Annotated in this window: 54 protein-coding genes, 2 tRNA genes, 3 pseudogenes and 1 riboswitch (1 of these 60 running past the window's edge); of the genes and pseudogenes, 23 read left to right on the top strand and 36 right to left on the bottom strand. The window is 31.2% G+C overall.

The window, feature by feature from the left end; genetic code table 11:
- The 7 genes from folD to rihC form a co-directional block, all read left to right on the top strand.
- Positions 1-790, top strand: partial view of a bifunctional methylenetetrahydrofolate dehydrogenase/methenyltetrahydrofolate cyclohydrolase FolD gene (gene folD / locus HMPREF3241_RS05810; RefSeq protein ID WP_002457465.1) — the 3' portion only. The gene continues 71 nt to the left of window position 1, outside the view; 790 of the gene's 861 nt are visible here — the last part of the coding sequence; its start codon lies off the left edge, out of view; it ends in the stop codon at positions 788-790.
- 373 nt (positions 791-1,163) lie between these two features.
- Positions 1,164-1,481: a DUF5011 domain-containing protein gene (locus HMPREF3241_RS05805; protein ID WP_001831741.1), complete on the top strand. Its 318-nt coding sequence runs from the start codon at positions 1,164-1,166 to the stop codon at positions 1,479-1,481.
- Between the two features lie 536 nt (positions 1,482-2,017).
- On the top strand, positions 2,018-3,142 hold the full coding sequence (qoxA, locus tag HMPREF3241_RS05800) for a cytochrome aa3 quinol oxidase subunit II (RefSeq protein WP_001831736.1): 1,125 nt from the start codon (positions 2,018-2,020) through the stop codon (positions 3,140-3,142).
- Positions 3,142-5,130 (top strand): cytochrome aa3 quinol oxidase subunit I, encoded by a 1,989-nt coding sequence (gene qoxB, locus HMPREF3241_RS05795; protein ID WP_002446144.1) that lies wholly within the window; start codon positions 3,142-3,144, stop codon positions 5,128-5,130. The genes qoxA and qoxB overlap by 1 nt, the downstream gene beginning before the upstream one ends.
- Positions 5,120-5,725 carry a cytochrome aa3 quinol oxidase subunit III gene (gene qoxC, locus HMPREF3241_RS05790; protein WP_001831738.1) on the top strand — a complete coding sequence of 202 codons (606 nt, stop codon included), beginning with the start codon at positions 5,120-5,122 and terminating at the stop codon, positions 5,723-5,725. Before qoxB ends, qoxC begins: the two co-directional genes overlap by 11 nt.
- Positions 5,722-6,012, top strand: coding sequence for a cytochrome aa3 quinol oxidase subunit IV (qoxD, locus tag HMPREF3241_RS05785; protein WP_002446143.1), 291 nt, complete (start codon positions 5,722-5,724; stop codon positions 6,010-6,012). The genes qoxC and qoxD overlap by 4 nt, the downstream gene beginning before the upstream one ends.
- 180 nt (positions 6,013-6,192) lie before the next feature.
- The gene (rihC, locus tag HMPREF3241_RS05780; RefSeq protein ID WP_070853529.1) at positions 6,193-7,101 is read left to right on the top strand and encodes a ribonucleoside hydrolase RihC; all 909 of its coding nucleotides are present in this window, start codon (positions 6,193-6,195) and stop codon (positions 7,099-7,101) included.
- Between the two features lie 156 nt (positions 7,102-7,257).
- On the opposite strand, the gene HMPREF3241_RS05775 is transcribed toward rihC, so the two are convergent.
- On the bottom strand, positions 7,258-8,460 hold the full coding sequence (locus HMPREF3241_RS05775; protein WP_070853528.1) for a serine hydrolase domain-containing protein: 1,203 nt from the start codon (positions 8,458-8,460) through the stop codon (positions 7,258-7,260).
- Between the two features lie 801 nt (positions 8,461-9,261).
- Between HMPREF3241_RS05775 and HMPREF3241_RS05770 the strand changes: the two genes are divergently transcribed.
- From HMPREF3241_RS05770 to HMPREF3241_RS05755, 4 genes are all read left to right on the top strand, one after another.
- Entirely contained in the window at positions 9,262-10,500 is a 1,239-nt protein-coding gene (locus HMPREF3241_RS05770; protein ID WP_002446140.1) for an LCP family protein, read from the top strand.
- 47 nt (positions 10,501-10,547) lie between these two features.
- A complete protein-coding gene (locus HMPREF3241_RS05765; RefSeq protein WP_002458054.1) occupies positions 10,548-11,018 on the top strand; it encodes a DUF2538 family protein in 471 nt (156 codons plus the stop codon).
- 558 nt (positions 11,019-11,576) lie between these two features.
- On the top strand, positions 11,577-11,999 hold the full coding sequence (locus HMPREF3241_RS05760) for a GNAT family N-acetyltransferase (protein ID WP_032605991.1): 423 nt from the start codon (positions 11,577-11,579) through the stop codon (positions 11,997-11,999).
- A gap of 239 nt (positions 12,000-12,238) precedes the next feature.
- Positions 12,239-16,246 (top strand): N-acetylmuramoyl-L-alanine amidase, encoded by a 4,008-nt coding sequence (locus HMPREF3241_RS05755; RefSeq protein ID WP_070853527.1) that lies wholly within the window; start codon positions 12,239-12,241, stop codon positions 16,244-16,246.
- Positions 16,247-16,484: 238 nt separating this feature from the next.
- Here HMPREF3241_RS05755 and HMPREF3241_RS05750 read toward each other — a convergent pair whose 3' ends face one another.
- Positions 16,485-16,904, bottom strand: a complete 420-nt coding sequence (locus HMPREF3241_RS05750; protein WP_001831691.1) for a MarR family transcriptional regulator — start codon at positions 16,902-16,904, stop codon at positions 16,485-16,487.
- 153 nt (positions 16,905-17,057) lie between these two features.
- Between HMPREF3241_RS05750 and HMPREF3241_RS05745 the strand changes: the two genes are divergently transcribed.
- Together HMPREF3241_RS05745 and HMPREF3241_RS05740 are read left to right on the top strand one after the other, a co-directional pair.
- Positions 17,058-18,065, top strand: coding sequence for an acyltransferase family protein (locus tag HMPREF3241_RS05745; RefSeq protein WP_002495592.1), 1,008 nt, complete (start codon positions 17,058-17,060; stop codon positions 18,063-18,065).
- A gap of 143 nt (positions 18,066-18,208) precedes the next feature.
- On the top strand, positions 18,209-19,393 hold the full coding sequence (locus HMPREF3241_RS05740) for an aminotransferase class I/II-fold pyridoxal phosphate-dependent enzyme (protein ID WP_002458051.1): 1,185 nt from the start codon (positions 18,209-18,211) through the stop codon (positions 19,391-19,393).
- A 344-nt stretch (positions 19,394-19,737) separates the two neighbouring features.
- Here the strand turns inward: HMPREF3241_RS05740 and menB are convergent, their stop codons facing one another.
- From menB to HMPREF3241_RS05720, 4 genes are read right to left on the bottom strand one after another with little or no spacing between them, the layout of a single operon-like run.
- Positions 19,738-20,556, bottom strand: coding sequence for a 1,4-dihydroxy-2-naphthoyl-CoA synthase (gene menB / locus HMPREF3241_RS05735; RefSeq protein ID WP_001831706.1), 819 nt, complete (start codon positions 20,554-20,556; stop codon positions 19,738-19,740).
- The gene (gene menH / locus HMPREF3241_RS05730) at positions 20,549-21,352 is read right to left on the bottom strand and encodes a 2-succinyl-6-hydroxy-2,4-cyclohexadiene-1-carboxylate synthase (protein WP_002495593.1); all 804 of its coding nucleotides are present in this window, start codon (positions 21,350-21,352) and stop codon (positions 20,549-20,551) included. The genes menB and menH overlap by 8 nt, the downstream gene beginning before the upstream one ends.
- On the bottom strand, positions 21,339-23,012 hold the full coding sequence (gene menD, locus HMPREF3241_RS05725) for a 2-succinyl-5-enolpyruvyl-6-hydroxy-3-cyclohexene-1-carboxylic-acid synthase (RefSeq protein WP_002458047.1): 1,674 nt from the start codon (positions 23,010-23,012) through the stop codon (positions 21,339-21,341). Before menD ends, menH begins: the two co-directional genes overlap by 14 nt.
- Positions 22,999-24,360, bottom strand: coding sequence for an isochorismate synthase (locus tag HMPREF3241_RS05720; RefSeq protein WP_002495594.1), 1,362 nt, complete (start codon positions 24,358-24,360; stop codon positions 22,999-23,001). The genes menD and HMPREF3241_RS05720 overlap by 14 nt, the downstream gene beginning before the upstream one ends.
- Positions 24,361-24,538: 178 nt before the next feature.
- On the opposite strand from HMPREF3241_RS05720, the gene HMPREF3241_RS05715 reads away from it, so the two are divergent.
- Positions 24,539-25,477, top strand: coding sequence for a 1,4-dihydroxy-2-naphthoate polyprenyltransferase (locus HMPREF3241_RS05715; protein WP_002495595.1), 939 nt, complete (start codon positions 24,539-24,541; stop codon positions 25,475-25,477).
- 353 nt (positions 25,478-25,830) lie between these two features.
- On the opposite strand, the gene HMPREF3241_RS05710 is transcribed toward HMPREF3241_RS05715, so the two are convergent.
- The gene (locus tag HMPREF3241_RS05710; RefSeq protein WP_032602651.1) at positions 25,831-26,388 is read right to left on the bottom strand and encodes a GNAT family N-acetyltransferase; all 558 of its coding nucleotides are present in this window, start codon (positions 26,386-26,388) and stop codon (positions 25,831-25,833) included.
- 230 nt (positions 26,389-26,618) lie between these two features.
- On the opposite strand from HMPREF3241_RS05710, the gene HMPREF3241_RS05705 reads away from it, so the two are divergent.
- From HMPREF3241_RS05705 to HMPREF3241_RS05700, 3 genes are all read left to right on the top strand, one after another.
- Positions 26,619-26,834 (top strand): TM2 domain-containing protein, encoded by a 216-nt coding sequence (locus tag HMPREF3241_RS05705; RefSeq protein ID WP_001831694.1) that lies wholly within the window; start codon positions 26,619-26,621, stop codon positions 26,832-26,834.
- A gap of 102 nt (positions 26,835-26,936) precedes the next feature.
- On the top strand, positions 26,937-27,053 hold the full coding sequence (locus HMPREF3241_RS13345; protein ID WP_350481929.1) for an SAR1012 family small protein: 117 nt from the start codon (positions 26,937-26,939) through the stop codon (positions 27,051-27,053).
- 432 nt (positions 27,054-27,485) lie between these two features.
- Positions 27,486-27,644: a replication/maintenance protein RepL gene (locus tag HMPREF3241_RS05700; RefSeq protein ID WP_002446129.1), complete on the top strand. Its 159-nt coding sequence runs from the start codon at positions 27,486-27,488 to the stop codon at positions 27,642-27,644.
- A gap of 69 nt (positions 27,645-27,713) precedes the next feature.
- On the opposite strand, the gene HMPREF3241_RS05695 is transcribed toward HMPREF3241_RS05700, so the two are convergent.
- The 8 genes and pseudogenes from HMPREF3241_RS05695 to HMPREF3241_RS05660 all read right to left on the bottom strand — a co-directional run bounded on the left by HMPREF3241_RS05695 (position 27,714) and on the right by HMPREF3241_RS05660 (position 32,051).
- Positions 27,714-28,331, bottom strand: coding sequence for a LysE/ArgO family amino acid transporter (locus HMPREF3241_RS05695; protein WP_002458044.1), 618 nt, complete (start codon positions 28,329-28,331; stop codon positions 27,714-27,716).
- A gap of 3 nt (positions 28,332-28,334) precedes the next feature.
- The gene (locus HMPREF3241_RS05690; protein WP_002458043.1) at positions 28,335-29,282 is read right to left on the bottom strand and encodes a fatty acid desaturase family protein; all 948 of its coding nucleotides are present in this window, start codon (positions 29,280-29,282) and stop codon (positions 28,335-28,337) included.
- Between the two features lie 224 nt (positions 29,283-29,506).
- Positions 29,507-29,728, bottom strand: a complete 222-nt coding sequence (locus tag HMPREF3241_RS05685; RefSeq protein WP_002446125.1) for a hypothetical protein — start codon at positions 29,726-29,728, stop codon at positions 29,507-29,509.
- Positions 29,729-29,748: 20 nt separating this feature from the next.
- Positions 29,749-29,865, bottom strand: coding sequence for a hypothetical protein (locus HMPREF3241_RS05680; protein ID WP_002458042.1), 117 nt, complete (start codon positions 29,863-29,865; stop codon positions 29,749-29,751).
- Positions 29,866-29,946: 81 nt separating this feature from the next.
- Positions 29,947-30,404 (bottom strand): annotated as a pseudogene (mobV, locus tag HMPREF3241_RS13145) (MobV family relaxase).
- Between the two features lie 722 nt (positions 30,405-31,126).
- Positions 31,127-31,215 (bottom strand) — tRNA-Ser (locus HMPREF3241_RS05670).
- A 3-nt stretch (positions 31,216-31,218) separates the two neighbouring features.
- Positions 31,219-31,293: transfer RNA gene (locus HMPREF3241_RS05665), tRNA-Asn, on the bottom strand.
- Between the two features lie 182 nt (positions 31,294-31,475).
- The gene (locus HMPREF3241_RS05660; RefSeq protein WP_001829272.1) at positions 31,476-32,051 is read right to left on the bottom strand and encodes a competence protein ComK; all 576 of its coding nucleotides are present in this window, start codon (positions 32,049-32,051) and stop codon (positions 31,476-31,478) included.
- Between the two features lie 214 nt (positions 32,052-32,265).
- On the opposite strand from HMPREF3241_RS05660, the gene HMPREF3241_RS05655 reads away from it, so the two are divergent.
- Positions 32,266-32,484: an IDEAL domain-containing protein gene (locus tag HMPREF3241_RS05655; RefSeq protein ID WP_001829292.1), complete on the top strand. Its 219-nt coding sequence runs from the start codon at positions 32,266-32,268 to the stop codon at positions 32,482-32,484.
- A 77-nt stretch (positions 32,485-32,561) separates the two neighbouring features.
- On the opposite strand, the gene HMPREF3241_RS05650 is transcribed toward HMPREF3241_RS05655, so the two are convergent.
- Positions 32,562-33,548, bottom strand: a complete 987-nt coding sequence (locus HMPREF3241_RS05650) for a lipoate--protein ligase (protein WP_002446122.1) — start codon at positions 33,546-33,548, stop codon at positions 32,562-32,564.
- Between the two features lie 204 nt (positions 33,549-33,752).
- Between HMPREF3241_RS05650 and HMPREF3241_RS05645 the strand changes: the two genes are divergently transcribed.
- On the top strand, positions 33,753-33,938 hold the full coding sequence (locus tag HMPREF3241_RS05645) for a YkvS family protein (protein WP_001829339.1): 186 nt from the start codon (positions 33,753-33,755) through the stop codon (positions 33,936-33,938).
- 5 nt (positions 33,939-33,943) lie between these two features.
- Positions 33,944-34,546 (top strand): CPBP family glutamic-type intramembrane protease, encoded by a 603-nt coding sequence (locus HMPREF3241_RS05640; RefSeq protein ID WP_001829312.1) that lies wholly within the window; start codon positions 33,944-33,946, stop codon positions 34,544-34,546.
- A gap of 102 nt (positions 34,547-34,648) precedes the next feature.
- On the opposite strand, the gene HMPREF3241_RS05635 is transcribed toward HMPREF3241_RS05640, so the two are convergent.
- The 7 genes from HMPREF3241_RS05635 to HMPREF3241_RS05605 all read right to left on the bottom strand — a co-directional run bounded on the left by HMPREF3241_RS05635 (position 34,649) and on the right by HMPREF3241_RS05605 (position 44,097).
- Complete coding sequence (locus HMPREF3241_RS05635) at positions 34,649-36,154, bottom strand: bifunctional metallophosphatase/5'-nucleotidase (protein WP_002458038.1); 1,506 nt, start codon at positions 36,152-36,154, stop codon at positions 34,649-34,651.
- A gap of 138 nt (positions 36,155-36,292) precedes the next feature.
- Positions 36,293-37,651: a TrkH family potassium uptake protein gene (locus HMPREF3241_RS05630; RefSeq protein ID WP_002446120.1), complete on the bottom strand. Its 1,359-nt coding sequence runs from the start codon at positions 37,649-37,651 to the stop codon at positions 36,293-36,295.
- A 17-nt stretch (positions 37,652-37,668) separates the two neighbouring features.
- On the bottom strand, positions 37,669-39,489 hold the full coding sequence (locus HMPREF3241_RS05625) for a S1C family serine protease (protein WP_002446119.1): 1,821 nt from the start codon (positions 39,487-39,489) through the stop codon (positions 37,669-37,671).
- A gap of 207 nt (positions 39,490-39,696) precedes the next feature.
- The gene (locus HMPREF3241_RS05620) at positions 39,697-40,503 is read right to left on the bottom strand and encodes a TerC family protein (RefSeq protein WP_002446118.1); all 807 of its coding nucleotides are present in this window, start codon (positions 40,501-40,503) and stop codon (positions 39,697-39,699) included.
- Positions 40,504-40,574: 71 nt separating this feature from the next.
- Positions 40,575-40,698, bottom strand: a riboswitch (yybP-ykoY riboswitch).
- A gap of 113 nt (positions 40,699-40,811) precedes the next feature.
- Positions 40,812-42,374 (bottom strand): peptide chain release factor 3, encoded by a 1,563-nt coding sequence (locus HMPREF3241_RS05615; protein ID WP_002446117.1) that lies wholly within the window; start codon positions 42,372-42,374, stop codon positions 40,812-40,814.
- 3 nt (positions 42,375-42,377) lie between these two features.
- Positions 42,378-42,623, bottom strand: coding sequence for a YueH family protein (locus HMPREF3241_RS05610; protein ID WP_070853526.1), 246 nt, complete (start codon positions 42,621-42,623; stop codon positions 42,378-42,380).
- On the bottom strand, positions 42,613-44,097 hold the full coding sequence (locus tag HMPREF3241_RS05605; RefSeq protein ID WP_060545997.1) for a UDP-N-acetylmuramoyl-L-alanyl-D-glutamate--L-lysine ligase: 1,485 nt from the start codon (positions 44,095-44,097) through the stop codon (positions 42,613-42,615). Before HMPREF3241_RS05605 ends, HMPREF3241_RS05610 begins: the two co-directional genes overlap by 11 nt.
- 519 nt (positions 44,098-44,616) lie before the next feature.
- On the opposite strand from HMPREF3241_RS05605, the gene HMPREF3241_RS05600 reads away from it, so the two are divergent.
- Both HMPREF3241_RS05600 and ltaA read left to right on the top strand, forming a co-directional pair.
- On the top strand, positions 44,617-45,792 hold the full coding sequence (locus HMPREF3241_RS05600; protein ID WP_002446114.1) for a diglucosyl diacylglycerol synthase: 1,176 nt from the start codon (positions 44,617-44,619) through the stop codon (positions 45,790-45,792).
- Positions 45,770-46,963, top strand: a complete 1,194-nt coding sequence (gene ltaA / locus HMPREF3241_RS05595; protein WP_002490070.1) for a lipoteichoic acid biosynthesis MFS flippase LtaA — start codon at positions 45,770-45,772, stop codon at positions 46,961-46,963. Before HMPREF3241_RS05600 ends, ltaA begins: the two co-directional genes overlap by 23 nt.
- 263 nt (positions 46,964-47,226) lie before the next feature.
- On the opposite strand, the gene HMPREF3241_RS05590 is transcribed toward ltaA, so the two are convergent.
- A complete protein-coding gene (locus tag HMPREF3241_RS05590; RefSeq protein WP_002446112.1) occupies positions 47,227-47,736 on the bottom strand; it encodes a YjcG family protein in 510 nt (169 codons plus the stop codon).
- 144 nt (positions 47,737-47,880) lie between these two features.
- Positions 47,881-48,636: an esterase family protein gene (locus HMPREF3241_RS05585; RefSeq protein ID WP_002446111.1), complete on the bottom strand. Its 756-nt coding sequence runs from the start codon at positions 48,634-48,636 to the stop codon at positions 47,881-47,883.
- Between the two features lie 225 nt (positions 48,637-48,861).
- On the opposite strand from HMPREF3241_RS05585, the gene cozEa reads away from it, so the two are divergent.
- Positions 48,862-49,947 (top strand): lipoteichoic acid biosynthesis protein CozEa, encoded by a 1,086-nt coding sequence (gene cozEa, locus HMPREF3241_RS05580; protein ID WP_002457139.1) that lies wholly within the window; start codon positions 48,862-48,864, stop codon positions 49,945-49,947.
- A gap of 395 nt (positions 49,948-50,342) precedes the next feature.
- Here the strand turns inward: cozEa and fabI are convergent, their stop codons facing one another.
- From fabI to HMPREF3241_RS12165, 11 genes and pseudogenes are all read right to left on the bottom strand, one after another.
- Complete coding sequence (fabI, locus tag HMPREF3241_RS05575) at positions 50,343-51,113, bottom strand: enoyl-ACP reductase FabI (RefSeq protein ID WP_070853525.1); 771 nt, start codon at positions 51,111-51,113, stop codon at positions 50,343-50,345.
- Between the two features lie 228 nt (positions 51,114-51,341).
- Positions 51,342-51,641, bottom strand: coding sequence for a DUF4176 domain-containing protein (locus tag HMPREF3241_RS05570; protein ID WP_002447913.1), 300 nt, complete (start codon positions 51,639-51,641; stop codon positions 51,342-51,344).
- A 10-nt stretch (positions 51,642-51,651) separates the two neighbouring features.
- Positions 51,652-52,275, bottom strand: coding sequence for a DUF443 family protein (locus HMPREF3241_RS05565; RefSeq protein ID WP_002495782.1), 624 nt, complete (start codon positions 52,273-52,275; stop codon positions 51,652-51,654).
- A gap of 79 nt (positions 52,276-52,354) precedes the next feature.
- The gene (locus HMPREF3241_RS05560; protein WP_002446104.1) at positions 52,355-53,029 is read right to left on the bottom strand and encodes a DUF443 family protein; all 675 of its coding nucleotides are present in this window, start codon (positions 53,027-53,029) and stop codon (positions 52,355-52,357) included.
- Between the two features lie 58 nt (positions 53,030-53,087).
- Positions 53,088-54,689 (bottom strand): T7SS effector LXG polymorphic toxin, encoded by a 1,602-nt coding sequence (locus HMPREF3241_RS05555; RefSeq protein ID WP_070853524.1) that lies wholly within the window; start codon positions 54,687-54,689, stop codon positions 53,088-53,090.
- On the bottom strand, positions 54,679-55,047 hold the full coding sequence (locus HMPREF3241_RS05550) for a hypothetical protein (protein WP_070853523.1): 369 nt from the start codon (positions 55,045-55,047) through the stop codon (positions 54,679-54,681). Before HMPREF3241_RS05550 ends, HMPREF3241_RS05555 begins: the two co-directional genes overlap by 11 nt.
- Before the next feature lie 12 nt (positions 55,048-55,059).
- A complete protein-coding gene (locus tag HMPREF3241_RS05545) occupies positions 55,060-55,335 on the bottom strand; it encodes a TIGR04197 family type VII secretion effector (RefSeq protein ID WP_070853522.1) in 276 nt (91 codons plus the stop codon).
- Between the two features lie 114 nt (positions 55,336-55,449).
- Positions 55,450-56,051, bottom strand: a pseudogene (locus HMPREF3241_RS05540) (recombinase family protein).
- Positions 56,052-56,217: 166 nt separating this feature from the next.
- Entirely contained in the window at positions 56,218-56,691 is a 474-nt protein-coding gene (locus HMPREF3241_RS05535) for a hypothetical protein (protein WP_070853521.1), read from the bottom strand.
- Between the two features lie 6 nt (positions 56,692-56,697).
- Positions 56,698-57,438: a hypothetical protein gene (locus HMPREF3241_RS05530; protein WP_070853520.1), complete on the bottom strand. Its 741-nt coding sequence runs from the start codon at positions 57,436-57,438 to the stop codon at positions 56,698-56,700.
- Between the two features lie 86 nt (positions 57,439-57,524).
- Positions 57,525-57,671: pseudogene (locus HMPREF3241_RS12165) on the bottom strand (IS6 family transposase); the annotation flags it as partial.

Below are 57,671 nucleotides of genomic sequence, written 5' to 3'. Positions count from 1 at the left end.
TGAATTAAAAGAACATGGTTTTACTCCAAAATTATCAGTCATATTAGTTGGTAATGATGGTGCAAGCCAAAGTTATGTAAAATCAAAGAAAAAAGCAGCAGAAAAAATTGGAATGATATCTGAAATTGTTCACTTAGACGAATCCACGTCAGAAGAAGAAGTTTTAAGCGAACTTAATCGATTAAACAATGACGATACTGTTAGTGGTATTTTAGTTCAAGTGCCATTACCTAAACAGGTAAGCGAACAAAAAGTACTTGAAACTATCAATCCGAACAAAGATGTAGATGGTTTCCATCCAATAAATATTGGAAAATTGTATATTGATGAGCAAACCTTTGTACCATGTACACCCCTAGGTATTATGGAAATTTTAAAACACGCAGATATTAATTTAGAAGGAAAAAATGCAGTTGTTATTGGTCGTAGTCATATTGTTGGCCAACCTGTTTCAAAGTTATTGTTGCAAGCTAACGCAACTGTTACGATTTTACATTCACGTACAAAAAATATGAATGCACACTTAAAACAAGCAGATGTGATTGTTAGCGCAGTAGGACAACCTGGTTTAGTTACTAAAGAAAATGTTAAAGCAGGCGCAGTAATTATAGATGTTGGTAATACACCTGATGAAAATGGTAAATTAAAAGGAGATGTAGCATATGATGAAGTAAAAGAAATAGCTAGTGCAATTACTCCGGTACCAGGTGGTGTTGGTCCTTTAACTATTACAATGGTACTTAATAATACCCTTCTTGCAGAGAAATTAAGACGTGGCTTAACAAAATAATATCAGTGAAAAAGCCCGTGACATGAATACGTAGTCATGGACTTTTTCTGTCTTACTTCCAACTCATAAATGTGTTGAACATAAGTTTATGAGTTAATTTTATTCTATTTTTTCTTTATCAATCATTTAATATAACAACGAATTTTCGTCTAATTCACAATACTTATTAATTGAGCTCTAAACTTCGAATTCAATTTCAGTAAATGTTTTCAAACAATTCACAATTTACATAATCTTTATCAAATTTTCATAAAAAAGGATTTAATTTTTATGTTGATTAAGTTATATTAAGACCATAGTATGATGTCGGCAAAATAAAAATAGGGTATATTAAACTTAAATTATAGATGATTCAATACACGGAGGTTAAGTTATGAACAAATTACTACAGTCATTATCAGCACTTGGAGTTTCAGCTACATTAGTGACACCCAATTTAAATGCAGAAGCCACTACTAATACTGAACCTCAATTAAAAGGTGTTAACGATATCGTTATTGAAAAAGGACAAGAATATAATTTACTTAAAGGCATAAGTGCTTACGATAAAGAAGACGGCGATCTTACTCATAAAATCAAAATTGATGGTCAAGTTGATACATCCAAAGCAGGTAAGTATAAAGTGAAATACCAAGTTACCGATTCTGATGGTGCTGAAAAAACTTCTATAAGAAATATTGAAGTAAAATGAACCTCTCCTCTTAATCACACATAATCTTTGTTTAATTTCTACCTATTATACATTTTAATGAAATATAAATTACGAAAACGTTTATACAAAAATGAATTGTATAAGCGTTTATTTTTGTAATTAGAAATTATTTCATATGACTATGCATCACTTAAGAGAACATTCAATCAATAAACTAAAACGATATATCCAAATATTAGCCTACCTAAAATCAGACACATCTTATAGACAAATTCTTCTACTTAATTCTTGCTATATAAGATTATATTTTTCTATAAGTAATATTCCTTTTTTGTATCTAATTGATAAGATTTATCAATAATGTGTTGTATTACATGTAATTTTGCTAAATTTGTCTATTTTCACAAAATGTACACATAATTTTAACAAATCTTACAAACCCCGTCATATCTAGGACTAACAGACATCAATTATATTAATAAGTAATTTTTTTTGAACATACTCTTGTAAATATTGTGTAATAAACTAAAATTATTGGTAAGCCCTACATTTGTAGTATTAGGAGGTCAAAAAAAGTGTCAAAATTTAAGTCTTTGCTTCTATTATTTGGCACACTAATTTTACTTAGTGGTTGTTCAAATATAGAAGTTTTTAATGCAAAAGGGCCAGTAGCAAGCAGTCAAAAATTCTTGATTATCTATTCAATAATCTTCATGCTTGTTATTGTTGCTGTAGTGCTTTCCATGTTCGCTATTTTTATTTTTAAATATAGCTACAAAAAGAATAGCGAATCTGGTAAGATGCACCACAATTCTTTAATTGAAACAATTTGGTTTGTGGTACCTATTTTAATCGTAATTGCTTTAGCTATTCCTACAGTTAAAACTTTATACGATTATGAAAAACCACCAGAAAAAGACAAAGATCCACTTGTCGTTTATGCAGTAAGTGCTGGCTATAAATGGTTCTTTGCCTACCCTGATCAACATATTGAAACTGTTAACACATTAACAATTCCTAAAGATCGACCAGTTGTATTCAAGCTTCAATCTATGGATACAATGACAAGTTTCTGGATTCCACAATTAGGTGGTCAGAAATATGCCATGACTGGTATGACTATGAATTGGACTTTAACAGCTGATCAATTAGGTACTTTCAGAGGTCGTAACTCAAACTTCAATGGTGAGGGATTCTCTCGTCAAACATTTAAAGTTCACTCTGTAAGTCAAAATGATTTTGATAAGTGGGTAAAAGAAGCTAAAGGTAAGAAAACTTTAAGTCAAGATACTTTTGATAAGCAACTCTTACCAAGCACTTCTAACAAAGAATTAACATTCAGTGGTACTCATATGGCGTTTGTTGACCCTGCGGCTGATCCAGAGTATATCTTCTACGCTTACAAACGTTACAACTTTGAACAAAAAGATCCTAACTTCACAGCTGAAGAGGATTTATACAAAGATGTAAAAGATAAACCAATCAAACCTGCACGTAAGGTTCATATAACAAACCCTAACTATGAACGTCATGGTATGAAACCTATGATTCTCGGCAACAATGAAAAATACGATAATGAGTTCAAAAAAGAAGAGGATCATAACTCTAAAGAAATGGAAAAAATTTCTAAGGGAGCAAAAGACGAAAATGCGTCTAAACTTCACAAAAAAGAACACGATGATCATGGAGGTGGACATTAATGAATTTTCCATGGGATCAACTACTAGTTAAAGGAAATTGGATGATTATCTCAGCACAAATTGCTGCGCCATTCTTAGTCATCGGCCTTATAGCAGTTATATCTTATTTCAAATTATGGAAATATCTATATAAAGAATGGTTCACATCCGTAGACCATAAAAAAATCGGTATCATGTATTTAATTTCTGCCGTATTAATGTTCGTTCGTGGTGGTATCGATGCGTTGATGTTACGTACTCAATTAACAATTCCAGATAATAAATTCTTGGAAGCAAACCACTATAATGAAGTATTTACTACGCACGGCGTAATTATGATTATATTTATGGCTATGCCATTTATCTTTGGTTTATGGAATGTTGTTATTCCATTACAACTTGGTGCACGCGATGTTGCCTTTCCTGTAATGAATAACGTTAGTTTCTGGCTATTCTTCGCTGGTATGATTTTATTCAACCTATCATTTATTGTAGGTGGATCACCAGCTGCTGGTTGGACTAACTACGCACCACTTGCTGGTGAATTCAGTCCAGGTCCAGGTGTTAACTATTATTTAATTGCAATTCAAATATCTGGTATCGGATCGTTAATGACTGGTATCAACTTCTTTGTTACGATTCTAAGATGTAAAACGCCAACAATGAAGTTTATGCAAATGCCAATGTTCAGTGTAACAACATTCATTACAACATTAATCGTTATATTAGCATTCCCAGTGTTCACTGTAGCACTTGCTTTAATGACTGCTGATAGAATTTTTGGAACTCAGTTCTTCACTGTAGCAAATGGCGGTATGCCAATGCTTTGGGCAAACTTCTTCTGGGTATGGGGGCACCCTGAAGTTTATATCGTTATTTTGCCAGCATTCGGTATGTACTCAGAAATCATCCCTACTTTTGCCCGTAAACGTTTATTCGGTCATCAAAGTATGATTTGGGCAACTGCAGGTATCGCATTCTTAAGTTTCTTAGTTTGGGTTCACCATTTCTTCACTATGGGTAATGGTGCGTTAATTAACTCATTCTTCTCTATCTCAACAATGTTAATCGGTGTTCCAACCGGAGTTAAACTATTTAACTGGTTGCTCACATTGTATAAAGGTAGAATTACATTTGAGTCACCAATGCTATTCTCATTAGCATTCATCCCTAACTTCTTATTAGGAGGGGTTACTGGTGTAATGCTTGCAATGGCATCAGCTGACTATCAATATCACAATACTTATTTCTTAGTAGCTCACTTCCACTATACATTGGTTACTGGTGTAGTATTTGCCTGCTTAGCTGGTTTAATCTTCTGGTATCCAAAAATGATGGGCTACAAGTTAAATGAAACATTAAACAAATGGTGCTTCTGGTTCTTCATGATCGGATTTAACGTTTGTTTCTTACCACAATTCATTCTAGGTTTAGATGGTATGCCACGTCGTCTATACACTTACATGCCTTCTGATGGTTGGTGGTTACTAAACTTCATCTCAACTATCGGTGCATTATTGATGGCAATTGGATTCTTATTCCTAGTTGCAAGTATCGTTTATAGTCATATCAAAGCTCCACGTGAAGCTACTGGAGATAACTGGGATGGACTTGGTCGTACTTTAGAGTGGTCTACAGCATCAGCTATTCCACCTAAATACAACTTTGCTATCACTCCTGATTGGAATGACTACGATACATTCGTTGATATGAAGGAACATGGTCGTCATTATTTAGACAACCATAACTACAAAGATATTCATATGCCAAACAATACTCCAGTAGGATTCTGGATGGGTATATTTATGACTATTGGTGGTTTCTTCTTAATCTTCGAATCTATTGTTCCAGCACTTATCTGTTTAGCAGGTATTTTCATTACTATGATTTGGAGAAGTTTCCAAATTGATCATGGTTACCACATCCCTGCTTCAGAAGTTGCAGAAACTGAAGCTCGTTTAAGAGAAGCTCGAATTAAAGAAAGGGAGGCTGTAAGTCATGAGTCATGATGCAAATACTATTGATTCTCGTACACACGAAGGCGAATTAAATAAACTTGGCTTTTGGATTTTCCTTACAGCTGAATTTGCGTTATTCGGTACCCTATTTGCAACGTTATTAACGTTACAACATGGTGGCGGATATGGTGGTAAATTAACTACCGATTTATTCGAATTACATTTGATTTTAATAATGACTTTTGCATTATTAATTAGTTCTTATACTTGTGGTATTGCAATTTACTACATGCGACAAGAAAAGCAAAACTTAATGATGTTTTGGATGATTATCACAGTTATCCTAGGTCTTGTATTCGTAGGTTTTGAAATTTACGAATTCGCACACTATGCTTCTGAAGGTGTTAACCCAACTATTGGCTCCTTCTGGTCTAGTTTCTTTATATTACTAGGTACGCACGGTGCACACGTATCATTAGGTATTGTTTGGGTTATTTGTTTGTTAATTCAAATCGGAACTCGTGGTTTGGATTCATACAATGCTCCTAAATTATTTATAGTAAGTTTATACTGGCACTTCTTAGATGTTGTTTGGGTCTTCATCTTTACTGCCGTATATATGATAGGGATGGTGTATAGCGGATGAATACAATCGTAAAACATACAGTAGGTTTTATTGCTTCTATCGTACTAACGCTTTTAGCAGTTTTTGTAACTCTATACACTAATATGACATTCCATGCTAAGGTAACTATCATCTTTGGTTTTGCTTTCATTCAAGCTGCCCTTCAATTATTAATGTTCATGCATTTAACTGAAGGTAAAGATGGACGTTTACAATCGTTCAAAGTTATCTTTGCAATTATCATTACTTTAATAACTGTTATTGGAACATATTGGGTAATGCAAGGTGGACACTCTTCTCACTTATAAAGATGAGTTTCCTAAGGTTGATTTCAATAAAGAATGAATTTGAATATATTTGTTCTTTATTGATTCATTTCCACCTTATATGCAAAGAGCCTGAGACTTTTAAGTCTCAGGCTTTTTTTATATCGTAACAATCCCATACCATGTTATGCTTTAATTATTACGATATACGGAGATGATGATATGTCTATTCCCATTATAATTGATACAGATCCTGGTATAGATGATGCTACAGCAATTAGTATCGCACTGTCACACCCTCAATTTGACGTTAAAATGATATCAACTGTGAATGGTAATGTAGGTATTGAGAAAACGACAGCAAATGCACTAAAGCTTAAAAAGTTTTTTAATAGTTCTGTTCCTGTACATAGAGGCGCATCCCAACCATTGATTAATGACATTTTTGGAGCTACATCAATTCATGGTGAGTCTGGTATGGATGGTTACAATTTTCCACAAATAAATCAAGATGATTTAACATCGATTCATGCAGTTGAAGCAATGAAAAATCTATTAGTAAATACTCAAGAACCTTTAACCTTGATTGCCATAGGTCCACTTACAAATATTGCTATTCTATTAACTAGTTATCCTGAAGTTCAACCATTTATTAAGGAAATTGTTTTAATGGGTGGTAGTACCGGTAGAGGCAATGTAACGCCTTTAGCTGAATTTAATATATATTGTGATCCAGAAGCTGCTCAAATTGTATTTAACTCTGGATTACCTTTGACTATGATTGGTCTTGATTTGGCTCGTGAAGCATTGTTTACTCACCATTTTGTAAAAGACTTCAAAGATACAAATGCAACTTCAAGCATGTTATATAATTTATTTCAGCACTATAAGAGTGAAGATTTTGATATAGGATTCAAATTATACGATGTATTCACTATATTATATTTGTTGGATCCAGAAGCCTTTAATGTCAAGGAGGCGTATACTCAAATAGAATTAAATGGCAACTTTACAAGAGGAGCCACAGTGGTAGATTTTAATACGGAGTATCCCAATTGTACAGTTGTTTTAAGTCCTGTTGAAAGACAGTATGAGGATTTATTCTTAAACGCCCTTTCTTATTGTAAATAATTAAATTGCAATTTGAATGTTATTTTATTAATCATATAACAAATGCCCGGTTACACTTCACATTGAAGTCCCGGGCATTCGTTATATATAATTTATTGAAGACTAACCTTGTAAATAAAAAATAACGAGTCTAATCCATTATTAACAAAATTACAATTACTCAACTTTAACACCTGCTGTATTATAAGGCTTTTTCTGGTCAAGAATATTATAGAAAATATGTCTCATTTTGTTTTCATTACTTACTAATCCAGGTGTATTACTTACATTCGTCCCTAAAATGACAATATAACGATCATTAAAGTAAACAGTAAAAATTTGACCAAAGAATACCCCGTTGACTCTATTTAAATACGGAGTTATGTAAAAACCATATCTATATTCTTCTGGATATTCTTGAGTCCCAAATTCATGTAAAATAGGTCGAGTTTGACGCGCATTAAAGATTTTATTTTGTTGCAATGTATAAATTAATTTGCCCATATCATGTGGCGTCATATATAAATTACCAGCTCCATAATATTGATCTAATATATTAGGTTTAAGGAATGAAAAAGTATTATTTTTAAACTTATAACCTTTTGCCATCTCACTTTGAAGAGGTTTTTCGTCATAAAAAGCAGTATGTTTGAGATTATATTTATTACCTAATCGTTCATAATAATTTTTAACATATGGTTTTCCAGTAACATTTTCAATAACTTTAGCTAAAACTAAATAATTAGCATCATTATACTGATGCTTATGATAAACTGTATCATCAATACCTCGAGCTTGAATTGCTCTAACAGCTTGTTCTAAATTTTTGATATTAGTTGAAGCTTCATATTTATATAGTCCACTTTTATGTAACATTAAATCTTTAATTGTAATTTCTTTATTTGTTTTAAACCAAGGAATATATTTAGTGACTGAATCTTGCAAATTCACTTTATTTTCGACTTCAAGTTGCTTTAGCATTAAACCTGTTGTAAATTTTTGCGCTGATCCTATTAAATACATTGTATTTGCAGTGTTCTTTTTACCTTTCTCTATATCTTGATAACCGTATCCTTTATTCATTTTCACTTTTCCATTATCAAATACAGCTACAGTTCCATTAAATTGAGTTTTTTCTAAATATTTGTTTATCGATTTAGAAATGAGATCTTTTTTATCATATTTAGTTTTTAGTTTTTTAGGCTTCTCAACAGTCTTATCTCTCTTTTCAATATAATTCGTATTTCCACTTTCTTGACTTAACGTTTGTTTTTTTAATTCTAGGTGTCTTGTCCATTCAACACCTAATATACCTATTGACACGACTAAAGTTAATAATACGATAATAAAAAATACGATTTTAAATTTATTTAATTTCATCTTTATTGTTTGCCTCACACTTTAATGTCTTAAAATTTTGTTGACTATTCACATCATATGTCAATATATTATTCGTTATCATTTTTAAGGTTAAACCCCAAAATACTTGAATAAATAATTACCTGATGAGATATCTAAAATAAATGCTTATATATACTCCTAGCTAAAATGGTAATGACTTTTTTATTTAATTACACGACTACACTTAACCGATTAGAAAGTTTTAAATATTTTAACTGTAAATTCATAATGCTCTGGTTATCTTTGACATATCCAGTTACTTTTAATAATTACAATGCAACTAATATTATGATATTCATAACGTCAATGAATACACATACTTGTTCAAGAACGTTATAATATATCTAACTACTATATTAATTAATAAATACTTTTTTGATCATCAGATTTAAGATTCGTAATTAAAGAATATTACTTACAGATATATTTTATGAACAACTAATCCGTCTGCGCTTTGTTATAACAATGTTTATAGCTATTAAGCTAAAGTTTATTATAACTTAAAGCCATAAACAAATCACTTTAATTAGATAATACACTTATTTAAAAATAAATCTATAGTACTTTGGTACTATATGAAAATTAAGTTAAGCAATAAGTTGTTTAACTCAATGTTATAATCATTCATCAATAATATTTTGTAATAATAAAATGTTGATGAGAGTTGTAATTTGATTAATAAAGTAATACAATTTAAGGCTATAGTGTACTTAATAAATCATAACTTTTTATGTATCAATCATTTGTGAAATATTTAAAATTTAACTAGGAGTACTAACAATGAACAAATTTTTAAAATATTTTTTAATATTATTATCTTTTGGTCTCCTCGTTGTTCCAATTATTTTTGCTACTCAATTATATCAAAGTTCAGAATCTGCATTTGAGTCATCTCAAAACACTAAAGATTCTCAACGAAAGTCTACTTTAAGAGATACAAAAGTTGATCCTGAAAAACAACCTATATCAATTTTATTCTTAGGTATAGACGATAATGAAGGTAGAGAAAAAAACGGGCAAAGTGTAGAACATTCTAGGTCAGATGCTATGATATTATCTACTTTTAATCAGAAAAAGCATCAAATAAGAATGCTAAGCATACCTAGAGATACAATCAGTTATATACCTAAAGTTGGCTATTACGATAAAATAACACATGCGCATGCATATGGTGGACCTCTTGCTGCTATGGATTCAGTTGAAGCAACAATGAATGTACCGGTAGATTATTATGTGCGTATTAATATGAAAGCCTTTGTTGAAGCAGTTGATGAATTAGGTGGTATATATTATGACGTACCGTATAATCTAAATGAACCTAACAGTGATGATACTGGTAGAATTAAAATCAAAAAAGGATACCAAAAGCTAAACGGCGACCAAGCATTAGCTGTAGCTCGAACTCGACATCATGATTCAGACCTTAAACGTGGTCAAAGACAAATGGAACTTATTAAAATATTGTTCCAAAAAGCTCAAAATTTAAATTCTATAGATAAACTTGACAATGTTATTAGTATTGTAGGGAAAAATGCTAAACATAATTTAACTCAGAAAGAAATTAAGTCTCTAGCAAAAATGTATCTTGGTGGTAACACTGAAATTAAAACATCACAACTTAAAGGTAAGGATGACTACTTAAATGATATATACTATTACCACCCAAGCGTAAAAAGTATTATGGAATATTCAAATCTTTTACGTAATGATTTAGGTTTATCTAAAATAACAAACAAAAACGATTTCTTAGATCAAAGAGTCATTAAACGATATGGTTCACTCGTACCCCTAACAGAATTAGATGAAGACTTATTGCGTAAGAACCAAAAGGAATCGACTGATAGTCAGAAAGAGTCTTCTTCTTCATCACAAAATAATGATGAAGAAGATCAAACTAACGAACAAACAGACCAAAATACTTTAAACGGGAACGAGCAGTATCCAAATCAACAATACAACAATCAGGACAATGGTGAAAATGGTATGATAAATAATGACAATTATCCTTACGCACAATAAAAGCTATATAAACTTATGTGGTAAATATACTTAAAAGGAGCGCAAATATGAGTCGTAAAACATATGAAAAAATTGCTAGTATAAATGGTATGTTCAACGTACTTGAACAACAAATCATTCATAGTAAAGATATGGCATTATTCAGGAATGAATTTTTCTATGTAAACCATGAACACAGAGAAAATTATGAAGCGCTTTTGATCTACTACAAGGATAGTTTAGATAATCCCGTTGTAGATGGCGCATGCTACATTCTTGCTTTACCTGAAATATTTAATAAGGTTGATGTGTTTGAGTCTGATTTACCTTTTACCTGGGTTTATGATGAAAATGGGCTCACTGATACCATGAAGAGTATCAGTGTACCCCTTCAATATCTTATTGCAGCCGCTTTGGAAGTGACTGATGTAAATATATTTAAGCCTTCAGGTTTTACTATGGGCATGAACAATTGGAATATTGCCCAATTACGTATTTTTTGGCAATACTGCGCTATCGTTAGAAAAGAGGCTTTATAATACTATCAATTAGTAATAAACGTATCGTTTTTTAATTATTTGGTTTATAAATTATATATTTTTCTATTTATCAGAGTGAGGTTAGGACATAATTCCTAACAAAATAGCCAGTAAATGAGTTTTTTGTAAATTCATTTACTGGCTTCTTTATTTATAATACTTTTCGTATTGTTGGCTCTCTTTCTTAGGGGACAGCTTCAGTCTGTAGTCTTCAACTTGTCTTGTTCCCTCAAGAGTCTCGCCAAAATATTTTGCCTTTACCATGTAATTTAACATTGAAATACTAAAAAAATAAGGCCCTTTCGTATAATTTAATAAATACCATTAAACAAAATTAATAAGATACCTAATGTATAAAGACTATAATATGACTCAACTTAATTTACCAAGGAAACTTCAGTACTTATCCCCGCAAATGATATTTCACGATATGTACCGGACTCATTCTTTTTTTGGTGATGAACTAATTATGAATTTATAATGAACCTGCTTTATTTCATTTTCAATATGGTTAAAATAATTTTTAAAGGGAAAACCAGTGAAAATGGAGGTGATACTGTGTTTCAAATAGCAAAAAACAAAAGGATGCTAGAGGATTGCTTTGAAATAAGAAAGTGTGTTTTCGTCGAGGAACAAGGCGTACCACTCGAAAATGAATTTGATCAATATGAAGATTACTCATTCCATATAGTGGGATATATAAATGGAGTTCCTATGGCAACTGCTAGAATTAGATCTTTGAATACTCATGTTTGCAAAATTGAACGCGTAGCAATCATCAAGTGGTATCGCGGTCTTGGCTACGGTAAAAAATTAATACATGCTATTGAAACAATTGCAAAAAAACACCAATATAATAAACTCACTATGAATGCTCAATTACAAGCTCGAGACTTTTACTTAAAACTAGGTTACTCACCTTTTGGCAAAGTATTCTTAGAAGAAAATATAAAACATATTAGTATGAATAAGTTTTTATAAATCGATTTACATTCTATATACAAACTTAGCAATTTTAAAAATTGTAATAATCTTTATGTAGCTTACAAGCTTATAATAAACGTAAATAGTGATTTGGCAATGTTCACAGCATAAAAAACAATATTTCTGTTTGAGGCACAGGTTAAAATTACATTACAAATATGTTAAAAGCCATACAGTGTTAAGCCTTAAAGATTATAATTGAAACAAATCATATTAATGCGAGGAGTAAGAAATAAATGGCGAAGAAATTCAATTACAAATTACCGTCTATGGTTGCTTTAACGTTATTTGGCACAGCTTTTACTGCACATCAAGCAAATGCTGCTGAACAACCACAGGATCAGTCTAATCATAAAAATGTATTAGATGATCAAACTGCCCTAAAACAAGCAGAAAAAGCTAAAAGCGAAGTTACACAATCAACTACAAATGTATCTGGTACACAAACATATCAAGACCCTACCCAAGTTCAACCTGAACAAGATACACAAAGTACTACATATGATGCATCATTAGATGAAATGAGTACTTATAATGAAATTTCATCAAATCAAAATCAACAATCTTCATCAATAAATGATGCGAATCAAAATCAAACGAATTCTTCTACAAAAAATCAACAAGAAGAAACAAATGATTTGACACAAGAAGATAAAACATCCACTGATACGAATCAATTACAGGAGACACAATCTGTAGCAGATGAAAATGAGAAAGATTTAGAAGCTAACGCGGGTACTGAACAACAAGACAAGAAGATGACAGCAAGTCAACCTTCCGAAAATCAAGCAATTGAAACTCAAACTGCTTCTAATGATAATGAAAGCCAACAAAAAAGTCAGCAAGTAACTTCTGAACAAAATGAAACTGTTACACCTAAAGTATCAAATACAAACGCATCTGGTTATAATTTTGATTACGATGATGAAGACGATGATAGCTCAACAGACCATTTAGAGCCTGTATCATTAAACAATGTGAATGCTACATCTAAACAAACTACTTCATATAAATATAAAGAGCCAGCTCAACGTGTAACAACTAATACTGCAAAAAAAGAAACAGCATCTAATCAAGCGACTATAGATACAAAGCAATTTACCCCATTTAGTGCAACTGCTCAACCGAGAACAGTTTATTCTGTATCTAGTCAAAAAACATCATCATTACCGAAATACACACCAAAGGTTAATTCTTCAATAAATAACTATATTCGTAAAAAGAATATGAAAGCACCAAGAATTGAAGAAGATTATACGTCATATTTCCCTAAATATGGCTATAGAAACGGCGTAGGACGTCCTGAAGGTATCGTTGTTCATGATACTGCAAATGATAACTCAACAATCGATGGCGAGATTGCCTTCATGAAACGTAATTACAACAGTGCATTCGTACACGCATTTGTTGATGGCAATAGAATTATAGAAACAGCTCCGACAGACTATTTATCTTGGGGTGCAGGTCCTTACGGAAATCAACGTTTTATCAATGTTGAAATCGTCCATACACATGATTATGATTCATTTGCACGTTCAATGAACAACTACGCTGATTATGCTGCAACACAATTGCAATATTATAATTTAAAACCTGATAGCGCTGAAAACGATGGAAGAGGAACAGTTTGGACACATGCTGCTATCTCTAACTTCTTAGGAGGTACTGACCACGCTGACCCTCACCAATATTTAAGAAGCCACAATTATAGCTATGCAGAATTATATGACTTAATTTATGAAAAATATTTAATTAAAACGGGTCAAGTAGCACCTTGGGGCACAACATCTACAAAACCGTCACAACCTTCTAAACCATCAGGAGGAACTAATAATAAGTTAACTGTATCTGCTAATCGTGGTGTTGCTCAAATTAAACCAACAAATAATGGCTTATATACAACTGTTTATGACAGTAAAGGTCATAAGACTGATCAAGTACAAAAAACACTATCCGTTACTAAAACTGCAACATTAGGAAATAACAAATTCTATTTAGTTGAAGACTACAATAGCGGAAAAAAATACGGTTGGGTTAAACAAGGTGATGTTGTTTATAACACTGCTAAGGCACCAGTAAAAGTGAATCAAACATATAATGTTAAAGCAGGGTCAACACTTTACACAGTTCCTTGGGGTACACCAAAACAAGTTGCTAGCAAAGTATCTGGTACTGGAAATCAAACTTTTAAAGCAACTAAACTGCAACAAATTGATAAAGCGACGTATCTTTATGGTACAGTGAATGGTAAATCTGGTTGGATTAGTAAATACTACTTAACTTCAGCATCTAAACCTAGCAATCCAACTAAACCTTCAACAAATAACCAATTAACAGTGACTAACAATAATGGTGTTGCTCAAATCAATGCAAAAAATAGTGGCTTATACACTACAGTTTATGACACTAAAGGAAAGACAACAGATCAAATCCAACGTACATTGTCAGTAACAAAAGCTGCCACACTTGGTGATAAAAAATTCTATCTTGTTGGTGATTATAATACTGGTACAAATTATGGTTGGGTAAAACAAGATGAGGTCATTTACAATACAGCTAAATCACCTGTGAAAATCAATCAAACATACAACGTTAAACCTGGTGTTAAATTCCACACAGTACCTTGGGGCACATATAATCAAGTGGCTGGAACAGTTTCTGGTAAAGGCGATCAAACTTTTAAAGCAACTAAACAACAACAAATTGATAAAGCAACATATCTTTATGGTACAGTGAACGGTAAATCTGGTTGGATTAGTAAATACTATTTAACTACACCATCAAAAGTTCAAACTTTGTCTACTCAATCAACACCAGCACCTAAACAAGTACAATCATCTACACAAACTGTAAATCAAATTGCTCAAGTGAAAGCTAATAATTCTGGAATAAGAGCATCCGTATATGATAAAACAGCCAAAAGTGGTACGAAATACGCAAACCGTACATTCCTTATCAATAAACAACGTACTGAAGGTAATAACACGTATGTACTACTTCAAGATGGAACAAGTAATACGCCATTAGGATGGGTAAACATTAATGATGTGACAACTCAAAATATTGGAAAACAAACTCAGTCTATAGGTAAATATTCAGTAAAACCTACAAATAATGGTCTATATTCTATTGCTTGGGGTACTAAAAACCAACAATTACTAGCACCTAATACGCTAGCCAATCAAGCATTTAATGCTTCCAAAGCTGTTTACGTTGGCAAAGATTTATATCTTTACGGAACAGTCAATAACAGAACAGGATGGATTGCTGCTAAGGATTTAATCCAAAACAGTACTGACGCTCAGGCAACACCATATAACTATACTTTTGTTATCAATAATAGTAAAAGTTATTTCTATATGGATCCAACAAAAGCAAACCGATATTCTTTAAAACCATATTATGAACAAACTTTCACAGTCATTAAGCAAAAAAATATTAATGGCGTAAAATGGTACTATGGACAACTTTTAGACGGTAAATATGTTTGGATAAAATCAACTGACTTAGTTAAAGAAAAAATTAAATATGCATATACTGGAATGACTTTAAATAACGCGATAAATATCCAATCTCGTCTTAAATATAAACCACAAGTACAAAATGAGGCTTGGAAATGGTCAAATGCCAATTATAGTCAAATTAAAAATGCTATGGATACAAAGCGTTTAGCTAATGATTCATCCTTAAAATATCAATTCTTACGTTTAGATCAACCACAATACTTGTCAGCACAAGCTCTCAATAAATTATTAAAAGGCAAAGGTGTACTTGAAAACCAAGGTGCTGTATTTAGCCAAGCAGCACGTAAGTATGGTCTAAATGAAATTTATCTTATCTCACATGCTTTAGTAGAAACAGGTAATGGAACTTCACAACTTGCTAAAGGCGGAGATGTTTCAAAAGGTAAATTCACAACTAAAACAGGTCACAAATACCATAATGTCTTTGGAATTGGTGCATTCGACAATAATGCACTTGTAGATGGTATTAAATACGCTAAAAATGCTGGATGGACTTCTGTCTCTAAAGCAATCATTGGTGGCGCTAAATTCATTGGAAATTCATACGTGAAAGCAGGACAAAATACGCTATATAAAATGCGTTGGAATCCTGCAAACCCCGGTACGCATCAATATGCAACTGATATTAATTGGGCAAATGTCAACGCACAAGTATTAAAACAATTTTATGATAAAATTGGTGAAGTCGGTAAGTACTTCGAAATTCCAACATACAAATAAATATGAAGTAAGGCAGCTCTCATAGTTAATGAAAGTAGAGCTGCCTACTTTTTTGATGATTATTTATCATGTCACTGCTTCGAATATGACAGATGCTAAATATTAAACTTTTTCAAATAAAAAAAGCTAAGCACACTTATATGTAATTTAATATTACAATTCAGTTGCTTAGCTTTATATGTTTATATATAATTGAATGTATTTTACACTTAACATCATAATTAAAAACCGATATATATCAGATGAAAATGTGTCTACTATTAAGTTTGTTTAATAATTGATTTAAACTTGCAATTTCGTCTGAAGATAAACATTGACATCTCGCTTCAATTAACTCGCATCTCGCCGTGTTGATTTGCTGAATTAAAGCCCTTGCTTCTTCAGTTAATATCAGTTCTTTACATCGTAAATCTTCATGAGATTGTTGACTCATGATATAACCTTTTTGTACTAACTTTTTAATCCATCTTGATACAATTGATTGTTCCCTACTAATCTTCATAGTTAAATCGTATTGAGATAAACGATCATAATTATATAAAATACGTAGTAACTCTAATTGTTCAGAAGTAATGTCAGTTCGTTGACCAAAGCGTCTATTAACTAAATTCAAATCATTATTTGTTAGTGTGATAAGTTTTTCAAGTTGTTTATACATGTTGTTCTACTCCACTATATTAAGTTAATAATATTATATGCCTTATTTATAAATTATACAATACAAATATACACATTACACAAATTCGTTGCATCATTACCTATTTTTATACTACATTAGAGTATGTCTAAATTGTAAAAAAGGAGAGCGTTTATGACAGCCATCAAAGATAGGGATTATTTTTTCGATAATGCTCGAGCAATATTGATATTTCTAGTCGTATTAGGACATTTATTACAACCTTATACATCTGAAGATAAATTTTTACAAGCTTTATATTTATTAATATATAGCTTTCATATGCCTACCTTTCTATTTATCTCAGGCTACTTTGCTAAGAATTTAGATAAACCTAACTATTTAGAAAAAATTGCAAAAAAATTACTTCTTCCTTATGTAATATTTTTTGCGTTTTTCTCACTTTATTACTATTTCACTGGTAAAGAAGATGCAATTCAATTAGATCCATTTAATCCAGTTTTTGCATTATGGTTTTTACTCACCCTTTTTTTCTTTCACGTTGTTTTAGTTATAGTGAGAAGGTATAATCCGTATATTGTACTATTCATATCCATACTTGTTTCTGTTTTAGCTGGTTTCTCTGGCAATATCGACAGTTATATGAGTATATCAAGAACCATTGTGTTCTTCCCTATCTTCTTTATAGGACATTTGGTTACACAATCACATACCGAAAAACTTAGAAATAAAAAATGGATTCCCATTTCTATTATCATTTTGATTACCTTCTTTATAGGATATACAATCCATCCTATTAATGGAGATTGGTTATTAGGAAGTACACCTTATACTTCTTTAGAAAGTAACGGAGAGGATGTTTATAGTCCTCTTAAACGCTTATTACTCTATGTCATTATACTTTTAACTATGTGTGCATTTCTAAATCTAATGCCACAAACTAAGCGTATTTATACCTATATAGGACAGCGCACAATGTTTGTTTATTTATTACACGGTATCGTTATAGGAGTCATTCGCGGGTTCGGTCTATATCCATTTAAGGATCAGATTTCTATCTTTACCTATCTTTATTTATTTATCACTGCAATTGTGATTGTATTAATATTATCTTCAAAATGGGTTTGTAAATGGACGAATCCGTTCATTAATTTAAAAAGATCTTCTCAATTTAAAAGTTAAAATTTCATAAAACAATTCAGTAAATAACCAAAATGTAGAGATTAAAAATATGTTATGATAGTAATAATTTGAAAGAATTATGAGACTATTTAAACAATTTAAATACTACATTTTGGTATTTTTATATAGAGAGGTTTTAGCAAATGAAATTATCATTAAATTCAAGTTCAAAATTTTTAAGAGCCCCTAGTATTCGTCAATTTTCTAATAGAATTAAAGCGATTGACGATTGTGTTAATTTAACAATTGGACAACCCGATTTTCCTATGCCAGATGTGGTCAAAAATGCTTATATCAAAGCAATCAAAAACGATAAAACAAGTTATTCTCATAACAAAGGTTTATTTGAAACACGACAAGCTATTAGCCAATATTTTAAACGAAAATATGATTTCTTTTATAGTGAGGAAGAAATCATCGTTACTAATGGTGCGAGTGAAGCATTAGATACATCGTTAAGAAGCATTATTGAACCTGGCGATGATATCCTTATTCCAGGACCGATATACGCTGGTTATATCCCATTAGTTGAAACTCTAGGTGGAAATCCAGTATATATAGATACTACACAATCAGATTTTAAAGTAACACCTGAACTGATTGAGTCGCATCTAACGCATAAAACTAAAGCGATACTTCTAAATTACCCTACCAACCCAACAGGCGTAATACTCGAACGCTCTGAGGTCAAAAATATAGTAGACACACTTGTAAACAAACAAATTTTTATAATCAGTGATGAGATTTATGCTGAAAATACGTTTAAAGGACAACATACATCTTTTGCTGAATTTCCAGAAATTCGTGATCAATTATTACTGATAGGTGGTTTGAGTAAGTCCCATTCTGCAACAGGTATTCGAATCGGCTTTTTACTTGGTCCTGAATATTTAATTGAAAAATTAACCTTTATGCACGCTTACAATTGTATTTGTGCAAATGTACCAGCTCAAATTGCTTGTACTACCGCTTTAAATGAAGGGATAAATGCCCCCCTATACATGAATCGTGATTATATCGAACGTCGTAATTACCTGAAAGAAAAATTAGAATCATTAGGCTTCGAATTAACTGCTCAACCTGAAGGTGCATTTTACATCTTCCCTAGCATTAAAAGATTCACGGAAAATGATTTTGAATTTTGTGTTGATGTGTTGGAGAAAGCACACTTAGCTATGGTTCCTGGTTCCTCCTTCACCGATATTGGCAAAGGGTATATTCGAATTTCATATGCTTATGATATGGAAACATTAAAAAAAGGAATGCATCGATTAGAAAATTATTTACGGCAACATTATCCAGATCAAATGACCACTCCAACTAAATAAATAGTCTGGAAAACGTTTATTTCTGAAGTGAAATTTATGAGTGTAACAAGCCCACATAACAATAGGTTTAAATGTGTCAAGTGTGTGCGCTAATCTGAGATTTACACTTGCAAATCGAGAGCATTCACTTTAAATAGTACATTTTCATTTTTAACATTGGTGATTACTTATATCTACCAATGTTGCTAACAGTTACTTATACTTATTAATTCCAATGAAATAATAAAATCGCCTAAGACACAATTCGTATCTTAGGCGATTTTAAATAATTGCTATTCATTAACTAGATTGGAATTGTAATTATAATATGCATTTTCAAAACCAGTCTATTATTCAACTATTGCTTATGGGAATTTAGGGAATTGGTCAAAATCAGGATTACGTTTTTCTTTAAACGCATCACGTCCTTCTTTCGCTTCATCAGTAGTATAGTAAAGTAAAGTCGCATCTCCAGCCATTTGTTGTAAACCAGCTAAACCATCAGTATCAGCATTCATTGCTGCTTTTAAGAAACGTAAAGCAGTTGGTGAATGTTGCATGATGTCTTTACACCATTTAACTGTTTCGTCTTCAACTTGTTCTAATGGAACTACAGTATTCACTAATCCCATATCCAAAGCTTCCTGTGCATTGTATTGACGGCATAAGTACCAGATTTCTCTTGCTTTTTTATGGCCAACTATACGAGCTAGGTAGCCAGAACCGTACCCAGCATCAAATGAGCCTACTTTTGGTCCAGTTTGCCCAAAAATAGCATTGTCTGCAGCGATTGTTAAATCACAAACAACATTAAGTACATTTCCTCCACCAATTGCATAGCCTCTAACCATTGCTATTACTGGTTTAGGAATCACACGAATTAAACGTTGTAAATCTAATACATTTAAACGAGGAATATCATCTTCACCTACGTAACCACCGTGTCCACGTTTTTTTTGATCTCCACCTGAACAAAATGCTTTGTCCCCTTCACCAGTTAATACAATTACTGATACATTTTGGTCATCACGCGCACGTGAAAATGCATCAATCATTTCAGCAACTGTTTTAGGAGTAAATGCATTTCTTACTTCTGGACGATTAATCGTTACTTTGGCAATCCCTTCGAAAAATTCATATTTAATTTCATCATATTCTCTAAGTGTTTCCCACTGTCTAGTCATTTTGCTCCTCCTTTAAAAAACCTAATATTATTGTATCAAATTCCGTGCTATCTTCCACATGAATTGTATGTCCGACATTAGAAATTTGAACTTTATGACTATCTTGTAAGTGATTCTCTAATTGTTGTCCTATCTGAACAAACTTTTTATCTTTTTCTCCTACTAAAATTAAAGTAGGAATGCGTATCGAAGATAGGTGTGGCCATAAATTAGGCATATGACCTGTACCATAATCACGAAGTGCTTTGGCCAATCTATGAGCATCTTGATTCATGCGATTATTGCGAATACTTTGACGTATCTCAGGAGCTAGATTATACTGCGAACGAAAAAGTGGCAACTTTTCCCAATCATTCACAAAAATATCTAAACCAGCAATTTCAAGTACTTTCGCACGTGCAGCATCCACTTGGGCACGTTCCACTTTATCCGTCTCATCTTGAATACCTGCTGAAGTACTCTCTAAGAGCAACCCTGATAGCGTTTCATTACCATGTATGGCATAATAAAGCGCTACACGGCCACCCATAGAGTAACCTAGAAGAAACACATCATATGTTTGATATTGTATTAAAACCTCATCAAGTTGACGTGTAATAAACGGGAAATCCCACACATCATCCATACTTGAGGTATCTAAGCCATGGCCAGGTAAGTCAATTGTTAGCACATTCATATGTTCTATAAGGCGTTCTAAATGTGAATGATAAGTAGTAGCATCACTTATGAAACCATGCAACATCACCAATAGTTGCTTACTTTGGTTCTTAGATTCATAAAAATTATAATGTAACATTAACAATCTCACTCAATTTCTGATATAAATATTGATGTTGATGCAAATTTTCGTCTCTATTGGTCATAACTTCATACATGTGAGAACCCATTTTGGATAATTCAGCATATTTAAAGTCAGTCAAATTATCAAAACGCTTAAATGTAAAATCATATAACAGTGCAGTATATTCAAAGTTTAAGCCTGTTGGTGTTCCAAATAATCGCTCAAAATATTTTGTAGCCGAACGTTTTTGAGGTAAATATGAAAAGATACCTCCCCCATCGTTGTTAACTAATACAATGTTAATATGAAGTTCATTTAATTTGGCCATTAATAAACCGTTCATGTCATGATAAAAAGATAAATCACCAATAAGCAAGGTCACATTCTTATGTGCCGCCATACCTAGCGCAGTTGAAACTACTCCGTCAATTCCATTGGCACCCCGATTAGCGTATACAGATGCCTCACTATCAAACAGTAAATTATCGACATCTCTAATTGGCATACTATTTCCGACAAATAATGTGTCTTCTTTTGTAAGTTTTTGAATTAAACTCCCCACATATGCCGCTTCATCTGTCGCATGCTTTAAGTAATCACTTATCTCAATGCGTGCTTGTTGTTCAAGTGATTGCCATTGTTGTAACCATTTTTTTCGTTCAACAAGCGGTTCTTCCATTAATGAACGGAAAAAATCATTTGCTGAAATCTCATAAGATATATGAGGAGGTGTTGGAAATACATCAATTTGATCATTATTCTGCACAATAATTTGATACGCATCGGTTTTCTTCAACCATTGATTTAATTTTTTAGAAATAACTGGCTTACCTACACGTATGACATAATCTACTTCTAAATTTAAACCAGCTCGATACAATAAATCATAAGTGGTTATAACATTAGGATGTTTCTCCTTACGAAGCTGACTAAGGGGATCTGCTAAGATTGGCAGATCATATATAGTTGAATACGTTAATATTTGATCAATGGCTTGGTGTTGCATATCTCCGACAATGATAAGACCATTTTTTTCTTGTAATATGTCTTTTATATCATCTACCGAAATCGATTTCTGATAATGAGGTAACGTTTTAGTTACAGATGTTAATAAATCGACACGATCTAAATCTGGTGTTAGTGGTTCTCTAAATGGTAAATTAAAATGAATCGGTCCTCGGTGTGGTCCATATAAATATTGACTTGCAATTTGCATTTGATAATTAATTGTATCAATTGTATGTTCACTTCCATCAGCAATCGGCAAATCAAATTGAAAGTTCACATAATTACTAAACATATTTACCTGATTAATTGCTTGAGGTGCACCCACACTGCGCAGTTCATGCGGTCTGTCGCTCGTTAAAACAACGAGTGGCAAACGACTAATTTGACTTTCAGCTATAGCGGGCGTGTAGTTCGCAGCAGCTGTTCCAGATGTACAAAGAATTGCTACAGGTTTTTCGCTACCTTTAATAAGACCTAAAGCAAAAAATGCAGCACTTCGCTCATCAGGGTGAATCCACGTTTTAATACTTGGATGTGCTTCGAAAGCAAGTGCTAATGGTGTTGAACGTGAACCTGGACTAATTACTACTTCTCTTACACCATAAGCATAAAGCTCTGAAGCAAATGAAAATACTTGTTCAGTTAAAGCTTCACTATGATTCATCATTATTATCTACTCCTAAGGCGTTCATCATTGGTGAGAATTTAACTGCAGTTTCAGCAACTTCACTATCAGGATTCGAATTTTTAACAATGCCACATCCAGCGTATAAAGTTGCTTGTTGCTCTTTAATTAGCATAGAACGTATAGCAACAATGAATTCACAATCATCATAAACATCAATATAGCCCACCGGTGCGCCATATAAACCTCGAGTACCAAACTCTTTATTCTCAATAAAATCAAGTGCTTCTTCTTTAGGATAGCCACCTAGCGCAGGTGTAGGATGTAAACGATCGATTAAACCAATGTATGATTCGTCATTTAAATTAGCTTTGATTTCCGTATATAAATGATACATATGATCATTTTTTAAAATATTAGGTGTTTCATTGTACTCTACATCCTGTACAAAAGGCTCAATATCATTTAAGATACTCTCTACAACAAAACGATGTTCTCCTAAATTTTTCTTATCTTTAAGAAATGCTTCTATATTCTTATTATCTATTTGCTCATTATGTGTACGTTTAATGGTACCTGCTACAGCTTTTGTAGATAAAACACCATCTTCAACTTTGATTAATTGCTCAGGCGTTTGAGAAAAGAATATTGACTGATTAGCTTCTAATAAAAATATATAACTATTTTTTTCATTTTCAAGAGCTCGGTTTAAAACATATGGAATATTGATTTTTTTATCAAATTTAACTAAACGACGACGCGCGAGAACGATTTTTTTATTGTCGTCAATCGTATCAATCGCTTCTTTCACAAGCTCACGCCAATCATCCTTATAAATATCTTCCATACGCGTCACATCTCCAAGTGTTTCCTCTGGATTATCCATGGTTGTTTGTTCAAAATGTGCCACTAAAGTTTTAAAAGCTTGTAAATCGAAATCTTGTCGCTCTGTTGTATAAGTTAGATAAGTACGCGTACCTTCATTAGAAATTAATACTTTAGGTAAAACAAAATGGTTTAAACCATATTCTCTCCATTCATCATCTGATTTGTGACTCGAAAATTGAAAACCGCCACACAATCTAAGATGATGATATCTATTATGTGGATGAATGAGTTCAATATTATTTTTTAATTTTTCCCAGTCCTTAAAAATGGATTGCTTATTCTCAAAGTCGTTTTTAAACCTATGAATAGCATGATATCCAAAATACGAAGAATAATTATCATTTAAGCGCATGTAAAAACGGTCCCCAGCATCTTTTTCAGTTAAATGAAACAACACACTAGGTTTCATAGTTTTATTTAATTCAACTTCAACTGAAACCCAATCTTTTGTACTTTCATATAACATATCGAGGATTGCCTGTTCGTCTATATTCACATCCATTTTTTTCACTTCTTTCTCCTCCGAATTTTACTCATTATTACATTGTATCATTTTTAATCTTTTATGTAGTTATTAATGCTTAAACAAAACATGCAATTTTTCACGTTGATTGACCTTTACTGGTGTTTCATTTAAAATGTTGATGATAAAACTATATAAATAAGAGGTTGTGCATATCATGTCAGATCAATATCAACAATATTCCACTGTTAAGAAGTACTGGCAATTGATGAGACCTCATACTTTAACAGCCGCTGTTGTCCCTGTACTCGTTGGTACTGCAGCAGCTAAAATATATTTACTCGGTAGCGAAGACCATCTAAAATTTAGTCTTTTCTTAGCTATGTTAGTTGCATGTTTGTTAATTCAAGCTGCAACAAACATGTTTAATGAATACTATGACTTTAAAAAAGGTCTTGATGATCATACCTCTGTGGGTATTGGTGGTGCTATTGTACGTAATGGTATGAGTCCAAAACAAGTAATGAATTTAGCAATTGCTTTTTACATCATTGCAGCACTTTTAGGTATCTTTTTAGCAATACAAAGCTCATTCTGGATTATTCCAGTAGGCATTGTTTGTATGGCAATTGGCTATCTATATACCGGTGGCCCTATTCCAATTTCATGGACACCTTTTGGTGAACTATTTTCAGGATTATTTATGGGTATGATTATCATACTACTTTCATTTTTCATACAAACCGGTAATGTTCAAGGATATGCCGTTTGGTTAAGTATTCCAATAGTCATCACAATTGGCTTAATCAATATGGGTAACAATATTCGTGACCGTATTAAAGACAAGGCTAGCGGTAGAAAAACTTTACCTATACTTTTAGGTAAACGTGCTTCAGTTATTTTTATGGCAATGATGTATGCCGTCGCATATATCATTGTCATCATTACAGCCTTTTTTAAACCTACGGGATCCTTATTTTACTTGTTAGTCTTATTATCATTCCCAATGCCTATTAAAGCGGTAAGACGTTTTAATAAAAATGATACGCCTGAAACAATGATGCCTGCGATGGCTGCGACAGGTAAAACGAATACATTCTTTGGTTTATTGTATGCATTAGGAATCTATATTAGTGCACTTTTAGGTGCAATCTAAACTTTCACACGAATGAGTCTGGGACATTAATCAATGCCCCAGGCTTTTTTATTGCAAACACAGACAACAATTTAATTTAAAAACCCGCTTAATATCGAGTTATTTCAACATTTGTCTAAACCCAGAATTTCAAACAGAAATTCTACAGACAAGGCAAGTTGGGGTTCGGGGCCCCAACATAGAGAATTTCAAACAGAAATTCTACAGACAAGGCAAGTTGGGGTTCGGAGTAGGTTTAGACAACGCGCTAATAACTTATAACCCACTGAAACCATTTATAAAAATTCAATCTGTAAACAAAATTGATGGGTACTCATTTATATACACCACACACCTTTCATTATGATGTGATGTTACTTATTATTCAATGTCATATGAAAATATTGATGGCCATATAAATGAATTGTCGCATCCTCTTTGAACCCTAATTTGTGATATAGATGGCGTGCTTTATTATTATCATAATCACAATTCAATCCCCATTTTTCATGTGCATGAGTGGAAATTACATACTTTAAAAGTTGTGTTGCAATACCTTGTCCTCGATATTTTGGAGACGTTACTACTGTTTCTATATATATTTCATCATCATATGATTCTTTTTCAGGTAATGGTGTACCTAACTGAATAATATCTTCTTCAAGTGGTAACTTAAGCCATTGTTGTTCATAATCCATTTCCTCTTTCCCAGGATATGCAATTACACATCCAGCAACAACCCCGTCTTTCTCATATACCCAAATATGCTCATAAAACGACCGATATCTTACATTCACAATACTTAATTCTATCGCTTCAATAATACGATCTTTAGTTATTTCCTTGGTAATATCTAATTCCATATCTCTCCAAATAAGATAACATAACTCTGCAATCTGTCGATTATCACTCGTTTTCGCTTTTCTAATCACTTTTGACTCCCCTTTTAGATATTGATAACTAAGTTTATACTCAATTTCTAAATAAAAAAATAAATACGACATGATGTTGACATCTTAAAATTAAACAATCACTATAAATTGAAACCTTCACTTTATATCATAACATCTTCTTTAATACTTTTACTTTGATAAACTAAATAATTATCTGTAAAAATAAAGATAAGACTAAAAACTAAATTAACCATACGGAGGCAGACATAATGAAAGTTAACAAAACAATTTATATTATAGTAGCATTGATTTTAGGTGGTCTGGGCGTGCATAAATTTTATGCCGACCAAGTTGGACAAGGTATTCTACATCTCGTCTTTTTCTGGACTGGCATTCCAAGTGTTGTCGCAATCATTCACGCTATCATTGTTATTTTTACTAAAAAAGCAGATGAATACGGCTACATAACTTTTGATAAAAAATAAGATCTAAAAATATTTCTTCATATTTTCCAAAAAACAAATTTTACTTTTAGCTCCTACAAAAACTGGGTATAAGATATCAAACAAAATATAAGGGGAGTTAACATGCAGAATATTGTTAAAAGAGTGATTAGAATTTTAGTTTCCGGTTATATTGTCAAAATGATACGAAACCTTATTTCCAAAAATTCTAACGATAGAAATAAAAACAGTCACAAATAGAAATATTAGAAACGGAATTGATTAGCAATTCCGTTTTTTTATATTGTCCGTTGCCAAAAATATTCTTTTTGTATTGTTATGCACATGCCAATTGCTCAACTTATCGAACTACATCTTTGGTACGTTTCTCTTATTTTCTTCATTCTTAATTTACTAAAATATTAAATATTGATTTAAACTTTTATTATTAACTTTAGTATTCAATATTAGTTTAGGATTATCAAAATTACTTTTTTGGGTCTAAACGACCGTCTATTTCCAAAAGAGATTTATAGTTATATAGTTTTGTGATTTTCTCAGTGTTTTCGACAGTACTAGATAGTTTTTAAAAAACTTACTCTCCCCATTTTTTCTAGTTTATTTATTAAAACAGATTTTCTTTTACTCATAATACTTTCATCAAGATTTAAATCTTGATGAAAATATTGCAGTGTGGAGAAACTTTCAGTATTATCGTTAATACTTTTACGTGGTGATGATAATAAACATAGACATTTGCTTGTAGAATTTGAGGAGTTCGACAGAGCAAATGAAGAAAAACACGCAAAAGTTGAATATCATAGTTTTAAAAATAAAACAGATACATTATAACACGTAAAGCACTGCCCTATTTTGAACAGTGCTTTACGTGTTATGTACATCCATCAGTTTGCCTTAGCTCTAACTTAAAATTCCAACAATATTTTTTAATATAATTAATCCTACAATAATAACAATAACGCTTGAAACTTTATTTAAAATAACGATATACTTACCACTTTTATCAATTTTTCCTGTAATTCTTCCTAAAATAGCTAAAAAGACAAACCAAATCCAAGATACAGAAATTGTAGCCAATGAAAAAACGACTTTGTCATAACCATCATAAACTGAAGCACTCGTTCCAATGACACCAACAGTATCCATTATTGCATGAGGATTTAATAAAGAAACAGATAAAGCAAATAAAATCTGCTTTTTAGCTGGCATAGGTTCTATTTCTTCGATATTTGAAGGCTTTTCTGTCCATAAAGACCATGCCATATACATCAAAAACAAAAACCCGATGATGTAAATAAAAAGTTGTAAAGTTGGCATAGATATAAGTATTAAAGATACTCCTAAAATAGCTATTACAATTAAAAAAGTATCACACAGTCCGGCTGTTATAATTACAGGTAATGCTTTACTAATTTTTTTTTGGTTAGCTCCTTGATTAAATACAAATACATTTTGAGCCCCTAAAGGTAAAATTAAACCTAAAGCTAATAATAGTCCATGTATCAAAGGTTGCAACATATTCTAACTCTCTTTCCTTTCATAGTTCGGTGTACAAATATCTTTAACTACACTATAAAAGCCAGGCAATGTAGTTTTAAAAAAGCCAGTACAATGATGAGCATTTCGATATGCTGTATCTTTCATCAAAATTTCATGTGCCTTTTTTAAATTATAGTGAGGTATAGCTGGGAATAAATGATGAACTAAATGATAATTATCATGATGTGGGTGAAAAATAAAAATAGTCCATGGCATACCAAAAGTATTCCTACTAGCAGTTAACTCACTTTTATTATTTAAACCTGAATGTTCTGCCATTTCTGCCCAATATCTTATAATCTGAAACGTTGTTAAAATTGGAATTAGCCAATACAATATAAGATACAGCCAAAAATTAAAAATAACTGATGAAGTAATAATAGCAATCCAGAAAATATTTTTAACCCAAATTTCAGATTTTGGAACCTCTTTAGTATATAGGTTAGCTGATACAGTACCGACTATGTATTTAGGTACATGAAATAACAAGAGAACTTTTACTATGTGATTCTTTACAAACATTTTTGTACTCTTCTGTGGCTTATCTAAACCAACCAATCTATATCTTTTAGTGTCAGGATCATTCTCTTCATCCCATAAATTTCTATGATGTTGAAAATGTGAATTACAATATGCTGTATAACTAGTAAATACTGAAAATGCAACGAATAAACAAGCTATCCATTTATTCCAAAACTTATTTGTAAATAAAGATCGATGACAAGCTTCATGCATTAAATTATCAAATGCTCTCATTCTACTACCAATTAATATAATAGCTACAAGATAGATCAAAATGTTATTAAAAGTTACAGAAATTAAAATACTACTAAAAATAACAAACCAATCAAATAATAACGCAATCACGTTATTATAATTGTTCTTTTTTATTAAAGGTTTTAACTCTTTCCTTATCTCTTTTGAAAACACTGCTTTTTATTTATCGTAATATTAACAAAATTCAGAATTTTAAACAACTATATGTGCATGTTATAAATGCATACCTCTATCCGTTTTTGATTCTTTTGTTCTTGTATTTGTTCTAGCTCTGAATAGAATTCTGGGTTCATTTGTTTATCTAAGTGTCCTGCTAACCCATTTAGTTTTGGTTCATCTTCTGTTAACTTATTAACTCTTTCCTCAAATGTGTTTCTTCATAAAACTCTTTCTAGCTCTTTTAGTAAGATTTTTAAAAGCTTTAACACTATTTCTACATTCTCTTTAAATGGCTTTGCCATTTCGTAAAGTCGGTTGAAATTATCGTCTATATTTTCAATACACTCAACTGCTTTATTTAATAAATCATCTTTCTCTCGTATTTCCTTCTCTTTATCTTCTAAGGCGCTTACAGATTTTATACATTCGTAATCTTCCATAATTCTTTGTGCTATTTTTATTACTCTTGAAACTGATTAAATTCATCTTTGTTTATAACAACATTCGCAGTCTCTTGTAATTCTTTATCAAACAAACCGCCTACTTTTTCTGTTTCAACCTCATATGGATCGTTCAAAGACTTTCTAAGCGTTTCTAGTGATTTTAAGTAGTCTTATTGTATCAATTCTTCGTTATTTTGTTTTATATGGGCTAAATTTTATCCCTCACGTTCATATTCTTTCTTATGATATTCTGTTTTTTGTTTATAACTATTAACTTGATTGTGTTGTCTATTTGTTAATTCTATTGAAGTTCCTCTTTCTAATTCATAACCACGTTCATTTACATACTCATTAAATTTATCTTGAAAGCTTGCTAATGCTTTTTTATTACCTACAACATCTTTAGCACTTAATCGTCCATCTTCTGTAATTGGTACAATTTCAAAGTGCACGTGAGGCGTTTGTCCATATGAAGCTTTGCGTATAACAAATTATCTTTCCCGTATTCTTGTTCTAAAAATTCTTTAGCCTGTTCAAAAAATTTTTTATTTGCTAGTGTCTGATTACTAAAAAATTTATTATCTGATGTAATCATACCGTCTATATGTTTTACTGCGTCTTTTCTAATTTTTCTTTTGCCTGTATAGTTCCGCTCAATTTTTTCATCAATCAAATCATTAAAATTTTGTTTTTAGTCATTTATCAAATCATAATTTAGATGTTTTTTTGAATGGTCTATATCTTCATTTTCATAATTAAATTTTTCTACTTTGATAATCGAATAAGACATATTAAAATCGCTCCTATACATAAAGGTTTTGCGTGTATTTTATAATTAAAAGTCTAACAGACAAGACTTATTTTCAATAAGTCATTAATACATGTGCTCTGCCGAGAGCAAAAAATATCGCTTATAATGGATTTAAACCATTATAAGCGTCATTACAGAAAAGACTAGGTCATGCAAATATTGAAATTACTTGGCGTGTTTATAGTCATTTATTAGAAGTATTAAAAGGTGAAGAAGTTGCAATGCCCGATAGTATAATATATTTTTAAGTGCTCAACGAACCAGACAACTTGTCTTTAATTTAATCAATATTGACTACGCATTAATCAAAATATTTAAAATAGACTTTTACAGATTTTCAACAAAATAAAAAAGAACGCTGATATATCAACGTTCTAGCGTAATTTAGTTAATCAGAATTAAACTGATTTTTATTAATGAACGGAAACGTAATTTAATATTGCGAGGGGCGTTTTTATCAATTTAACAATATAGAGGAACGTTTAGTTTAACTTACGAGGTTTAACGATAGATAACAAGATATAACAAAACCCCGTCAAATCAACGTTTTGTTTCACGAGATTTAACGAGGTATAAACAAATAACGGAAACGGAGGGATTCGAACCCTCGCGCCGCTCTCGCGACCTACACCCTTAGCAGGGGCGCCTCTTCAGCCAACTTGAGTACGTTTCCATATGGCTCCGCAGGTAGGATTCGAACCTACGACCGATCGGTTAACAGCCGATAGCTCTACCACTGAGCTACTGCGGATAAATAATAAGTAAACTATCTCTATCAAGCACAAGTATTATTATATCAATCTTGTTGAATTTTTCAAGAGTTATATTAAAAAAATATACGGAACATTTACACTTATTTAATATTAACGTCCCGCATATTTTAAATTGAAACACTGTCATCAATTTTTTAAAATAAATAGTTTGGGAAAAAAGCTAATTTTCTTCAAAAAGAGAGTAGCGTGAAAGCGCCTCGAAAATATTTAAAGAGGACTGATTATAGTCAATGGGTTGTTCAGGGTTGTTAGATTTCATTCGTGATTGCTTATCTACCATGTAATAATAGATGATTGCATTGGTGTATTGATGCCACAAACTATGAAATGATACATTGAGTGTTAAAGAATCACCATTCGCAAAAATTATTTTACTCTTACGATTTTTAAGTTCTTTAACATTTTCAATATAATGCATATTAATCCATATATTTTCTTCTTGACGGTCCGAGTGAGTTGGAAAAAAGTAAGTAGGAAAAAGAGGTGTAAGTAAAATAGGTGGTTTACTAGAAATTCCAGTAATACGATTCGTTTCTGCTTTTTTACTAATATAATTATTGCCATAAAACTTACATGATCTTTCGATAATTCTCTGTACTTTAAATGGACTTTCTTTGCGGGTTTGATCAAATCTGATAATCTCAGTACCATTTGTCTGCTGATATTCATCATATTTAGGTCGTATTACCATATCACCTTTTCGTATAACATAAATCGTTTCGGGTAAATGTGTCATTAAAAAACCTCACTTTATTCAATTACTTAGATGATTATTAAAAATAAAAAATAATAACCTAATAATATTTTATCCAAGCTCAAAATAAAGTCAAGTTCTACTTTTGTTTTCTTTTTACACATATTTCTTTTAAAATGTCAGAATATTCATTGATTTCAAAATTTAAAATCAGTATAATACTTATATATTAAATAATTGAAAGGTCGTGGTCTTTATGAATCACAATACTGAGGTCAAGTACACTACATTAGAAGATTTTGTAATGACAGTGAACGATTTAGGCGTTGAACTCGTCATTGAAGAAGCACTCAGAAATGCAAGAAAAGCTAAACTTAAACTGTTAATTGATGAAGCGCTCATCAATAAAAACGAGAACGATTTTATTCAATATACTAACGAATTTAAACAATTGGAGGCATTTTTAAGTGAATAAATTAGACTCGAGTCACTCATCATAAAAGGTCTATTCCCTACTTTAAAACAAGTTGAGAATAGACCTTTTTATCATACTTAGGACATCAATCTTATAATTTCATACTTATCTATATCCCCAAAGTAGTGATAGAAATCATAATTTTGAAGTGCCTCTTCTATATGTTCAAAATCATGTAAGCAACCTACTAACGCATGTTCAAGTTCGGTTACATCACCTTCGCCGAAGAAATCTCCAAATAGTTTTGCCCGTTCAATTCTTCCTTTTTTTACATCTAATTTTATTTGAATAAAACCTTTCTCAAATTTCTCTTCACGCTCAATATTATATTTTGGGTTGCTGCCATAATTCCATTCCCACGTACGATACTTTTCATTACTTAATTGCTTAATATTCTTCCAATCTTCTTCTGTTAGTACATATTCTTCAACTTCATTTTCACCAAAAATAGTTTTAAGAATAATTTGTTTGAATTCTTCTATATCTATTGGCTGTTCTAGAAATTCTTCAATATTGGCAACTCTTTTTCTAACAGATTTAACGCCTTTAGATTTAATTTTAGCTGGATTCACTTTTAATGCATTTTGAACTTCATTTAAATCACAATTTAGCATTAATGTACCGTGACTAAACATTCTATTTTTTACTTTAACCATAGCATTTCCAGATATTTTAGCTTGCCCTACTTGTATATCATTCCGTCCAGTCATTTCAGCATTAACTCCCATTGATTGTAAGGCCTGTACAATGGGCATCGTAAACTTTTTAAAATTATGAAAGCTATGACCATCATCATCTGTGATAAAGCTAAAATTTAAATTTCCAGTATCATGATAGACAGCCCCACCTCCAGAAATACGTCTTACTACATCAATTTGATGTTTATCAATATACGATTGGTTAACTTCTTCAATTGTATTCTGATTCTTTCCAACAATAATTGAAGGTCTGTTAATATAAAATAAAAAATAACTTTCTTCAGAAGGTAAATTTTTAAGAACATACTCTTCCATTGCTAAATTGATGGAAGGATCATTAATATTATTGTTGCTAATAAATTTCATAACATTCTCTCCTTAAATAAGTCTCTCTATATGCCCTTACCCTAGTTATGAATGATTTATAAGAAAAATTCCACTCTTTTACTCATTTATGAATGATATTTTATAATTTTCTTTTAGTTCACTTCTTTTTCATAGAAATTAGTTTATTTGTCAAGTAAATTTTAGTACAATATAATCTAGCTATGATTTAAGGGAGGACTCGTAATGACTGTTGCAGAAGTAGGTAATATAGTAGAATTTTATGACGGTTTAAGAGGCCGTGTCGAGAAGATTAATGATAACTCTGTTATTGTAGATTTAACTATTATGGATAATTTTAATGAATTAGATTTACCGGAAAAGACAGTTATCAATCATAAGCGATACAAAATCGTTGATCAAGAAGGTTAATTAAAATGAAAAATGTTTCTAAAGCTTTGATTTGGTTTGTTATAAGCTTCATCATCTTTCACGCCATATTATTTGTGATGTGGGGAGAACATCAGGAATACTGGTATTTATATACTGGCATTATGTTAATAGCTGGAATAAGTTATGTTTTTTACCAAAGAGACATTGCATCTAAACGATTATTAACTTCCATAGGCATGGGTATAATAACGAGTGTCGCACTCATTATTATACAATTGATTTTTTCACTTATTTCATCAGAATTATCATACGCATCTTTAATCAAAGAATTATCACGAACGGGTGTCTACTTTAAATGGCAAATGCTCGTTACTTTATTATTTGTGATACCTTGTCATGAACTATATATGAGAACTGTTTTACAAAAGGAATTAATAAAATATAACTTACCGAAATGGGCTAGCATTTTAATTGTTGCAATATGTTCAAGTTCATTATTTATATACTTAGATAATTGGTGGATTGTATTCTTTATTTTTGTAGCTCAGTTCATTCTATCTCTTAGCTATGAATATACGAGACGTATTGCTACGACTACAATTGGTCAAATTGTGGCTATCATTTTATTATTGATATTCCACGGATAAAAAAAGCATTTCTTAGACTCATGAATTTGAGCTAAGAAATGCTTTTTTAAATTAATTAAAGAAAAAGTGACACATACACCGTTATAAATAGTACGAGGAAGATTAATAAACTTTAAAATTATGATTTAATTTCACAGAATACGTGTCACATTTTAAATTTTTTCTAATCAATCCACCCATCGTTTCCGAATATGTGTCGTGAACGATAGCTTCTTGTAAATACATTTTGTAGTTTCTATAACAATAATCAGTCATTGTTATTCTATACGAATCTTCTTCATTTAGACCATTTAATTTCACTCTATTAAACGGTGATTGTGACATGTCTATACAATAATCAAACCCTTGCCAAACTGTAAATAACGTTTCATCTATCATTGTCATACTTAATTGTCGCTTATTAAAATCAATATGCGCATAACTGTATTCAAGTATATCTTTGATATTTTTACCTTTGACAGTGATATCTATAGGTTTATCTGGATGAGGATATGCATCGTATATATCTCTATTTCTTATAGTTCCTTTTAACCCTTCTTCACCATTCTTAGGTATATGCACACAAGAAATATCGTAATTATAGGCTAATCGAATTGCATCATGTAATAACTGAGTAAAAGGATGAGGCTTACAAATAATATCTTCAATACATTGAACTGTTAAGCCATTGTTTTTGTTTGAAACAACTGAATTTGCCCAGTGTTTAACTGCCTTACGGTCATAATATGTTTCTTTCAATAATTGTTCATCTTCATGGTAATCATTTAAGTCTATAACTTTTGAATCGATGTGCTCAATTTCATAAGAAGTTGTCCGTTTCTTAAATTTAATTGAAAGATGTACTAATTCCTCAGCATTTTGACCTGCTTGAACATATATAGTTTCATGATCTTTTCCAACAACTGTTTGATGTTGATGAGCGGTAATAATTACATCAATAACACCAAGTTCTTCCATAATTTTTTCAGCTTCATTTGCATTTTTTTCATTTCTTTTATTGGTACTACTTATTTTATTTAACCCACCATGATAAATAACAATAAGGAAGTCTGGCTCTTCAACTTCATGTATGTATCTAATCCAACGTTTAGCTGAAACCAAAGTCTTCTCAATACAGACATCTTCTTCCATTTCTGCGTACTCGTTCTTCATTAATCCATCTGAGGTTAAACCTACGATAGCAATTTTCAAATCTGAATACATTTTGATTGTATAAGGCGTAGAAAAATATGGCTCTCTAGTAACAGTATACTCTATATTTGCTGATAGCCAGGGAAACCTTGAGAGTGCAACTGAACGTGTCAAAAAAGATAATCCAAATTTAAATTCATTAGGGCTAATTCCACTAGCATCATACTGCATTGCATTCATCAACTTAATCATAGGATGACGTTTATATGGTGCTACAACGGCGTAATAGAATGCTGCAAGTGATCCCGCCAAACTTCCCCCACTATCTAGTAATATGACATTTTCATTATTTTTTCGAGCTTCATTAACATAAGTACCAGCTCGATAAATATTTGAGCCATAATCACCATTTAAGAAGTGACTATGCATATCAGAAGTTGCAATCACATCAACTATTTTATTTTCATTTTTTTCCATAGAGCCACTCCTCTCCTTAAATTTAGTGTAACATGTACCATTCATTAAATGTTATAAAACTATTATCGCATTGATATCATTCCAAATAAAAAAACTATTAGCAAAGGTGTATGTATGCCTTTGCTAATAGTGTAATGATTATCCAATTTGTATACGTTCTTTAGGATAGCTATATTTTTCGGGTTCTTTACGTCCAGCTAACATAATGATGAATGAAATGAGGCCTACACGACCTATAAACATTAATATCATTAATACAACCTTGGTAATATCGTTGATATCGCTTGTCACACCTAAGCTTAAACCACATGTACCAAACGCAGACATTACTTCAAAGAAAATTTGTAGAAAGGACAACTTGCCTTGTTCAGTGGCAGATATAATAATCATGCTAATAAATGTAATCAATGACGCCATAGTAAATACGGCAAATGATCTTTGTACATCCATAATATGTACTTCTCTGTTGAAAATTTTAATACCTGTTTTGTCACCAGTATTATTAAAGTTAATAACAAACAAAATTAAAATAGCAAATGTTGTTGTTCTAATTCCGCCTCCTACAGAACTAGGAGATGACCCTATAAACATCAATAATCCCATTACAATATTTGTTGCGTCGCTAAAATGTGACACATCTATCGTTTGCAAACCTGCACTTCTGGTCGTTGATGATTGGAACAATGCATAAAATAGTGATTGATGCCAACTCAATCCTTTAAATGCATTGCTATGTTCTAATATTAATACAACAATAACGCCGAATAAAAATAAGAATAAGTACGTTGTTGTCGTTATTTTTGTGAATAATGAGAATCTAAAATTAGTTACTCGATTCTTAATATATGCTTTTAACTCCAACAAAACTGGAAATCCTATAGATCCTAACACAATTAAGAACATTACTATCGTTTGTACAAAATAGTCTTTTGCATAGGGAACTAAAGATTCACCAGTAATATCAAGACCACCGTTAGTCGTAGCAGATACTGACACAAAAACGCCTTGCATTAATGCGTTTTTTAAATCAGGATTATCCCGATAAAAGTAGAACGCGAGTAAGAGTGCACCTATAAACTCAATAATAAAAATTGTTCTTACAATTTCTAAAATTAGTTTAACCGTTCCACTCATAGTATCTCTATTATTATCTAACATAATGAGTTGTCGCTCTCTAATTCCAATATGTTTGCCTAAAACAACCCAAAGCATGGTTCCAATAGCCATAACACCTATACCACCGATGTTCAAAATAATAAGTATGATAATTTGACCAAAGGTTGAATATGTGTCGACTATAGTAATTGGTGATAATCCCGTAACACTAATACCTGATACAGCTACAAAAAGTGTATCAATTGGATTAACCTCAACTCCTTGCTTATGGACATATGGCAAATTTAATAATAAAAATGCAACGACTATGGCAAATAGATAATAGAGTATAATCCCTTGTTGAGGGCTAGATTTTTTAAGCAGCTGACTTAAAACTGACATGATTTTCACCTCAACATTTATTTCAATTTGATTTTAATATTTTTCTCCGCACCATTTCGATAAATTTTAGCAGTGATTGTTTTCTGATCATCATAATGACTGTATATGACTTGTCTATATCGTAAGTTATCTTCAATCTTCTTACCATCTAATTCTACTATTACATCACCTTTTTTTAAACCTGACTTGTCTCCTAAACCATTTTCTTTCACTTCACCGATTAATACACCATGATTCACTTTAGTTGGTAAGTTGATTGCATTACGTTCAGAATCGTCAAGATCACCAACATTTTTGATTTTGATTTCAGTATTTGGATAGTTCACTTTACCTTTATGCTCTAATTCTTTCGCAATCTTACGTACATCATTAATAGGTATCGCAAAAGCCATTCCTTCTACATTATGCATATCAATTTTTAAAGAAACTATACCTATGAGTCTACCATCTCTATCGACTACAGCACCACCTGAATTTCCCGGGTTCACAGGCGCATCAATTTGAAAAGCTTTCATCAGAGCATCATAGTTATCATTTTTATCAATGTCAACAGGTACATGACGATTGAGTCCAGACACAATACCTTGAGAAACACTTCCTTTAAAGTCTGTGCCTAGAGGATTTCCTATAACTAAAATAGGTTCAGCCAATTTAATATTATTAGAATCCCCCATAGTCATTGGTTTAATATTTTCGTCAGCAACTTTAGCTTTTACAACTGCTAAATCAGACCATTTATCTTTACCAATCACCTTACCTGTCACAGATTTATCATTACCATATGTTACTTTTTGTTTTTCTTGATTACCAACGACGTGTGCATTAGTAAAAATATAAATAGAGTCGCCCACTTTTTTGTAGACGACACCTGAACCTATCTCATTATCAGATTCATTTTTGTTATCAGACACAGTCGTGTCATTAGACAAATCATTCTCGACTGTTACAACTGACTTAACAGAGTTTTTAGCAATTTTCATCGCTGTTGTTTCATCTTTAGTTGTACCGTTAAATGCACTATCATTTGTATGATCATTTTTATTAACTGTAGTGAATATGGCATTTAATATTAAAAGTAATACTATAATACCTATAATAATTAACATTTTAGGCCAGTGTTCTTTAAAGAAAGCTATTACCAATTGTTTAAATTCATTAATTTTTTTAATATTTTCGGCTCTGCTACCTTGTTCGCCTTCTTTTTTAAGAAATTGCGCTTGTTGAGTATTATCGTTGTCTTTATCTTCTGGTTGTGAATAGCTATGTTTTGAAGAATATGGTTGTGTACCTCTTGAATCTTGCTCAGTATGATTAGAATTTACACCTAACATGGAGTCCTTTGAAGTCAATTTAGTATGTTGTTTACTTTCGTTTCCAGAAGTATTATCATGCTCTTTTATTGACTTATTTTCTGAGGATTCAATTACTTTATTATGATATTGATTTTCCTTTGATTGATTATCATTCAACTGTTTTGACTTACTTTGATGCGGTAACGTGGAGGTGTCACTTAAAACTCGAACATCATGTAAACTTTCTTCTCCAATTTTATTATCGTCGTCTTTTGATTTACTCATTTGATTATTTTGTTTATAACTTTTATCATCACGTTGTTGATGTATTTCCTCTTGAGTCAGTTTTTCTATTCTTGCTTTTCTCAAATTATCTTTAACACGTTCCTCATTGACTTTAGTTTGATGCTGTTCTCTTTTAGCTTGATTCTCCTTCTCTATTTTCTCGCGTCTAATGCGCTCTTCTCGCTCTTCGTTATGAAAGTACTCACGTCTTTTACGGCGATATTGACTGCGTGGTATGACTTGTTTTTTATCGTTATCCACTAGAAGACCACTCCTATAGTTTCTTTAACTCATTCTTTATCTGTTAAATTTAAGTTATTTTAATACTATATATCATCATTTTAAATTCGTTTATAAACTAAAGTTTAATATTTTAACTATAAAACTGCAATGTTCTAATAAAAATTAAAATAAAAAGAACCTCCACTTAATTTATTATTAAGCAAAGGTTCTAGCGTATCAATCAAATTATTTTTGGTTACCTTTTTTCTTGTTGCCAATTGCTGAAGTTAACCATCCTATTAATACTAAGCCAACTAATACTACCCAGAAGATTGTTTGCCATAAAGCACTATGTGGAAATGCTTCTGGTAAAACGCCAATATCAGGATGTGCAAGTACCATTACAACAAGTTTAATACCTACCCAACCTACAATTGCAAACGCAGCACCTTCTAGTCCTGGATATTTATTCAACAATTCTACAAACCAAGTTGCTGCAAATCTCATCAGGATGACACCTATCATTCCACCGAGGAACATAACAATAAATTGACCTAAGTCCATACCACCAAAATGTATGCCAACTTTTGGTAATGTAACGGCTATAGCTAATGCGGCAAGCATCGAATCAATTGCAAACGCGATATCGGCGAATTCAACTTTAAATACTGTTCCCCAAAAAGATTTAGGGCCCACTTCTTTTTCGTTACCTGTTTCATCGAAGTGATGTTCGTCTCCTGTTTCTTTATGATGTTTTTCATTTGACTGATGGAAAAATTGCCATAAATTTTTAATAGACATATAGATTAAGTAAACAGCACCAGCTGCTTGAATCCACCAGAAGTTTGCAATAATACTTATTAAGAATAAAGCAATAAATCTAAAAATAAATGCACCTAATAGGCCATAAAAAAGTGCTTTTTTTCGTTGTTTAGGTGGTAGGTGTTTAACCATTACCGCCATTACAATTGCATTATCAGCTGCTAATAATCCTTCTAAAAATACAAGTACTAAAAGTACCCATAAATAAGGTAAAATCAAACTCGGATCCATTGTGGACAACTCCTTTTAGTTTAAATACAAATAAAGAGACCTATGCTAATTAAATAGCAAAGGTCTCACTTAGCAATAGTTTTGCCCACTTTACCGGAAGACTTATCTTCGTAATGACGATAAAGTGTTGAATAGTTATTAGCAGTTTAAATGCATTGAATAACTATTCTCAAGTTACTCCCCTCTGACAGTTTTGTCATAGGTATTTATTTGTTATTTTCAGTATACATACTATGACACTGCATAGCAATATAAACATTTTTCATATACTATGGTGTGCCCGAATAGTGGTAAGTTTAAACATTCAATTATAATAAGCTATACAGCTTAATATCAGAGAATTTTTCTTCAAACCAACGCGTTGCAAATTCATTTTCAAATAGGAACACATAATTGTCGTATCTATCTTTTACTAAAATAGATCTAGAGGTATTCATATTATCTTTAATATCTTCTTCATTTTCAATCCAACGCGCAATTTTACGTCCGACTGGTTCCATAACCACATCTACATTATATTCATTATTCATACGGTGTTCGAAAACCTCAAATTGTAATTGACCCACAGCACCTAAGATAATTTGATTAGTGTGCAACGTTTTATAATATTGAATTGCACCTTCTTGAACAAGCTGTTCAATTCCTTTATGAAAATGCTTTTGTTTCATTACATTTTTGGCAGAAACCTTCATAAATATTTCTGGAGTAAATTGTGGTAACTCTTGGAAGCTATATTTCTGCTTACCGCCAACTAAGGTATCACCTATTTGATAGTTACCTGTATCATACAAACCAATAATATCGCCTGCTACAGCATGATTAACAGTTTCTTTATCATCAGCCATAAATGATGTGGAACGAGTTATTTTTTGTTTTTTATTTGTTCTTTGTAAGGTTACATCCATTCCTCTTTCAAACGCACCACTTACTACGCGCATAAATGCAATTCTGTCACGATGCTTCGGATCCATATTGGCTTGGATTTTAAAGATAAACCCAGAAAAATCTGTGTCGAATGGACTAACATCAACCTCTTCTTTAGTTTGTCTCGCATTAGGCATTGGTGCATGATCAACGTATGCATTTAAGAAATTTTGTACGCCAAAGTTTGCTAATGCCGATCCAAAGAAAACAGGTGTTAATTCACCGTTCAGTAACGCTTCATTATCGAATGCTTCACCCGCTTCATCGACAAGCATCATTTCTTCAATTGCTTGTTCAAATGCACTATCATTTTTTATCGCGTGTTCTTCTTTAAGTTCGTAATCTTCGTTTAAATGTAATAAATTTTCTTCATCTCTAAATGGTTCAATCGTTTTAGAGTGTCTATCAATAATACCAAAGAAATTTTGTCCCATACCAACAGGCCAATTCATTGGATAAGTGTCAATATTAAGTGTTTCTTCAATTTCATCAAGTAATTCAAATGGCTCTTTCCCTACTCTATCCAATTTATTGATGAATGTAAAAATAGGGATACCTCGCATTTTACAAACTTTAAATAATTTTAATGTTTGTGGTTCTATACCTTTAGCACAGTCAATAACCATAACTGCACTATCTACTGCCATTAATGTACGATACGTATCCTCTGAAAAATCTTCATGTCCCGGCGTATCTAAAATATTTATCTTATAATCATCATAATCAAATTGCATTACAGAGCTTGTAACTGAGATACCACGTTCTTGTTCTACCTTCATCCAATCACTTGTTGCAAATTTACCCGTTTTTTTTCCTTTAACTGTCCCAGCTTCACGAATCGCTCCACTGAAATACAACAATTTTTCAGTTAAAGTGGTTTTACCAGCATCAGGGTGTGAAATGATGGCAAATGTCTTTCTTGACTCTATTTCTTCTTTTAAATTCATTTATCATTCTCCTTTGGATTCATTTCTAATCAAATCAGTTATATTACGTGCCAATGTATCTGCTTCAACTTCAGTCAACAAATTGAATAATTGCATCACTAATTCTTCATATAGTTGATCTGTATTTAACTCTTTGGATAATTCAATGGACCAAAAAAGTTCTGGAATAGCTAACATGATTGAATCATTAGACTGATGGTAATATACGTTCATCATCATTCCATGAAACTGAAGTGATTTAATCTTCAACAGGTCCACCACCAAATTTTTGATATGCTGCTTTTAAACCAATTAAGTCATCGCGATGTGGGACTTTAACATGACCAGGCATAATTTGATAAGGCTCTCTACCTTTTGAGGCCAAAACAACTGTATCTCCTGGTTCAGCAATATCAATCGCGTGTCTAATACCTTCTGCACGGTCATCAAACTCTATATAATTCTCATGCGTTGCGCCTTTAGCTAATTCAGCTGTCAACATTTTAGGGTCATCGTTAGCAGGATTATCTGGAGTAAAAATAACATAATCTGCTCGACATGCTACTCTCCCCATCTCAGGTGTTTTCGTTAAATCTCTTTCCCCAGCCATACCTACTAAAAAGATCAGCTTTTGTTTAACAAATGGTTTTACAGCATCAATCAGTTTATTCATACCATCTGCAGTATGTGCATAATCTATAATCAAATCTATAGGAAGTGATGGGTCGAGTACTTCTAAGCGACCCTCTACAGGTTCAAGTTCAGTAACAGCATTAATAATTTCATTTAAATTTGTTCCCTTACTCCAAACCGCAATCATAGCAGCCATAATATTTGAAATGTTAAATCTACCTACATAAGGAGATCTAACTGGAAAACTTCCAAAAGGAGTACAAAATTCAAATTCTACACCTTGCAAAGATTCTTTAATGTTTTTAGCCATAAATTGCGCTTCGTGTGTAATACCATATGTAAATACTTCATAGGGGGTCACACTTGCTAAATAATCGGAGAAGTCATCATCATTATTTAATACAACATATTTTTCTTTAGACAAATCTTCACCAAGCTGGCTAAATAATAACGATTTAGCATGTCCATAAGCTTCCATAGTTCCATGAAAGTCTAAATGATCTTGAGTCAAATTTGAAAAGATAGCAACGTCAAATTCTACGCCTCTAAGTCGACCTAAGGTCAATCCATGACTAGAAACTTCCATCGTCATTGCTTCTGCATTGGCATCAACTGCTTCTTTAATCTTTTTTGTTAATGCTACTGTTTCTGGTGTTGTATTCGCACCTTTTGTTTTTGTTTCATTAACTTGAAATCCATTCGTACCTAGATATGCACTATTTTTATTCAATTTTCTATAAATTAAATGAATCATAGTTGCAATCGATGTTTTCCCGTTCGTCCCCGTAACACCATATGTCGTCAGTTGATGACTTGGAAACTCATATAATTCATGTGCCAATAGACTTGCAACACGTAAAGTGTCTGGAACAACAACTTGCGTCACATTACCTTTAAGTTTGAGTTCTCTATTGACAACAACAATACTACAACCTTGATCTACTACATTTTGACAAAACTTATGACTATCTACCGTATATCCTTTAGATGCTACAAATAGACTTCCCTCTTTAGCTGTACGTGAGTCAGTGGTAATATCGTCCACCTGTATATCTAATGTACCAATTACATTTTTTACTCTAATTTTTTTGAACAACGCACTTGCATTCAAAATGTATCGCTCCTTTTTTTACAATAAGTCTATTATACACGTTTTATTATCGTTGATAAATTTATAATTATAAGTCTTATTAATTTATTTTTAATCATAATTGACGTAATATATCCAAATCACGTTCTATTAGATAGTGATAAAATCATTCATTAAAGACTGTTAAGGTAGTGTTAAAATATACTTAAAATTTTGTTGCGCTCACCTTTAAATAATTCATTCCATATTTAAATAATGCTAAGATATACATGTATTAACATAATATATAGCAAATACTAAGATTTTTTGAAGATAATACTAAAATCATGCAGAATGTGTTCAAATTTAGTTTCGTTATCTTGCAACCATACTTAATCAATAATGAACACTTTATAAAGCAATTTATGACAAAGCATTGTATTGCACGCCGTATTTATAGTATTTAAATACAATAAATGGTACACTTCTTTTCCTTTTACAATGTATGAAAATACGTTACAATTATTATAAATTTTAAAAATTAACGGAGGGTGGCTATAAATGGTTACTCAAAATAAAAAGATATTGATTATTACTGGATCATTTGGTAACGGTCATATGCAAGTCACGCAAAGTATTGTCAACCAATTGAATGAGATGAATCTCAATCATTTATCAGTCATTCAACATGATTTGTTTATGGAAGCTCATCCAATTATGACTTCTATATGTAAGAAATGGTATATCAATAGCTTTAAATATTTTAGAAATACATATAAACGATTTTATTATAGTCGCCCTAATGAGCTCGATAAATGTTTTTATAAATATTATGGATTAAATAAACTCATCAACTTACTTATTAAAGAAAAGCCTGATCTCATATTATTAACATTTCCAACACCTGTGATGTCAGTGTTGACCGAACAATTTAATATAAATATCCCTATTGCGACAGTTATGACAGATTATCGCATGCATAAAAATTGGATTACACCCTATTCACAAAGATATTATGTAGCAACAAAAGATACTAAAGATGATTTCATTGAAGCTGGTGTTCCTGCTTCATATATTAAAGTGACAGGCATTCCTATTGCTGATAAATTTGAAGAATCTATTGATAAAGAAGAATGGTTATCGCAACAACATTTAGATCCTTCCAAACCTACTATATTAATGTCAGCAGGTGCATTTGGCGTTTCAAAAGGCTTTGACTATATGATTAATAATATTTTAGAAAAAAGTCCAAATTCGCAAGTGGTCATGATTTGTGGACGTAGTAAAGAACTTAAACGTTCATTAAAATCTAAGTTCAAAGATAATCCAAGTGTAAAAATATTAGGATATACAAATCACATGAATGAGTGGATGGCATCAAGCCAACTAATGATTACCAAACCTGGTGGTATCACAATTTCCGAAGGACTTAGTCGTTGTATTCCTATGATTTTTTTAAACCCTGCGCCTGGTCAAGAACTTGAAAATGCATATTACTTTGAAAGTAAAGGATTTGGAAAAATAGCAGATACTCCAAATGAGGCAATTGATATTGTTTCTGACTTAACAAATAACGAAGAGACTTTAAAGGTTATGTCATCTAAGATGCTAGAATCAAAGGTAGGGTATTCTACTAGAAAGATTTGTAAAGATTTAATAGATTTAATAGGTCACTCATCTCAACCTGATGAAATCTATGGAAAGGTTCCTTTGTATGCAAGATTCTTCGTCAAGTAATTACTCAAGTAACAGAAACTTTGTTATGATGTTGGTAATTCTGTTTCTGATGGAATTTGCAAGAGGTATGTACATATTAAGTTATATAAACTTTTTACCTACAGTGACCTCTATCGCAATAGCAATCACATCATTTGCTTTTTCCATTCACTTTATCGCAGATGCTGCAACAAATTTTGTCATCGGCTTTTTACTTAAAAAGTTTGGTTCAAAATTAGTACTTACATCTGGATTCTTACTTGCTTTTATAAGCTTGTTTTTAGTGATATGGTTCCCGGCATCACCATTCATAATTATTTTCAGTGCTATTATGTTAGGAATTGCTGTGAGTCCGATTTGGGTTATTATGCTATCTAGTGTAGATGAAAGAAACCGCGGCAAACAAATGGGTTATGTATACTTTTCATGGTTGCTAGGTTTATTGGTAGGTATGGTTATCATGAACTTACTTATTAAATTCCATCCTACTCGTTTTGCATTTTTGATGGCCTTGGTTGTGCTTATTGCCTGGATTCTATACTATTTTGTTAATATCAACTTAACAAATTACAATACTAAACCTGTGAAAGCACAATTAAAACAAATTGTAGATGTTACACAACGTCATCTTATTCTATTTCCAGGTATCTTGTTACAAGGAGCAGCTATAGCAGCACTTGTACCTATTCTCCCAAAATATGCAACGCAAGTTGTGAAAGTATCAACCGTTGAATATACAATAGCAATCATTATTGGTGGCATAGGGTGTGCTTTCTCTATGTTATTTTTATCAAAAATCATCGATAATAATAGCAAAGGTTTTATGTATGGAGTTATTTTTAGTGGCTTTATACTATATACAATTCTTATATTCGGGCTATCTACAATTACAAATATATATATAGTTTGGACCATAGGGCTGTTTATTGGGCTTATGTATGGTATCCTCTTACCGGCTTGGAATACCTTTATGGCTGGGCATATTAATCCTAACGAACAGGAAGAAACATGGGGCGTGTTCAACAGTGTTCAAGGCTTCGGTTCAATGATAGGCCCACTAGTCGGAGGTCTAATTACTCAATTTACTAATAATTTAAATAATACTTTTTACTTTTCAGCGATGATTTTTCTTGCACTCGCAGTATTTTACGGATATTACTTTATTAAAACAAACAGAAGGGTTAAACCTTAAAATCTATAAATCGTTTATATAAAGATGAGTTGTATATATTAATGAAATGTCATTGATATGCATTTGAAATATGAATATTCAATATAAAGCGTACATTAATCTTTTTGAATGATTAACTATACAATATAATTATGTTTCATATAAAAACGCCAAATCCTACTGAAACACAATAGGATTTGGCGTTTTTAGTTGATTTAAGCGCTCTTCTTGTATTTAACAATATGATTCTGTAAATTCAATTTCACTTTACAATTTTGGATTTCTTATCCCAATGTAAAAGTTTCAATAATAGTCCATTTGTCTTCTTCTTCACTATATTGAAGTAACGATAGTTCTTCGATTATTTCTCTATGGTCTACCCCTGCTAATTTTACTTGACCATATATATCTTCAAACTCTTGACTTGTTAGACCTTGGGCAATTGTAAAATGAGGTACAAAAGGATGTTCAGCAGTACCGTAAAAATCTTCTGTATTAAATTGATTAAATAATTGCTCTAATGACTCTGTTTTAGCAACTTTGAAGTATATAACATTACTGATTGGAGCAAAATTAGATGCCTTTGTAGCATGTACTTCTACTGGTTTTATACTAGAAATTCGATTTTTCACTTCATCTTTAATTAAATTAAAATCATGATCATCGATTTCAAATTGAGGTTTAATCGTGATATGAGGCATTATTTGAGCATAATGATTATCATATCGCTTACGGTAAGCATTCACCTCATCTTGAAATGACTTTGACGGAACCAATGCTAATCCTAAAATCATTTAAATTCCTCCTTTGTTTAACTTATTCCTATTATATCAAAACTTTTTGAAAACCGTTACTTTTATCATGAAAACAATTACATTTTTGAAATTAATAGATTTATCGTATTCAACAACCATTCGCTAACATACTATTTTACTTTATTAAACATATTTTCCATTTATTTGATTACTTAGAAATTGCAAGAGAATATCTCCTAGCAGTGGTTTCCATGATTTCCATTGATGTCCACCCTTAAATTCTTTATAGAAATATTCAATATTACCTTCTTTAATCAGTTGGTTCAATTCGCGGTTAGGTGTTAAAAAGTTAGCTCTTTTACCATTAGTTGGTAAAATAAAATCTTCTTCTTCTAAACCAATGGCATGCCATATCGCCAATTGATCTTTATTCATGCATGTATCAAATTTTTGCTTAATATTTTCATTATACATTGGGCTCAATAACGCAACTTGACTAAATATAGTTGGATAAGTCATTGCAGTCATCAAAGCGATACTTCCTGCTAAACTATCTCCAATAAGTAACCTTGTATTACCTACTTTATAAGTTGGAAATGTTGCATCGATATAAGGAAGAATTTCTTTTCCCATTGCTTTAATGGTTAAATTAGAACGACGTCCTGAAGGATGAAATTCTTCCCTACGTTTTTCAACATCTTCGTAATGGAATCCTACTATAATTGCACGTTGTATTGATTGCTCTTCACGTAACTGTTCATATATGCGTTGTATTCTACCAAATCTAAAAAAATCTAAACCATCAAAGCAAAAAATCAACTGATATTTAAATAAGTTTGTATAATCTTCAGGTAAATAAATTGATAATGTTACATCCCTATTTAAAATATCACTATGTATTATTTTTTTATTAATCTTACCTACTTTAAACTCCGACATAAACCGATGCTCCCTTGTAATGTTAATACTATTGTATCAATACTTATAATACTTTTAAATTTATAGCAAGCTCGTATACAAATTAATTTCATACTAGTTTTTTTCATTTTATTAAAAATACAGTGCATTCAGTTATATTGTAAAAGTATTTACTCTTTTTAATGACTGAGTTTTGATATATACTTATTGAGTATGAAAAAGAATAAAATAGGAGGATCACAATCTATGTTCAATAAGGTTTGGTTTAGAACAGGAATATTTTTTATTATGCTGTTCATACTCATCAAACTATTTATGGAAGTACATGAAGTATTTGCTCCAATAGCTACTATCATTGGTTCAGTCTTCCTTCCATTTTTAATTAGTGGATTTCTCTTTTACATATGTTTACCTTTTCAAAACATATTAGAAAAGTGGGGCTTTCCACGTTGGGCTAGTATAACAACAATATTCATAGGATTAATAGCTATCATCGCTATTGTGGTATCATTTATAGCACCTATCATTATTTCCAATATTAATAACTTAATTAAACAAACACCATCATTACAAAGAGAAGCCGAACAATTAATTAATTTCTCGTTAAGACAAATGGATAAATTACCAGATGATGTCACACATCGTATTAATAAAGCAGTTAAATCCATGGGAGATGGCGCAACGTCTATTTTATCTAATTCAGTGTCATATATTACGTCTTTCATCTCAACTGTATTTTTATTAATAATGGTGCCTTTCTTCCTGATATATATGCTAAAAGATCATGAAAAATTTATCCCAGCAATCGGTAAATTTTTCAAAGGAGAACGTAAAGTTTTTGTTGTAGATTTATTAAAAGACTTAAACTTCACTTTAAAATCATATATTCAAGGTCAAGTGACAGTTAGTATCATCTTAGGTATTATTTTATATATAGGTTATACGATTATAGGATTACCATATACGCCTTTATTAGTATTATTCGCCGGCGTAGCTAACTTAATACCATTTTTAGGTCCATGGTTATCTTTTGCACCGGCAGCGATACTAGGTATTATTGATGGTCCTTCAACTTTTATTTGGGTATGTGTCGTAACATTAATCGCACAACAACTTGAAGGTAACGTGATTACTCCTAATGTAATGGGTAAATCATTAAGCATTCACCCATTAACTATTATTGTAGTTATACTTGCAGCTGGAGATTTAGGTGGATTTACACTCATTCTTGTTGCAGTTCCATTATACGCTGTAATCAAAACATTAGTGAGCAACATTTTTAAATATCGTCAACGTATTGTCGATAAAGCAAATAGTAATGTTAAAGATTAATAATAGCAATAATCATAAGATTGAAAATTATACCACCAATTCTAGCCAAGGACATAATCAGATGTCCTTGGTTTTTTTAGACACGTAAGCAATGAAATATATCATCTTATAAAGCTCCGTCATTTCTACTGTTTATATGGAATTATGCATTTAATAAAATTTTTAACCCCCGATACATTTCTAACAACAAAATAAATAGTGCATCTAAAATTAATATTTATACATTAAATATATTATAAACATCAAAGTAGTATTGCCGATTGTCAATTTATTTCTTGAATAATTAAATGTCAAAACGCATTCTTATACACAAAAACAGGGATGATTTTTAATTTCGAATCATCCCTGTCAACAATTGTGAGATTATACTATCTGACTTTTTAATTTATCAATAATTATTTAATTGCGTGGAATCCACCATCAACGTGGATGTTCTCTCCAGTTACGCCACTTGAAAGATCACTTAACAAATACGCAGCCGTCTTACCTACTTCTTCTTGATCAACGTTGCGTTTTAACGGTGCTCTAGCTTCAATTTCTTTAAGAATTGTATTAAATCCACCTACACCTTTAGCGCTTAAAGTACGAATTGGCCCTGCAGAAATTGCGTTGACACGAATATTATCTTCACCTAAGTCTAAAGCTAAATATTTAACATTCGCCTCTAAACTTGCTTTAGCTACACCCATAACATTATAGTTTTGAACTGCTGCCTCACCACCAATATAAGTCGTCGCAACAATACTTCCACCTTCAGGCATAAGTTTTTTGGCTTCATGAGCTACGAGTGTAAGTGAATACGAACTAATTTCTTGTGCAAGTAAGAAACCTTCGCGAGATGTTTCTGAAAATCGACCTCGTAAATCTTCCATATTGGCAAATGCGATTGAATGATAAACACCCTCTATCTGGCCTACATCTTTTCCGATTTGAGCAAAACCATTAATGATATCCTCATCATTTTGGACATCAATTTCATAGAGATATTGTTCAGATTGATTTAATTGTTCTAATAATTTTTCTAATTCTTTACGACTACGCTCTTTGCGATATGTAAATACTAGTTTAGCACCTAATCGATCTAATACTTTAGCGACGCCAAATGCGATACTACGTTTATTCGCAATACCCATAATGACGTAGGTTTTATTTTCTAGATTTAACATGATAGTGTCTCCTTAATTTAAATTGATTATTACTACAGGCTGGTTAACTTTATGTTTACTAACCCTTTATACCCTTAATAGTTTAACATTTTTAGTACCTGATAATAAAGCAAAATAAAATGACCACAATAATCATATTCATTGTATATTTTTAACGATTTACGAACAAAATTTATTTTATTATAAGTAACTTATGATAATTATAACTTATGTTAAATCAGTCCGTAACTATCTTTTTTGTTGAACAGTCCCACGTTTAATATCTTCATCCAAATTACCCATCATCTCTTTAAATAATTCTTGAAATCTTGTTTCATCTTGATCAGAATAGCCTTCAAAAACGACTTTATCGATATTTTCTTCGTTAAAATAGTATATTTGATCTTCTACGACACCGACAGGATAATTACATGCTGAATAATCAAATATATATTTTTGATTATCTATATCTACAATAGGTCCTCGATTGATAATCATTAACTTTTGGGAACCTTCTTTTAAATATATGATACTTCCTATTGTTTCCACTTTATCCCACCTATCTTCCTATATTTTTAATTTTGGCATGTACTTTTCTATCAGAAATTGAAATCATATTTAAAATAGTAAATAGAAATAGCATACCTATCCAACCAATATATACTAAAATATTTTGTTTTTCCTCAAAAATCATTTGTAAAGGTGCAATTGATAAAAACAGCATCATAAAATAGCCGAAAACTACTATTATCATATTTTTAAATGATGGTATCAATATTACTCTTTGTTTACTCTTTTTATTAAATACTGGGTGATTTAACTTCTTTCTTATAGATAAACGAAGTGTGATTACAGCAACAAAGCCAATTAAAAACATAAAAAATATCCCAATTCGATTAATATTAATATCCATATAACCTACAAAACTTCTTAATAGCACACTGATAGTGACCCCAATGCCACCAGCCAGGATACCTTGACTCTTTTGTCCCCCATTATTAAATATGTTTATATTATTGAACTCTTGATAAGTTAATTCTGTGAATTTAATAGGTATAAACCAATTCAGCATTGGACATAAGTATGAATACCAATTTTGTTCTAAATCGACCATTAAATATCGATTATCTTTTTGAATGATTCTATATCGAGGATTTTTATATATCATGTATATATTATTCATTTATTTTTATCAACCTCATTTCATTGGATTTACGACTTTTTTGACATGTTTGATAATTTTACCGACATTTTTGTAATATTTACTCTAATTGTCTTGATTTAGTTACAATTACTTCATTGTTGTCATACGTAATAAGATTTGTTAATGAAAACACAAAAATAATAATGGGAAGTCCAATATAAATAATAAGATTATTTTTAACTCCAAAAATGAGTGATATCATAAATATGGATTGTAATAGAAACATAAAATATAGCGCTATTGCTGTAAACATATGTTTCGCGTTTGATCTAACTTTGCATTTAATTACATGATTTTTTTGTTTTAGTTTCAAATCCCATTTTTTTCTTAAATAAGCTCTAATAAAAACAACTATAATTATTGACAATATGACAATCAATAAATTTATAAATAGATTAGATGGTATATTCATTAAATCCATAAATGGTCTCATTAAAGTAGCAAATAATACCCCTCCTCCACCGGCAAGCCATCCCAAACCTTTTGTTTGTTCTTTATTGGTGTTGTTGTCATATTCAATTTTTTCTAACGTCTCTCTTGAAACTTCTATTAATTCTTTGTCCAATATCCAATTCAACATAGGAAGTAAATATGTGACATAATTTGATTCCAAGTCAATGAGATATTTTGTTTTGTTTAATTCAATTACTTTATATCTTGGATTTTTATGGATGCGATACATGTTAGCTTTTGTTTTAGTTTTGTTCTTTAAATTACTATGCTTCAATATCATCACTCACTTTCCTTTTTTGCATTCGAACGATATTTATTCTAGTTTTCTTTTCAAATAATCACCATCCTTTCATTGGATTTAATGAATTAGTTACTCTATTAATTGATTGACCTACATGATTTTTAATATGATTAGATGTATCTTTCACTGTATCAGAAACTTGATTTATCGTTTTTTTAGTCTTTTTAATAGTTTGGTTTGTTTTAACCTGATAATCTTTTATGGTTGATTCTGTATTACCTTTAATCTTATTAACTTTAGACATACCAGCATTCATTCCGTTCATAACTGATGGGACTATATCGTCTTTCATTATTTTTTTACCATGATTTTTCACTTTATTGTATCCTTCACTGATTAAAATATTCCCAATTTCTAGTTTTCCCTTTTCAATAGAGTAAATATGTTTCACTCTATCAAATGCTGGGTCTAATACATTTCTGCCAACCCAATCTGTTCCTGTTTTAATACCTAACCAATTATTTTTATATGCCCATTCAGCACCATATGTCAATACGGTACCAACAGCAAGACCACCTAATACAGCCCATCCGCCTGGATTACTAACTAGAGCAGCAGTTATAGCCATAGTACCTGCTGCTGTTCCTATACCTACTCCTGTTGTCAAACTATTATGTGCAACAGCTTCTCCAACTGTTTTATTGTCTTCTGAAATATCTGTATACATTCCTGATGCAAATCCTACAGCAGTTATTCCCTTTCCACCATATTTACCAACCTTTGCAATCCCGACACCATAATCTTTAAAATTCTTACCATTTAAAGTTAAACCAGGATTATCTTTGAGGAAATTACCATACTGTTCCATAAGTTGTGTAGAACCGCTAGCTGTTAAGTCATTAGAAATATCGCTGGCATGTTCGTCTATATATTTTTGAACGTTTTTAGGTAATACATTGAAATGTTTTTGTTGTTGATACGCGATAATAGTAAAAATGTCATTCTTATTTAATTTTTTACCATCTTTAAGTTTATGATTAATTTTATTCATTCTAATTTCTAATGCTTTTTGCTGGCTGACTTTAGCCCATTCCAAATCTTTGCCTGCTGGAATATTAAATGCTTGTTTTCCTGGATTCCATGCAGTTTTAGCTTGGTTAATGCCTTGTTGTACGTTTTTCTGGAACGATTCGACATCTTTAAATATATTTGATGATTTTGCATCAAATTGTCTTAGTTTACGTAATTTTTCTTCTAGTTCTTTCTTTTGTTGCTCTAAACTACTGATCATTTGATTATTACCAGATAATAAACTACTATTTTTAGAGGATTTGTGTTTAAGTGACGCATTCATCGCCTCTAATTGAGAAACTTGCTTTTCTAATTCTTCAATGTCTTGAATTAATTCAGATTCTTTTAAACTCTGACTATCAACTTCTGATTGATATTTATCCACAAAATCATTACAAGCTTGTTCAGTCAGTTCTCCAAGCGTTTTAATACTTTCTGTAAGGGGTACAATCACAGACGAAAAGAATTGTTTCCCAGAATCATAAGCTTGACCTTGTAGTTCACTTGCACCAACAAATTGCATAATGGCCTTTTGAAGACTGTCATACCCACTTGAAATATCTTTCACTGTACTTTCAACATCAGAAGACTGACCTTTAGACTTACCTACGTACATATCAATACTCATACATATGCCCCCTTTCCTGTTCTTTTTGCATTTCAATATTTCTATATTTTTCTATATCTTCAATGTCTTCATTGGTTAGACGTATCTTTCTATCAATTTCACTTTGTTGTTCAAATAACGCACTCATTACTTGTCTCTGTCCAGACTGAAACAGATCATTATTCTCTTCAATGCGACTGAACATATCACTTTCATAATACCTTTCAGCTAAGTGACGATATAATCCTGTTGTTGAAGTTGTAAAATCATGATAATCATCTAACCATCCATTTATTTGTTTCTTTTCGTTTAATAATTCATTTACCTGTTCTTTTTTCTCAATAATGATCTGGTTATACTCATCAACTTTATTTGTCATATCATCATCCCTTTATTTTTTAGCAATATCATTGCCTATAGATTGATCAATTTGTTCAAAAGATTCTCCGACATTTTGAATATTTTTACTCGCTTTTTCTATCACTTCAGCTACCGATTGATTCATTTTGATTAAATCATCCATAGCGTTATGCGCATTTGTATTACCTTTTACAGTTGTACTATTATCTTTAGAAGGCTCAGACACACTTTCACATTGTTCTATCGCACTTTTTAATGATGAAAATATTTGATTAGTTTGACTTGAATCACTCTTAATTTTTCCCATGAATTGAATCACAGCCTTTGTATTAAAAATTATTAATTATATTTTTTTAATTGGTTATATTATATCATTTATAGATATATATCGGTATTTTCAATATCAAAATTTCAGTACAAATTAGTCCTTTTCAAGTTTAACACTACATATTGTTTGCATTGTAGTATTGACTTCTTTCGTAATTTTATTAATCACTTTATTCTCTTTTAACATTTCTACGATTCGATGATAAACAATTCTTTTTTGGTGATTTTTTGCACTCGGAGAATACAATAATGGCCATCCTTTATACACATCTTTTTCTTTCGCAACGTGAATAACATGTGCTTCTCGACGTTTACTTTCATTTTTTTCTTGCTCTGAAATCATTGACAAAATTTGAACGATTAAATTTTTCATAAACTTATCCAATAATGGATTACCGATGACTTCATCCATCATAGGCAAGATGGTAATCATCAATTGAACTTCTTTGTCTTTTAAATAATGAACGGTATGGATCACTTCATCGTAATTACGACCTAAACGATCAATTGATTATACGACAAATCTATCTCCCATTCTCACAAAATTAAGTGCTTCTTGAAATATAGGTCTGTTTTCTACTGACTTTCCCGATTGTTTTTCTGTAAATATTTTTTCAGTATCAAATGTTTTAAATTTTCGAGTTGTATTTCTAAATTTTGGTCAATAGATGATACTCTCGCATAACCAACAATCATTAATTTTCACCTCATAATTAATATACATCCTAATCGCATATTCTAGTTACTTTAAATTCAATAACTTCATTTATATTATTAGGGTGTACCTATAGAATACAAAAATAGTAATTAATATCTAAAAAATAAAATAATTATTATATTTTACTATTACTTTATTTTTATATTAAAAATTATTTTTAAACCACTTATATAAATATATATATGTGTGTGTAGATTTACAATCATTTTCACTTTCTCCAGAATGGTATAATGATAATTGTTGGCCACTTTCTAAATAATTAGTATATGCTAAAAAATTATCCAAAACTAAAATACAATAATCTAAATCAAAAAATTTACTTATATCCACATATGGTGCATAAAGCTCTAAAAAACTTGGCTTCATCTGAAATGGTCCAATAGATAAATCATATTTTTTTACCAAATTAGGAAATAAAAAAAGTAATGCTTTTTCAAATATGTAGTTGAAAATATTTCCTCTATTCATATTTTCAATTATAAAAATGAATTTTTTATTCTCTGAACTATTATTTAATATATGTTCTACTTTTTTATAATTCCATAAAAAAGTGGAATGAAAATCGTTTTTTAAAACCTTCTTTTCAAAATTAGTTAGGTAAACTTTTTTGTTTTTCATAAAACATCATTCTTTTCTTTTTATAATTGCGTTAAAAGCTAATATAACTAAATTTATGAAAGTAATAAATGAAATTTTAAATATGAAATTTTCATAATGCTTTTTTGAACCTTCATACTCTTTTTTTCCATATTCATTATTTTCATTTTCATAATCTTCATAGTCAGTATCGTTACTATTATTAATATTTAGTTCCCTATCATCTGCATCCCTAATGGTTTTGTATTTACTAGTAAATGCTTTTTCAAGTACAGTGACTATTGGTAATATAAGAAGTTCAAAAATAATCCCCTCTTTATTTGAAGAAAGCATAGTTAATATATCCATGTCTTTTAAAAATAAATTCATGATACTAGTAGTTGAAAATGAAATTATGAGGGCGGAAAATAAAAAAGATAAATAAATACAATACAAAATGAATATAGATTTTCTGGACAATCCTCCTTCTAAATTACGACTAGGTCTAAAAATAATAGGCCATATTATTAGAAAAGAACCTAGGAAGCTAGCAATTAATAATAATTTAAGGATTTCTTGACCTTCATAAAAAATATTTAGTATTAGATAGAAAAATATATTAAAGAAAAAAATCACAAAAATTCTAAACAGATATTTTGATAATCTTATATCTTCCTGTCTAATAAAAGGATCGCTAAAATTAAAATATATAGATGGAAAAAATAATTTTTGTACTTTTAAAAAAAAGATAAAAAACATTGCTAATATAAATTCAATTATAAAATCCAAGACTTTACCTCCTTAATATATATTTCGGTTCTGTTGCAAAGTTAGAAAAATATAGCTAATTACCATTTTATCATGTCGTTGTTCCCTTAACTGGCTAACATATTCCTAATTTCGTGGCATGACGAAAATCCGTAGATCTGAAGAGACCTGCGGTTCTTTTTATATAGACCGTAAATGCATTCAATACCCTTTAAAGTATTTTTTGCCGTATTGATACTTTGATATCTTGTCTT

This window comes from Staphylococcus sp. HMSC34G04, assembly GCF_001838765.1.
Classification (GTDB): Bacteria; Bacillota; Bacilli; order Staphylococcales; family Staphylococcaceae; genus Staphylococcus; species Staphylococcus epidermidis.
This window is presented reverse-complemented; position numbering and strand designations above follow the sequence as displayed.

Coding starts and splice junctions, on each gene's coding strand:
- HMPREF3241_RS05685 (WP_002446125.1), bottom strand. CDS start 29,728: ATGGAAGATTACGAATGTATAAAATCTGTAAGCGCCTTAGAAGATAAA.
- menH (WP_002495593.1), bottom strand. CDS start 21,352: ATGTTACATTATAATTTTTATGAATCTAAGAACCAAAGTAAGCAACTA.
- HMPREF3241_RS05620 (WP_002446118.1), bottom strand. CDS start 40,503: ATGGATCCGAGTTTGATTTTACCTTATTTATGGGTACTTTTAGTACTT.
- qoxC (WP_001831738.1), top strand. CDS start 5,120: ATGAGTCATGATGCAAATACTATTGATTCTCGTACACACGAAGGCGAA.
- HMPREF3241_RS05545 (WP_070853522.1), bottom strand. CDS start 55,335: ATGGGAAAAATTAAGAGTGATTCAAGTCAAACTAATCAAATATTTTCA.
- HMPREF3241_RS05635 (WP_002458038.1), bottom strand. CDS start 36,154: ATGGAAAAAAATGAAAATAAAATAGTTGATGTGATTGCAACTTCTGAT.
- HMPREF3241_RS05695 (WP_002458044.1), bottom strand. CDS start 28,331: ATGTTGCAACCTTTGATACATGGACTATTATTAGCTTTAGGTTTAATT.
- HMPREF3241_RS05585 (WP_002446111.1), bottom strand. CDS start 48,636: ATGTCGGAGTTTAAAGTAGGTAAGATTAATAAAAAAATAATACATAGT.
- HMPREF3241_RS05600 (WP_002446114.1), top strand. CDS start 44,617: ATGGTTACTCAAAATAAAAAGATATTGATTATTACTGGATCATTTGGT.
- HMPREF3241_RS05745 (WP_002495592.1), top strand. CDS start 17,058: ATGACAGCCATCAAAGATAGGGATTATTTTTTCGATAATGCTCGAGCA.
- HMPREF3241_RS05650 (WP_002446122.1), bottom strand. CDS start 33,548: ATGAAATTTATTAGCAACAATAATATTAATGATCCTTCCATCAATTTA.
- HMPREF3241_RS05720 (WP_002495594.1), bottom strand. CDS start 24,360: ATGGATGTGAATATAGACGAACAGGCAATCCTCGATATGTTATATGAA.
- qoxD (WP_002446143.1), top strand. CDS start 5,722: ATGAATACAATCGTAAAACATACAGTAGGTTTTATTGCTTCTATCGTA.
- HMPREF3241_RS05565 (WP_002495782.1), bottom strand. CDS start 52,275: ATGAATAATATATACATGATATATAAAAATCCTCGATATAGAATCATT.
- HMPREF3241_RS05775 (WP_070853528.1), bottom strand. CDS start 8,460: ATGAAATTAAATAAATTTAAAATCGTATTTTTTATTATCGTATTATTA.
- HMPREF3241_RS05750 (WP_001831691.1), bottom strand. CDS start 16,904: ATGTATAAACAACTTGAAAAACTTATCACACTAACAAATAATGATTTG.
- HMPREF3241_RS05755 (WP_070853527.1), top strand. CDS start 12,239: ATGGCGAAGAAATTCAATTACAAATTACCGTCTATGGTTGCTTTAACG.
- HMPREF3241_RS05765 (WP_002458054.1), top strand. CDS start 10,548: ATGAGTCGTAAAACATATGAAAAAATTGCTAGTATAAATGGTATGTTC.
- HMPREF3241_RS05715 (WP_002495595.1), top strand. CDS start 24,539: ATGTCAGATCAATATCAACAATATTCCACTGTTAAGAAGTACTGGCAA.
- HMPREF3241_RS05535 (WP_070853521.1), bottom strand. CDS start 56,691: ATGAAAAACAAAAAAGTTTACCTAACTAATTTTGAAAAGAAGGTTTTA.
- HMPREF3241_RS05550 (WP_070853523.1), bottom strand. CDS start 55,047: ATGACAAATAAAGTTGATGAGTATAACCAGATCATTATTGAGAAAAAA.
- HMPREF3241_RS05770 (WP_002446140.1), top strand. CDS start 9,262: ATGAACAAATTTTTAAAATATTTTTTAATATTATTATCTTTTGGTCTC.
- HMPREF3241_RS05560 (WP_002446104.1), bottom strand. CDS start 53,029: ATGATATTGAAGCATAGTAATTTAAAGAACAAAACTAAAACAAAAGCT.
- HMPREF3241_RS05555 (WP_070853524.1), bottom strand. CDS start 54,689: ATGAGTATTGATATGTACGTAGGTAAGTCTAAAGGTCAGTCTTCTGAT.
- HMPREF3241_RS13345 (WP_350481929.1), top strand. CDS start 26,937: ATGCAGAATATTGTTAAAAGAGTGATTAGAATTTTAGTTTCCGGTTAT.
- HMPREF3241_RS05705 (WP_001831694.1), top strand. CDS start 26,619: ATGAAAGTTAACAAAACAATTTATATTATAGTAGCATTGATTTTAGGT.
- qoxB (WP_002446144.1), top strand. CDS start 3,142: ATGAATTTTCCATGGGATCAACTACTAGTTAAAGGAAATTGGATGATT.
- HMPREF3241_RS05660 (WP_001829272.1), bottom strand. CDS start 32,051: ATGACACATTTACCCGAAACGATTTATGTTATACGAAAAGGTGATATG.
- rihC (WP_070853529.1), top strand. CDS start 6,193: ATGTCTATTCCCATTATAATTGATACAGATCCTGGTATAGATGATGCT.
- HMPREF3241_RS05740 (WP_002458051.1), top strand. CDS start 18,209: ATGAAATTATCATTAAATTCAAGTTCAAAATTTTTAAGAGCCCCTAGT.
- HMPREF3241_RS05645 (WP_001829339.1), top strand. CDS start 33,753: ATGACTGTTGCAGAAGTAGGTAATATAGTAGAATTTTATGACGGTTTA.
- cozEa (WP_002457139.1), top strand. CDS start 48,862: ATGTTCAATAAGGTTTGGTTTAGAACAGGAATATTTTTTATTATGCTG.
- HMPREF3241_RS05655 (WP_001829292.1), top strand. CDS start 32,266: ATGAATCACAATACTGAGGTCAAGTACACTACATTAGAAGATTTTGTA.
- HMPREF3241_RS05590 (WP_002446112.1), bottom strand. CDS start 47,736: ATGATTTTAGGATTAGCATTGGTTCCGTCAAAGTCATTTCAAGATGAG.
- menD (WP_002458047.1), bottom strand. CDS start 23,012: ATGATGAATCATAGTGAAGCTTTAACTGAACAAGTATTTTCATTTGCT.
- HMPREF3241_RS05615 (WP_002446117.1), bottom strand. CDS start 42,374: ATGAATTTAAAAGAAGAAATAGAGTCAAGAAAGACATTTGCCATCATT.
- HMPREF3241_RS05805 (WP_001831741.1), top strand. CDS start 1,164: ATGAACAAATTACTACAGTCATTATCAGCACTTGGAGTTTCAGCTACA.
- menB (WP_001831706.1), bottom strand. CDS start 20,556: ATGACTAGACAGTGGGAAACACTTAGAGAATATGATGAAATTAAATAT.
- ltaA (WP_002490070.1), top strand. CDS start 45,770: ATGCAAGATTCTTCGTCAAGTAATTACTCAAGTAACAGAAACTTTGTT.
- fabI (WP_070853525.1), bottom strand. CDS start 51,113: ATGTTAAATCTAGAAAATAAAACCTACGTCATTATGGGTATTGCGAAT.
- HMPREF3241_RS05630 (WP_002446120.1), bottom strand. CDS start 37,651: ATGTCAGTTTTAAGTCAGCTGCTTAAAAAATCTAGCCCTCAACAAGGG.
- HMPREF3241_RS05640 (WP_001829312.1), top strand. CDS start 33,944: ATGAAAAATGTTTCTAAAGCTTTGATTTGGTTTGTTATAAGCTTCATC.